The organism is Shewanella sp. BC20 (assembly GCF_003129585.1).
GTDB lineage: Bacteria > Pseudomonadota > Gammaproteobacteria > Enterobacterales > Shewanellaceae > Shewanella > Shewanella seohaensis.
Window position 1 is genome coordinate 173,014 of sequence record NZ_NHRI01000003.1, and the last position, 57,671, is coordinate 230,684.

The window sequence follows — 57,671 nt, forward strand, 5'->3', positions numbered from 1 at the left end:
AACCGCTTCAAACGTTGTTAATCAATAAGCTAGGTTTGGATAGTGGTGTTGAAATAATAGATAGTGGCTATGAAATATGTTTATTCAGAGATTTAGCGAAAGAGGGATATATTGGTCGTGAAGATAAGTCGTTTGAGAAACAGACATTCGATAATGTGTTTGTTCTTTCTGATGAATCAATCGTATTGGTTGAGGCCAAAGCAAACCAAAAATTTAGCCCTAATCAAATCGAAAAGATGGTTCTTGCTAAAGAAATGATACAGAGTAGTGAGCTACCTTGGAATCAAGTTTATCTTGTAGCGTTGTGCTCATCGAAATACAGGCCTAAAGCAACTACTGTTAGGAATTTCGACGCCGTTATTACTTGGGCTGAAGTTGCGGTATGTTCAAATGAACACAGAGCTGTTTTTGAACGAGCCGATAGCATTTACAATGACCGCGCAGCGCACAGCTAACAAAGTTGTAAACGCGAACAAAAAACAGTTGGCTTTGTTCGTGCCTCACAAAATTTTAGCCAACAATTTTTTGCCGGTTACAACGGCGTTAGGAGACTAGATCGGTGGTTACATTTAGACCAGCTATGGATTTAGCAAAAGCAGCACATTTTACTCTGTCGAATATGCAGCCATATTATGCACAATACGCTGTAGATTGGGATGAAGCTCAGATTGAGCAAATGACACAAGATCTTGTGAACTTTGATATAGTGTTTGAAGAAAAGCTTGTGGGTGTTGTTAGATTATCTTTTGACATCGAAGAGTGCTGGTTACGAGATTTACAAGTGGATCAGAGTTACCAGAATCGTGGGATTGGCTCCATCGCTATTGCTGAGGCGGAACGTCTGGCTAAAGAGCATGGCTCTCACATTTTGAAGCTTAAAGTGTTTAAAAATAGCCCTGCCGTTCATTTGTATAAGAGACAAGGGTTTGGTTTAACAAGTGAAGATGTTCTGTTTTACTATATGAGCCGTGCCGTCTCCTAACCATCAAATTTTATCGCCAGCAAAAAGTGCTGGCGGTGACGTCAACCCACTGCGCGGCTTTACTCGCTAAATGTGGGCGTTAACCCATAGATATTTTTACCCGAAATTCACCTGATACAGCTGACGTCCTGACACGCTTTTGTGCCTTTCCACGCGCTCTTGCTTCGGCTTGTATGAAACTTCAATACGTGAGGGTGTTCTTTTCCTGACGCATTTTAGTGGCGGGTATAAATCTTTATTATTCAATGCTTCATCTTTGCTGTGAAAGATTGGACGTATACGCCAAGCTAGGCCGAAACGTTATTTCTCTCCCACAAAAAAGGCGCTATTGCGCCTTTTTGATTGATAAATCAGAGGAGTAAAGCGACTCGCTTAGGGTTTATCTTGCTCAACTTGGGTTGATTTATCGCGATTTTCAATCGCCGTATCCGCAGACTTATCGGCAGCGGGTGAGGAATTCGCGCGATTATCGGTCTTTAACTGCTTTTCTTTATCGTGCTGACCAAACTGTGGCAGTTTGAATTTGGCACTGTATTTCAGTGCGGCAAGATTGCTGGCAATCACACCCACCACCAAAATAATAATGATCCACACTTCTAAGCTCGACATGACAACTCCTTATTGAGCAACGCCCTGATTAATCAACGGCTAAACGCTGCTCACACTTACGAATATCTTCCGGCGTGTCAACTTCGATTGAGTCGAAGGCGCTGATGGCGACTTTGATCTTATGGCCATGTTCTAGGGCGCGTAGCTGCTCTAATTTTTCCAGATCTTCGAGACGACCTAAGGGGAGGGCGGCGAAGGCTTGCACGAATCTGCGGGTGTAAGCATACACGCCTAAGTGCTTGTAAACTGGATAATCTTTGGTATCGCGGCCGAAGGGAATACGTGCGCGGGAGAAATACAGCGCGTAGTAGTCGTTATCGAACACCATCTTCACATGCATAGGATCGTCGAGCTCGGCTTTGTTGACAATTTCATAGCCGAGGGTCGCCATTTCGAACTCGCCTGGATGACGTTCGAAGAGGCTGATCACTTGCTCGATGGAAGTCGGGTCGATTAGGGGTTGGTCGCCTTGAAGGTTGATGACCAAATCGTCATCCTTCAAACCTAATTGGTTAATCGCATCATTGATACGGTCTGTGCCCGATGCCGCATCAGGGCTGGTCATGACCACTTTGCCACCGAAGCCTTCTACGGCGCTTTTGATACGCTCATCATCGGTTGCAACATAAATATTGGTGAGGCCTTTGGCTAACGACGCGCGTTCGTACACGTGTTGGATCATCGGCTTGCCGTTAATCGGGGCTAAGGGCTTGCCCGGGAAGCGGCTTGAACCGTAACGCGCCGGGATTAACAGAGTCACATTCATTAAATTATCCTAATTTATCAAAGATATGCAGTGTAGATAGACAAAAGGGCTCACAACGAGCCCTTGTCATCTGCTTGAGAGCTTAAATGCGACGGAACAGAGCAGTCAACATTTCGTCAGTGACTTTCTCTTCCCATGTAGGGCCGTACACGTTTGCCCATAATGGACCCATGCTCTTAGTCACGGCAACCATTTTCGCGATGGTTTCATCTGGCAGATCTTTACAGATGTTCTTCGGCAGAGTGATGTTGTGCTTCTTCATCATCAGACGGAATTCAGCTACACCTTCTGGGTAGAATTCTTCTAACACGTCGAAGGCGATACAGTTACCGATACCATGGTGGTAGCCGAGGATGTAAGACAGACCATAAGATACCGCGTGGCATGCACCCACTTGGCTGTAAGCGATACTCATACCGCCCATAAATGACGCCATCATCAGCTTGTCGTCTTTTTCTGGGTGATCTTCTAAGTACACTTGGCGGCAAAGCTCCATGGCTTTTTCGGCGTATGACTTAGAGAATTCGTTTAAGAAGGTACCTTCTAATGATTCAACGCAGTGGATATAGCAATCCATACCTGTGTAGAACCATTGGTCAGTTTCAACACCTTCGATTAACTCAGAGTCCATGATGATTTGGTCGAAAACTGTGTAATCTGAGTTCAGACCCAGTTTACGCACTGGACCACACAATACTGCGGTGCGTGATGCTTCAGCACCCGTACCTGAAATCGTTGGAATACCAATGTGGTGAACCGCTGGGTTTTTGATTAAATCCCAACCTTGGTACATGGCAGAGCCGCCTGGGTTGGTCAGCATCAGTGATACCGCTTTTGCCACGTCCATGGTTGAACCGCCACCTAAACCGACGACGCTAACCGGTTGTTTGCCGTTGAAGGCTTGAACTTGCTCGGTCAGGGTGTCGATTTGCACTGTGCTTGGCTCATCATCTACGTTAACCCAAATCAGTAAGTCTTGGGCTTTCACTGGGATGCGTGCTTCGAGTGGTTTGCCTTGGTGAACGTCATCGACTAAAAATACCACGAAGTCATCGTCGGCCTTACGCTGAGCAGCTAATACTTCGTCTAATTGTGCGAAGGAGCCACGACCGAAGATCATCTTTTCAACTACTTTAAAATTTTTAAAACTCATTGCAAAAACTCCCGTGTAATTATTGGGCAAATGCTTTCTTAATGTTTTCAATACGCTCGGCAATCTGAGCATCGGTCCAAGACAATTTAATGAGCATGGAAATAGTGCGGCTCATAATGGCATCAGATTTCGGCACAGAAATTTGAGTATAGTCAGGTCTGTCGGCGATTAATGTGATTGGCAACGCAGCAGGGGCCTTAAGCTCCTGAATGTGTTTCCAGTTTTTCAGATAATGCCAGTTGTTCACGTACCAATAGAAGCAACCGTCAACGCCATTCTCAGCCAGTTTTTTGCTGATCTCTTGGGTACGCGCTTCTGTTGGTAACATAAAGCTTAAGAAGCCAGCTGAATCACCCTCTGGATCGGGGATTTCGCGGAAGCTGACTTCAGGAATGCTCGCCATCGCTTCTTTAATGACTTTTTTGTTTTTACGTTGAATGTCGATAATGGTATCGAGTTTACGTAACTGGGCTAAACCTAAGGCCGCGTTCATTTCAGAGATACGGAAGTTCAGGCCCATAATTGGGTGTGACTCGGCGCCACGGTCTTTACCAATATGGTCATGGCCGTGATCGGAGAACATGTGGGCGTGATCGTAGATTTCGGTGTTATTGGTGATCACCGCGCCGCCTTCACCACAGGTGATGGTTTTAACAGAGTCGAAAGAGTAACAACCTACATCACCGATAGTACCTAGGGCTTGGCCCTTGTAGCTGCCACCAATGGCTTGGCAAGCATCTTCTAACAATACGATGTTGTGCTTAGCGCAAACGGCTTTGATTTCGTCCATCTTGGCCATAGAGCCACACATGTGTACTAAGTTTACCGCTTTAGTACGTGGGGTGATCGCCGCTTCAATACCTTCTGGTGATAGACACAGTGTCTCGTCGATTTCGGCAAAAATTGGCACAGCTCCGGCCATGAAAATCGCTTCTACAGAAGCAACAAAGGTAAAAGGTGGCACGATAACTTCGTCGCCAGCACCAATGCCTGCCGCCATTAAGGCTGTTTGCAGCGCAGCAGTACCGCTAGATAAGAGGTGAGCATGCTTAACATTCATTTTCTCGCAGAGCAGTTGCTCCATATCGCGAGTCTTCCAGCGATCATTACGCATATGGTCGAAGTTATAACGGAAGGTAAAGCCGTGCTCCATCACATCGGCGACTTCTTGCTTTTCTTCTGGACCAAATAATTCAAAACCGGGCATGGAAGGTATCTCCTTAGAATTTGTGGCGCATGGTCGCGCTGCAATTAACTGGCGGATTATAACTGGGCTAAAGATCCCTTGCGATGTTTTATTGATGAAAATAAGGTCATGTTGACGTTTCGAGCTTAGATTTTGCTCACTTAACACTGTGTTATTGCATGTGTTCGTGTTTGCTAGCCTTTGCGAGCCGTTGTATTAGGGCATGCGAGTCCATTAAGCGAGGTGCAGCTCGAGGTTTAGCCGATTGGTTGAGATGAACTGCGTCGTTAAGAGCCAATAAGGTGAGTGTGAAATTATCTTGGCAACAAGTTAATTCAGGCGGATGGAGCTTGTATGTGGCGTGCGATAGATATTGGCATGCATTAAAACAAAAAACCTGCACGGGGCAGGTCTTTGGCGGCGCTTATGGCGCGTTTCACGCAAACCGATTTAAATCTTTTGCGCGCGATCGACAGTCACATCAAGGTCGGTTAACAGACCATTATCGATACCGTAAATCCAGCCGTGGATCGCCAGTTCTTGGCCGCGAGCCCAAGCTTCCTGCACGATAGTGCTGCTGGTGACGTTGGCCACTTGTTCAATTACGTTGAGTTCACACAGACGGTCGAAACGCTTGGCATCATCCATTTGCATTAATTCATCCTGATGAAGACGGTAAACATCACGTAAATGACCGAGCCAATTGTCGATAAGCCCTAAGCGTTGATTCCCCATGGCCGCACGTACACCACCACAGCCGTAGTGTCCTACCACCATAATGTGCTTCACCTTAAGCACATCAATGGCGTATTGCAGTACTGACAGGCAGTTAAGATCGGTGTGGATCACCATGTTGGCAATATTGCGGTGAACGAAAACTTCGCCCGGCATTAAATCGATGATTTGGTTTGAAGGTACTCGGCTGTCGGAACAACCAATCCAAAGATATTCAGGGTTCTGCTGTTTCGCCAGTTGCTCAAAAAAATCAGGGTGCTCTTGGCGAATGCGTCCGGCCCAGCGACGGTTGTTATCGAATAAGGGTTTGAGTAGTTTCATTTTAACCTATTGTTTTATTGACATATTAAAATGTCTTTATTGCCCTAAGTGATGCAAGCAGCACATTTGTAGCAAGAGTATACCAGTAAATTTACGCTTGCTGGTCTATCCAATGTGCCACGGTTGGGTGGCACCTTGCTGATACGGGCGCTGTTACAATACCTTCGCTAAAAACTGAGTTAAATGCTCAGTGACAAACTCGGCTTGCTCTAGGCTGGAAATATGCCCTGCGTTAGGAATATGCACTAACTGACTGCCGTCGATGGCATCGCTCATCAGGTAACTTTCGAGCACGCTGCGGGCCTTGTCTTCAACCCCGACCATGACTAAGCAGGGCAGAGTCAATTGCTCGGCAAATTCCATGGTATCGCGGCGGCCAAAAATCATTCGGCCAAGCTTAACAATGCTCGGGATAGTCTCTGGCGTTTGCGCGGCCAAGTAGGCCTCAAAACGCTGCACTAATTCGGGATTATTCTGTTTGGCATTATCGGCGAAAAATAGTGGTGAAATGGCGCTGATAAGCGGCGCAGGTATGTTGCCGGCGGCTTGGATCATATCCAGCATGCCATAATATTTAGCGCGGGTGATCTCGGGTTCAAACCCAATAAAACTGTCGAGCATCACCAGTGCATTGACGCGTGCGGGGGCTTTAAGCACGAGCTCTGCGCCCCACATGGCACCCACGGACAAACCGATAACCGCAAATTGCTCGATATTGAGGCTATCCATCAGAGTCAGCATATGCTCGCTGATGTCTAAGAGGCTGTTGCAGCTTTCTGGGACTGCGCCCGATTGGCCGTGTCCCCAGAGATCAGGCACGATGCAGCGATACTGTTGACTTAAGCTGGCAATTTGCGGCGCCCACATGGCGCTGTCCCAGAGGTAACTGTGACCAAATAACAGCGCTGGGCCTGAACCTATATCGAGGTAACTGAGTTGGCTACCGGCGATGTTGAGTTGTTTTCTGTGTGAAGAAAAATCCATAAAACCTACTTTTTAAGATAAGCGCCGAGTAAAAGGCACCATCAAGTTGTGCGAATGGCGACACCTTAAGGCTTTGCAATTCGATGTACATATTCCGCCACAAGCACAGGTAAGCGGGCGAGCACCGCTTCTTTAAGCAACATATCGCTGTGCTGGATAACCTGCGCTAAGGCCTGCACCTCAAATTGGGGTAACAGGGTTTGAGACACGGGAAAATAGCTGATATGCCAAGGCTCGGCGCTGACGGCGCTTTTACCGCGCTGAAAAGGAAAATAAAACCCAAAATCCTTGGCGTGCTGGAGTAGCCACTGGTGCAAGTGGGCACAAGGGCCGCCATCAGTGTATTCCGCTTCCACTAATCGCAGGGATTTTACCTCGATTTGCTTGGCATCAAACACATCGATATCCGTGCCCCAGTGATGGCGTGACGCGCCTGGCAGTGCCGACCAGAGCAAAATCAAATCGACTAATGCATCATCGCTCAGTGGACTGATATCCACGGGCTGCTCGTTGATATCCAGCACAACACGCTTACCGCTGGCCTTGGCGTTCCAAATGGCGAGTTGCCGATCAAAAGGCCGATAGGCCGAGCAAATCGCGAGGGCTATCCCATCTTTGGCGGCGCTGTCCGCCATCGCTTTAAAGGCGAGGGCAGTTTGAGCCTCCAGCATGAAGCGTGTTTCGCTCGGGTGATGGGGACTCAGCAGTTCGACTAGCTTCAGCTTATCCGCTGACTCTTGTGTAAAATCAGCGGATAAGTCGGTATGTAAGCCCGTGTCTAAACCGCTTGTGACCCCACTCTCTATCCCATAAAGCTGGGCGGTGTTGGTTAAGCGTGGCGTGGCGTTTAACACAGTAACTGTTCCAAAATCACTTCGTAGCACAGGGCTAACTGCTCGAGATCGTCGATTTTCACGCACTCGTTCACTTTATGGATAGTGGCGTTCACTGGACCGAGTTCCAACACTTTGGCGCCCGTTGGTGCAATAAAGCGTCCATCAGAGGTGCCGCCCGTGGTTTGCGGATCGGTATCATAGCCAGTGATCTGACGTATAGCATGGCGAGTCGCGTCTAACAGTGGGCCTTCGCCGGTTAAAAATGGCAGACCGTTGAAGGTCCAGCTGATGTCATAATCCAGTTCGTGGGCGGTTAATAGGGCCTCCACGCGCTCGATTAATATCTCGGCGGTCACTTCGGTCGAATAACGGAAGTTAAACATCACCTGAAGGGTGCCTGGGATCACGTTCGATGCGCCCGTGCCGCCATTAATATTGGCGATTTGCATGCTGGTGGGCGGGAAGAATTCGTTGCCATTATCCCAATGGGTTTGGCTTAACTCGGCTAAAAACGGCGCGGCTTTGTGGATTGGGTTATCCGCAAGGTGTGGATAGGCCACATGGCCCTGAATGCCCTTAACGGTCAAGTTGGCGGTCAGGCTGCCACGGCGCCCATTTTTGACCACATCACCGAGTTTTAGGGTCGATGAGGGTTCGCCCACCAGCGCCCAAGTGATTTTTTCATTACGGGCTTCTAGGGTGTCGATAACCCGTGTGGTGCCATTGATAAAGGGGCCTTCTTCATCGCTGGTGATCAAAAACGCAATCGAGCCGGGATGATTTGGGTGCTTAGCCACAAAACGTTCGGTCGCGACGATCATCGCCGCCAGCGAGCCTTTCATGTCAGCGGCGCCGCGGCCATAGAGGTAACCGTCAATAATGGTTGGCTCAAAAGGTGGGGTATGCCAGCGGCTTAAATCGCCTGCGGGCACTACATCGGTATGGCCAGCAAAACAAAATACTGGGCCTGCATTACCGCGACGCGCCCACATATTGGTGGTGTCTTCAAAGACCATGGGCTCAATATTAAAGCCAATGGCGGCCAGACGTTCGGCCATCAGGGTTTGGCAGCCTTCATCCAGTGGGGTGACCGAAGGACGGGCGATTAACTCTTTAGTCAGTTCGGTAACAGGGTGGGTGTTCGAAGCGTGCGTCATAGGGTAAAGACCTTCTTATATTCGGCTTCGTTAAAGCCCACCAGCACTTGTTCACCCACAACCAGCACTGGGCGCTTGATCAGCGTCGGGTGAGTGAGCATCAGTTGAATGGCTTTGGCTTGGTCGATATTGGCCTTATCTGCATCACTCAAGGCGCGAAAACTGGTACTGCGTTTGTTAAAGACGGTTTCCCATCCTGCAATTTGACACCAATGCTGAAGATCCTTTTCTGCTAATCCATCCTCCCTAAAGTCATGGAAGTTGACCGAAAGTTGATGGGTTTCAATCCATTTACGTGCTTTACGCACTGTATCGCAATTTTTAATACCAAAAAGGGTCAAGATGATGCTCCTATCGAGGGGCGCCGTTGGCACGCATTGATTTTGCTCGCATTGTGGCATTGTGCGTTAGATGCCACAAGGGGGTTATCGTATTGTGCGGTCATCAATTGCAGCCAATGGCAAAGGATTTTTCAGCGCAAGTGCTTAAGCGTCACTTAAGTATTGGCTTCTAGCCTAAGTATTGAACCTGAGCATTGAGCCTAAATCGACAAGGGGATCGCTATGAACATCAGTGCAAGCAGCCCAATGTTAGCGCATAGCTATGCCGCCAACCGTTCGTATTCACCCACTGCGTTACCCGCTCAGCCTGCGCCAGCCAAGGTGGAGGAGGTGAGTGAGTCCGCCAAGGAGCGCGCCCGTGAGGCGAGTCAAGGCGAATCGATTGATACCTACGCGTAACTGAGTATGTGAAGCCAATAGATAAAAGCCGAGCAGTTGCTCGGCTTTGTGTTTTAGGAAGCAATGCTAATCAAAACATGAGGTTGATTAGAAGTTCATCTCTACCGCTAAATAATATTCACGTCCAACAACGTTGTAGTAAGAACGTGGGTAATGCGGCCAAGAGTTTTGGGTTTCATCAATCTCAGGGCCTGCATCGAAGATATTATTAATCCCGCCGGAGAACTTAATCGCATCGGTTAACATATAGCTGGCGGCCCAGTTTACTTCGACATGGCTGTCGATAGTGACGGCATATTTATCCGCCAAGCCATTGTTAATGAATGCCTCTTTACGCTGGCCATTCATGCTGTCGGTGTACTTGATCAGCAGGTTGGTAGCGAAGTCATCGTAGTTCCAACCCAGATTTAAGTTACCGCGGATTTGCGGGGCAGAGCCGTCACCATCGATCAGATCTAAAGGCTCAGAATCTGGGGTTAATTGTTCCTCCCACTTCAGCAAATAGGTGCCTTCTAAGCGGGCTGTGACATCGCCATAACCTGAAGTCTCATAGCGATAGCCCACCGAGAAGTCGATACCCGAAGTTTCTTGGGATGACATGTTGATGGCCTGAGTATTCACTTGAATTAACTTGCCGCTTGCATCGCGGAAAATCTTATCGGCGAAGGCGTCAGAGTGATCCAAGATATACTGGGCGCTTGGGCTATTGACTAGGTTATCGATTTCAACAATCCAGTAGTCCAAGGTTAAATTGAGATCGTTATAATCCCACACCATACCGAGGTTATAGTTTTTACCGGTTTCCGCTTCAAGTTCTGGGTTTGCACCGATAGTAATTGGCAGTGAGTCAATCTTCTCACACGCTGGGCCCGTGCCACCCGCGGCCTCACAGGTTGGAGTGTCGATGACTGTACTATAGGCTGCCGTTGGTTCACCAAATAAGCGCTGCATGTCTGGCGCTCGGAAGGTTTCTGCATACAGACCGCGTAACAACAGATTATCAATCGGGCGATACTCGACTGCGACTTGTGGGCTGAATTGACCGCCGACATCGGATAAATCGTCATAGTAGTCGTAACGGCCCGCTAGGGTGACGGTGAGGTTTTCAATCACGGGCACGGCGACTTCGGCATAACCAGCATATTGCTCACGTTCACCTTGAGCGCTGCTGCCGCCTTTACCAATCACGCCACCATTGCTGGTGAAGCTATCGGACTTGTCGTAGAACCATTCTTTACCGTATTCGACGCCCACGGCATAAGCCACTGTACCTGCTGGTAATTCAAAGGCTTCGCCACTGATCCCCGCGTTAAAGCTCGACAGGGTGGATTGCCCCTTCTTGCCACCTTGGAAATCCAGCATTGCGGCATCGTCCGGTGAAATCACATCCAGTAGCGAATTGCCGTTTGTGCCCGCGGTGAGGTAATTCCACATGCTTTGGTAGGTGGGTGAACCTGCGGTGGTGGAATCTACCGTTTGGCGCGCAATCGACCACGAGGTGTCGTACTCGATAGTATCCGTGAGGTAACCTTTGCTGCCTAATAAGAAGGAGAAGTTATTGGTCTCAAAATCAGAGGTGCGTGGACCTAACTCAGACATACGGCGAGTGTAGTAATAGTCCCCATCGGCCGCGCCGGCAAAATCTCCGCCGAAGGCGGTATTTTTATCGAACACTTGGGATAAGCCATTGAGCTCATCGACGATAGTGACGTTATCGCCCGACACGTTAAACATAAAATCGTCGCCCACAGTGGCCGATTCAATTTCTGTGTAGGTCGAGGCATGGGTGTAATCGAGGCGCGAATACAGCTGATGATTGTCGTTTAAGTCTTTGGTGAGGTTAATCATGGTGGAGTAACGCTTTTGCTCAGGCGAAAAGTCGCGCTGTGCGGAGCGATCGAAACCACATTTGCCATTGGACATCATCACATAGCCGCGCGCATCACATTCGGCGGCGCTTAAGCTCTTGAGTAATTTGCCATTGCTATCCACAAGGTTGGCGCCATAGGAGCTGTAACCAGCATAATAGTTACCCGGTATAATATCTGTGCCCCATTCAGGGCGATCTGAGGCTTTTAATGCTTGGCGATCTTCATATTCGGCGAAGAAAGTCAGGTTTGCTTTATCGCTGCTGACGCCCGTCATAAAGGAGAACTGGTTGTTCTGCAGGCCGCCATCGAAGGTATCTGAGTGACGGTATTTGAAGGTGCTTTGTTCAACGTCTTTTTTCAAGATGATGTTGATTACACCGCCCATCGCATCGGATCCGTAAATGGCCGAGGCACCCGTGGTTAAAATTTCAATACGCTCAATCGCCCCTAACGGAATGTTGGCGGTATCGACAAAGCTGTCGGTGCCACCGGCGCCAAAGGGATATTTAGGTACACGTTTACCGTTGATCAGCGTCAGTACACGTCCGGCGCCCACACCACGCAGGTTGACGGCCGATGCTGCTGGGGTAAAGCCGTGCACCTCCTGCTGAGTCATCGAACCACCGGAGTTTTGCGACAGGTTGCCTAACACGTCTTGCACTGAGTTAAAGCCGCCTTTTTCGATATCTGCGGCACTCACCACCACGATAGGCGAGGCATTTTCAAGATCGGTACGTTTAATACGTGAACCCGTGACCTCAATACGCTCCACTTTATCATCAATAACGGCCGCTTCATCGGCGGCAAATACTTGCGGTGTCACCGAGGCGGAGACCAAAGCGAGTAAACTAAAACGAACCGCACGCGCCACGGTTGTTTGCGTAGTCATATTTTCATTCCCTTAACAATGCCATGACGATCAGGAAGGGTTTCATCACGGCTTATATTTATTTGCAACTGCCCTCCATAGTCGGAAAATTATCATTAACAACTTTAATATCAACAGCTTAATTGTTGCTCGCATGCTGCCTAGGTGTTGCGTTTGTAAAGGCGAAGGGCCTAATTAAGCGGTAGGGGAAATAAAGAATGGCGGCATGCTATGCGCTATGGCGCAGTTGTATCTCAATGTAACGAAACATTGTCTTTACAATGTCAATTTGTATCCTAGGTCTTTAGTTTGATTGAGTTTTAGATTCTGTGAGCTGAATCAAGTTGGGATAAAAGTGGCGGATTGGAAGTATCTTATTAACTGTTGAAAAATAGCGCATTATTGCCGCAGCTTTAGGGATTTAACAAACCTTAACAGGTAAGCAAATAGCGTGTTTGCATACTATGGCTTATTTTACTGTCGGAATGTGTGCCCACTGTGTGGTGTAGCGGGGGGAGAGTTGGTTACGCTTCATGCTCCAATCTGCATTAAGTCCTTGACCAGCAAATTGGATCTTGGCTTTACCGCTGTGATTAACGCTATCCAGTAGGTTCATTAAGGCTCTACTTTTTGGCTGTGGTTTGACTTCATCAAATAATCCTAGTTGAAACACACCTGGCGCATAAAAATCCCCCAGCATGACGCCCGCCTTGGCATAGGCATATCCTTCACGCCAAAGCCTAGACAAGAGCCGCTGCGCTAATGCGATAAAATCGCGGGTATCGTCACTGGGATAAGTTAAATTGCCTGTGAGCACCTGACTGTACTGGGGTTGATGTTCAGTGAAATAACTGGTCCGAATAAATACGGATAGGGTACGTGCAAATTGACCCTCAACACGCAGTTTTTCGCAGGCTCGACAGGTGTAATCATTGATGGCCTGCTGCATTGCCGTGAACTGGGTAATGCGTTCACCAAAAGAGCGAGAACTGACGATTTGCTGTTTTGTTGCGACGACCTGTTGAATATCATCACAGGCAATACCGTTTAGCTCATGCACCGTTCGTTCGACTGTGACCGAGAAGCTGTCTCGGATGAGCTTAGGTGGGGCATCGGCAAGCTGTAGGGCGGTATGTATACCCATAAGCTTTAAACGTTGCGCAATTTTTCGGCCAATCCCCCATACCTCATCAATTGGCGTCAAGGCCATTAATCGCCGTTGGCGTTCCGTCGTGCGTAAATCGACAACACCTTGAGTCATGGGATATTTTTTAGCGGCATAATTGGCGAGTTTGGCTAAGGTTTTACTAGGACCTATGCCAACACAGACACTGATCCCAATCCATTGTTGGATCCGTTGGCGAATATCCGCGGCTAACTGAGTGATATCTTGGCATCTATCGAGCCGAGACAAATCTAAAAAAGCCTCATCAATTGAGTAGACTTCTACCCTTGGCACCATGTGCTCGAGAGTGGTCATCACTCGATTTGAAATATCGGCATAAAGTGCATAGTTGGAGGAAAATACCGCTATATTATGGGCGCGGATCATGTCCATCACCTGATACACGGGGACGGCCATTTTGACGCCTAATTGTTTCGCCTCTGCTGAGCGTGCAACTACGCAACCATCGTTATTGGAAAGCACAACAATGGGTTTGCCTTGAAGATCGGGGCGAAACAAGCGTTCGCAGGAAGCGTAGAAGTTATTGCAATCGACGAGGGCAAATAGCGTTGCAGTCATTTGAATTTCTTCACCACACAGGTGACAACACCAAATAGGTTTAGCTCGGAATCATGGTGGATGTTAATGGCTTTAAATGCCGGATTACGGGGTATTAATTGCACTATTGGACGTAACTGCAATTGTTTAACGGTAAACTCACCATCGACGGATGCGACCACAATATCACCGTGCGTAGCCTGTAATGCTCTGTCCACCACTAATATGTCGCCACTCGAAATGCCCGCATCGACCATTGAGTCTCCCTGTACCTTCACAAAAAATGTTGCTGTGGGGTGTTTAATACAAAGTTCATTGAGATCGAGTGAATGCTCAATGTAATCATGGGCAGGAGAAGGAAATCCAGCCGCAACGGAGGAGCTAAAAAGTGGATACTGTGTTTGTGTGAGCATATGCATAATGAAAATCAAAATACTGTATATAAAAACAGTATAGCGTATTTTGATGACTTGTCGAAAGTGTGTTGAGTAAGACGACAGGCAAACGTTGAGGTCGCACAATCAGATGCAAAGGAATAGTAAGCACGACGTGGGGATGACTTTAGGTCACAACCTTCTAATTCACTAATGTTAACGCATGGGGTTGTCCGCTAAGTTGGTTGCGGCACTCCTTTGCCGCAATTTAGAGTCTCGTTTGGCTCATAAAACTAGGGTTATTTTCCTATACCTCAAAGGCTTAGCTTATCCAGCCTAATAACTGCCACCAGAGGTAGTCCAGCGGCATCAGCACTAGTAAGGTGATCAGCGCTAAGGGTAAGGTGACTTTCAGCAGATGGGCGAGGGACTCTTGAGACAATTGCATCGCCAAAATCAGCGGCGGCGCTTGATAGGGGAAAATCACCGTCGAAAAGCCGATCACTTGGGTCATCAATACTGCAGGGAGAGAAAACCCTGTCGCATTCGCTAAGTCGGCAGCCATTGGGGTTAATACCGTGGGCACGCCAGGCACGGTTGCCACTAACCCGGTTAAAGTCGATATCAGTGATAAGGACATAAAGTTGAGGAAGGAGGCGCCTTGTGACAAGGGAAGGTATTGACTGAATACTTGGCCGAGTTCGCTGCCAAGCCCAGATTGATTGACTAAGACGCCTAGTCCGAGTGCGGCGGCAACAAAGATAACCGTTGAAAAATCAACTGACTGATTAAAACGCTTTGGTTCAATAATGCCCCATTTCGGTAGCAAAAGGATAATGGCGGTCGTTAGCCCCACCCATGCAGGATTGATCCCATGCCATGAGTCAGTTATCCAAAATAACAGGGTGATGATGAGTAACACCCCGAGTTTAACTTGCTTGACCACATCATACGCTTCGATATCCGTCGCTGCTGCCATCTGGGTTTTATCTATCTTGGCCGGAAACAAATACACCACGAGTGCCACTATGATGGCCGATTTGAGTAGACCCAAAATCGGAAAGTGCAGAAACAGATATTCTGCATAGCCAAAATGCACGTTAAACAGATTTTCGCTCGCACCAGCCAAAATCATATTGGGAATATTGGCGGGCAGTACCGCAAGGCTTGGCATATTACAGGCGAGTGCTAGGGCGATGGCTATGCCTATTCTACCATTACTGCCGCGGCTAAACCCGAGTTGCTCGGCCAAGGCCATGCCGATGGGCAGCATCACAACCGCGCGCCCAACGGAGGATGGCATCACAAATCCCAGTAACATCGCGCTGATGACCAGTCCTGCAATCATGCGTGGATAACTCATGGTTAACGCGGGGGCGATAAGGGCGGCGAGGCGGCGACTCAATCCCGATTCTGAAATGGCGCTACCAATCACAAAGCCGGAGATAATTAACCACACCGCCGCCGAACCGAATCCCGAGAACAACGCACTGGGATCGATCAGCTTGAAAATGGTGGCCAAGGCAAAAAAGATCAGCCCCGCCATAAAGGGCGGAATAAAACCCGTGCTCCAAAATAGCAGGGTAATGAGTACGACCGATGCGCTGTAGGAAAAAAGGGCCGGGTGCTGCTTGAGTGGAAACATGGCCAACAAAACGGCGACGAACATGGCGCTAAAGATCAGCCATTTTTTAATACTTAACTTACCCATAGGGATCACCTTAATATTGCGGGCATTGATATTGCGACCTAAGATAGCCCAGTTGATATGGCGTTTTAAGGTGGTAATGTGTCAGATGTTATTTCTAAAGCGACAATGTTGGCGCCCAGCCAATTTGCGTTCACGTTAGACCCAAATCGTCCCGTATTGAGTAATGCGCGCAATCTCGAGGCCGAAATGGGCGTCGAACCCCATTCTCACCCTCGGGGGCAGTTACTTTGGGCGGCAAAAGGGATTTTACGGGTACAGAGCGACAATGCGGTTTGGGTGGTGCCATCGACCCATGCCGTGTGGCTCCCCAGTGATTGCCAGCATCAAATTAACTGTGAAACCCATGCCCATCTTCGCAACTTGTATATCGATCCCAGTTATCGCGCTAGAGTGCAGGATACGCAGGTGGTGATGGTTACTATGACGCCGCTAATGCGCGAAATGGTGCTGAAGCTATGTGAAAGCACCTCGATGGAACCCGCAAAGTATTTCCGCTTGGGTTTAAGTGCCATTGACGAGCTAGATGCACTCGACAGTGTGAACACCTATTTGAATGCGGGCTCGGATCCGCGTCTTGGCCGAGTGATCCAACTGTTGATCAAAAAACCGCAGGCGGAATATACCTTGGCCGAATTAGCCCAAGGCGCTGGGGCGAGTATCAGAACCATAGAACGACTCTTTAAAGCCGAAACTGGACAGACCTATAGACAATGGCGCCAGAGGTACCGATTACTCAACTCCCTTGAGCGGTTAACCCAAGGGGAGAGCACAACAAGCGTAGCCCATAGTCAGGGGTATTTGAGTGTCAGTAGCTTTAGTGCAGCATTTAAAGCCCTATTTGGTTGCACGCCTCAGGAATACGCCCAAAAAAGCGTGCAACCACAACCCTAAGCCACAGGCCTACAGCAGTCTAGTGATGAGTTGGGCTCTTTGTGGCTCAAGCTCATTCAAACCTTGTTGATAGCGGTCTAATGGTGGAATGCTAGAGCAGAGGACAAATTTACCTAGCGGGTTATACATAAACTGGCCGACGACAGCGATAGACAAATGGGCGGGGCAATCTTGCAGAGGTGTTGTACCATCTAAAATTGCCGCGTAGCGATTCGCTGTGTCTTGAGGTTGCATTAACGGCGTCAGTAACCATTTCGTCACTGTTGTGGTGATATCTTCATCATCAATTGTCTGTAATGCTTTGGTCATGCCTGTAAAGTAATACCATTCACCCGCTTTCGTGCTATCAAACGACATCACCACTGACGGAATAGGCATTTGCCAGCTAACGGGAATAGCGCTGTTGAGTTGAGCGTGTGGTAATTGCTTCAAGACTAATTCGCCAAATTTCATATTTGTTGTGATGCCGTTTTGACTAACGGTTTTTATTAGCAGCACATGGGTGTTGGCGGCTACGCGTTGCCAAAACAACATATCTTGATTGATCACATCGGGAATCTGCTGCGCAGACATGGTTTGAGCGTGAGCCAGTAAATCGATGAAGTAGAGTTTTTGTGCCGTGAGCAGATGTGAAAGTGACGGAGAAGACAAAAAGACATTAAACTGGCTGCCTTCTTGCCAAGTATCTAACTGAATTAATGTTTTATATCGCGCGATTAATTCGGCGTTTGTTGCGATGAGTTCGTCAAAAGGTGTTTGTTCTGTCAGTACAGGGAGACAACTGGACAAAAAGTCATCACGATTAATGCACTCGTTGAATGGTGTTTGCGGTTTATCTATACGCGTTGTGTTTAGCGCTGGGGAACGCTCCAAAATGCCAAGCTGTTGTATGGTTTTGAGTCGAGAAATGCCGGCATCCATCGGTGAGGCGCCACTATTCACATCAAAGCCCAGCGCATAGAGATAGGCATTCTGAGCTTGGTTATTCGCTAATGCCTTATCACTTTTTTGAATTTCATCTAGGTAGGCTTTGGCCTGCTCTGAAGCTGGGCTATCTTTCATGTTGATGGCGACAAGGATCAGATAAAGACTCACTGGCACCAAGAATAGCGTGAGCAAAATCCATTTGATTGCGGTTTTTAAATGTTTCATCAAAACTCCATTTCTCGACAAATTAACAAAATCGCAAATAGATTAACATTTGAGCCAGCTTCTGTAAGTCAATTTTTTATTTAAACAACTGCAATAAAAACAAGTATTCACGTAAAAATCAGAGAATACCTCAACTGTGCACAGATGGATGATGTGGGCGAATTGAAGGAATTAATTCGGTGCTGAATGAAATGCCGCTTGTGATCATAAAGCCCGCAAAACTGAGGTTTTGCGGGCTTTATTCATTGGTATCAGCCTTAAAAACTATTTCAACGCTTCTGGGACGATAGGGTAGTTATCCCAGACTCGACCATCGCTCATTGAACGTACCAGCTTAATGTATTCAGCGTGGGTCCAGGCGAGCGGGGTGGCGGAGTTAGTGCCTTGGCCGAGTTGATATTGGTAACGTGTGGCGTTACCCACACCGTCCCATGCTTGCTCGGGGAGCATTAGCCCCGCGTTGGCAAAGGTTTCCATCCCTTGCACATAGGTATTGATAAGCTGCTGTTTGGTTTGCTGCGCGTGAGCACCCGTTAGCTCTCCCTTAGCGCTGGCGAGGGCCAATTCAAAATGGCCTCGCTCGCCGGTGAAGAAGGGCCAGACGCGGCCGCGTTGGTTGTCGCTATTACTGCCCGATTCGGCGTAGTTTGCGCCAGTGAGGGTATCTTCACCGTAGCCATCGTTACCGTAACGTCTAAAGCCGGGAACGCTGCTGCCATCTTTTGCAGTAAAGTTGTATTTGAGGCGTAAATTGTCCTCAAGCTCAGTGTTATCCACCAGCGCTAGGCTTTGATTAATCAGCTTATCGGTGGCGCCACGTACTCCGTATCGCACCAACTCTAAAAAGCCGCCATCGAGGATCTGACGTTGATCTAATCCCGCACGACCATTATTAGCGGCGAGTTGCTCGGCGGTGTTTGGCTCACCGTTGGGGCTTAATCGCAGATAATAAGGCGCCTTAATGCCTTGGCTATCGGTAAGCAAACCTTGGGTCGTCACTAAGTGTTTTTCAAGTTGTTGATTAAGCGTTTTGGCGGTTGCGAGATAACGCTGACTGGCATCGCTATCGTTTACTGCCTTGGCAATATCACTCGCAGCCACTAAACCTGCGATCACTGCGGCCGTGGTGGAGGGCGAATAACCGGCTTGTTCTTCCCAACGTTCTTGTTGGGTTTTCGGTGGCGTAATTTGCGTGTGATTCCAGTCAAGATTCACCTCGCCGCCGCTGACTAAAAAGTCCGCCGCGGCTTTTAGCATCTCTTGATACCAATGGTTCAGTTCCGCTTGGCTGAGTACGCCTGCCTGCCAGAGTTTCCAGCCGAGCATGATCGGCATCGCCGTTTGGTCGAGCTGTACGCCCACCCATTCGATTTGGCCATCCACATGGGTCTTTTGTAAGAACCAACCGGGCGTGCCGCTATAGCCTGGAGTTTTGTCACTCACTTGCACCTTTTTAAGGTACTCAAAGGCGACTTTAGGCGTTTGGGTATCGCCCATGGCGAGAAATGCCATGGCGCACTGGTAAAAGTCACGGGGCCAAACGGCCTTGTAGCCTGTACTCGGTGTGACAGCAGGGACGGTATCGCCCCAAGGGTTAGAAAGCGACGCGATAAGGGCGCCCGCGTAGGTTTTATCTTCCTGCGCCTTGAGTACCATGGCACTGGTATACAACAGCTTGCCATTATCTGTGGTGCTTTGCGCCATATCAGGCATCGCGGGTAGCGATTGTAAATAACTGTGCCAACCGGCGTTGTATTGGCTCAGCACTTTGTCATACCCCGCCGTTAAACTGGCGTTGGCATTGGCTAAACTGCTGGCTTCATCCTGGCCAAAACCAATCGCCAAATTCACATTAAGAGGTTGATTAGCTTGGAGTGCAGGATAACTGGCGGTAAAAGCAATGTTGCCTTGAGTAGGCTTTTCGGCGTTGCTGGTGGCCTGATACAGCGTATCAAGCTTGCCGTTATCGGCTAAATCGGCCAAACCGTCGGATACACCGACAAAGCCCGTAGTCGCCTGCGCAAAATCGATATCCGATTTAACCGTCATTACGCTGCTGTGGGGATCGGCGGTGCGAGCGATAAGGGCTTGATGATCGATTCTGCCAATATCATTCGCGCCCGCATTATCGATATGGGGGTTAACGTATAAATGCGGTGTGATGCCTGCTTCAAAGGCGGTAAACGTCACGCGCATCATCAGCGTATCGCGGTCGGGATCGGTAAAGATATGTTTTTCTATCTGATACTTACCTTCAACATCGCGATTGATAATCTTATAGGCCAAGGATTGTGGGCGACCATTAGCGTCGGTATCTAAGTATTCAATGCTGCTGATCGTGTTGTCTTTTTCGGTATCGACAAAGCCATTGCCTGTGATCACAAATTGCAACTCTTTGAGCTGAGCGTTGTGAATAAGGCCGTACATGGTCTCGGTTAAAATCCCCTGTGCGACGGAGAACCACACTCGGCTAATGGGATTTTGCGCACTATCTTGGTATTGCCCCTGAGTATAAGGCTCATAGGAAGTACCGATACCGGTTTTGCCAGAGAACGCCCAGGTTGGGGCTTTGCCGGGGGCGCCGGGAGCAATCTGTGCGTCGGTGGCTTTGGTGACGGTTTGTGTTGATGTATCTGCATTGGGGGCCGAGGGTGAGCAGCCCGTTAAACTGGCAACGCCGATAAGGCTTGCGGCAATTGCGAGCGCAATCGGCTTACGGCTTAAGTTACAGCGGTCTGAAAAGCTGCGAGCCTGCTGCGAAGGTACTGTTGTCGATGCCATATTCTTCAAAATCTCCCCAATCAATAGATGGTGCTAATTGCGATTTATTCTTGTTGTAAGCTATGTGGCCATACGTCTTGGCGTTTAGTTGCCCAAACGCCAAGGGTGCCGAGTTGTAGGATCTGCGATTTACGCTTGAGTGTGCTGAGTATTCGGTTGCTCAACAAAGAGCACGGCAACCCCGGCGCAGAGCATCAGGACTCCGCCAGTGATAAGGGCATAGATGGGCTGACCATCAAATAATCCATTAAGAATTAAGCCTAAAACACTGGCTGCGAGCAGCTGTGGGATCACGATAAAGAAGTTAAAAATCCCCATATACACGCCCATCTTTTTCGGCGGTAAGGCGCCAGATAACATGGCGTAGGGCACGGAGAGAATCGAGGCCCAGGCGATACCCACGCCAATCATGGGTAGCCATAACAGACTGGGATCTTTGATAAAATAGAAACTGATCAACCCAAAACCGCCGCAGAACATATTAAAGGTGTGGGTCAGTTTGATGCCGATACGTTTAGCAAGCAGTGGGATAAACAGAGCCGCAATGGCCGAAAATCCATTGTAGGAGGCGAACAGTACGCCCACCCAATCGGCGCCATCGTTATAGGCCTTAGATAACACATCGCTGCTGCCAAAATGGTAGGACGTCACCGCTGAGGTGGTGTAAATCCACATCGCAAAGAGCGCGAACCAAGAGAAAAACTGCACTATAGCCAACTGATGCATGGCCTTAGGCATATGGAATAAATCATCGACCACATTAAAGACAATGCCCAGTTGCGCGCGCTGTGAGGGCGTAGATTTGCCTAAACGTAGGGCGCAGTAAAGTTGCAATGGGCCAAAGGCAAAAATCCCTAAGGTTAAAATATACAGCTGCTTATCTAAATCCTGTGTCCACACCGCAAGCGTCAGCAGTGCGCCTACGGCCATCCAAACGATTGCGGCAAATTGATAATTCTTGTGGGTGCGAGTGCGATGTTGTTGCTCATCTATGCCTGCGTCAGCATTGCCATGGAAGGCGGCGAGTTCGTCGGGGGAATATTCTTTGGTGGACACAACAGTCCAAGCCACGCTAAGAAACAGCACGGCGCCACCAAAATAGAAGGCATAACGCACCGAATCGGCAATTTCGCCCGCGGGCGCGGTATTGGCGACAGCAAAGAAGTTACTGAGAATATAGGGCAGGGCCGAGGCCACAACCGCGCCGATGCCAATAAAAAAGCTTTGCATGGCATAGCCTTGGGTGCGCTGCTTGGGAGGTAAATTATCCCCCACAAAGGCACGGAAGGGTTCCATGGCGATATTGATTGAGGCATCCATAATCCACAGCATGCCCGCGGCAATCCACAATGTTGGGGAATGCGGCATCACAAAAATCGCGAGAGTCGTACAAATGGCGCCGATTAAAAAATACGGCCGGCGGCGACCTAAACGCCCCCAAGTGTTATCGCTCAGATAACCAATAATAGGTTGAACCAGCAGACCCGTTAACGGTGCGGCAATCCACAGGATAGGAATATCATCGATAGAGGCGCCAAGGGTTTGGAAAATGCGGCTGACGTTGGCATTTTGCAGCGCAAAGCCGAATTGGATCCCTAAAAAGCCAAAGCACATATTGAAGATTTGCCAGAAATTCAGCTCGGGTTGCACCCTATGCACGGCGCGCTGCGCCACCTTGGGCGAGAAATTCTCTAATGGGGTAACCGTTTGTTGATCCGCGGACATGCAACTTCCCTTCAGTAGCGGGCAGCGGGGCTGCCTTGAGTCATTTATCGTTATAATGTGTGGCCTATTCAATGGCCTTTGCTCAGTTTTACGCGTGTTGTGCTAGCTTCCCAAACCTGCATCACCGCTTGGCCGTGTGGGTGAAAAAATGGCGAATATACCTCTCCCTCAGAAGCATATTCGCCAATAAATTCATTTTCATACTCAATGATGCAAATGCTCAATAGCAGAAAAGAACCTAAGCCTGACAGCTATCCTCAAAGGCAACCACCAGAAACGACCTCACAGTGTTCAACCCCACAAGCAGAGGGTGAAACTAGCGAATTTATAGTAGCCGCAGCGCCAATTGACGCACAACCGCTTACATACGTATTCATCATTCCTTGATAACTCTGGTGAAACAGCCCTGTAACCAATAGTGTGTGGATTTTACGTGAGGCGTGGATGGGTTTAAACCCTCGATTTATCCAGTTCTCACATCGCTGGGGGGAGTTCAGAACCTTGCTCCATGGGTCACTCGCGTTGTGATGGGGGGCTATGCATTCAATCCACTAAAAACGGTAGGTAAGTACATGGATCATCTTTCAGCTTAATCAACACGCCCTAGGCTATTGATAGCGAAAGCATAATGCATCACTATGTCGCCAGACTTTACTGACTATTGGCGACTTGCCGCCATTGAAGTGTGTGGCAAGAGCAATTGAGTATTCATTCTGGCTTGGTATTACGCCTTTGAGGAACGCTATGTTTGTTATCACCTTAACCTACAAAAAACCGCTGGCCGATGTGGAACTGCATTTGGCGGCCCATATTGCCTATCTCGATGAATATTATGCCAAGGGCACCTTTATCGCCTCTGGCCGTAAGGTTCCCCGCACGGGTGGAGTGATCCTTGCCAAAGCGGATAATCGCGCCGAGCTTGAAGCCATTGTCAAACTCGACCCCTTCTATATCGAAGAGGTGGCCGAATTTGAGGTGGTGGAGTTTGTCCCCACTCGAGCCGCTACTGGTTTAGAGCAGTTGATTGAAGTGATTTAATGGCCTTTAAGTTTGTCATAGAGGCTGATATCGGCAGGCTAGATTTCATCGCTAGATTTCGTCGCTTTAGCGAAAGGTGCCAAATGCTGAGATTGGGTAATTTCATCCCGCTTAACTAGCACAGTGGAACGCGATAAGAAGGATTTGATGGATCAAATTTGCAATGAGTTACAACAGGCAAAGGTTTTTAAAACCTTTTCTGACACTGGTGAAGGTGCACATTTTTACCATGCTAATGGGTTTCCATTGGGTGTTTATGCGCCCTTATTAGCCAAGTTGCAGCCAGCATTCAGCCTGAGTGCACTCGAGTTAAGACCGACATGGCCCGATGTTGGTTTGCCGCCTAAGCGCCGAGATTGGCAGCTATATGCCGATGATTTGATCTCGCATATTGAACGACATTGCAGTGCGCCAATTGTGGGCATAGGCCATTCGATGGGAGCAACCAGTACTATTCTTGCCGCCAGCAAAAGACCCGATTTGTTTAAGGCATTGGTCCTTATTGAACCCGCAATGGTATCGCGCTCTATCGCTTGGTTTGCCAAGTTAATGCCTAAATCACTAATGAATTTTACTGCGCCCGCAAAAAATACCTTAAAGAAGCGCGATATGTGGGAAAGCCGTGAGCATTTTCTTGAATATTGCAAAATGAGTAAGCTATACAAACGCTTTGATGATGAGGCGTTTACCGCCTTAGCCCAATTCGGGGTTTATCAAAACACTGATGGACAGTTCACGTTGAAGTTTCCTAAACAGTGGGAAGCGCATAATTACACTCAACCGCCGAATGTATTATCGATATTGCAGCAGCTAAAGCTTCCCTGCGTCGCCATCAGAGGGAAACCGTCAGTTTTCTTTTCTGAAGCGACTTGGCAGCGCTGGCAACAGCTCGCGCCAGACACAGTGTTTTTAGAAGATAAGCGCTATGGACATCTGCTGCCATTAGAAGATCCCTCAGCCTGCGTTAGCCTTATCCAAAGTGGACTCGCTGAATTGCACCGAAACGGAAGGTATAAATTAGTCTGAGCATGCATTTAGCGGTAACGACCAAAGCTAAAAAACGAACTAACAATCGCGGCGAGCCAAGAGGCTAAAGGCCATTTTTTCGCACAGGCAGGGTGAATTTATCCGATATTCTGCGGCCTAGTTTGATATTATGCCGTTTTGCCCTCGAAACCTTACGCAGGTTTCCGCTGTATGAGTCCCGCTTTTTATGTCTATTCAAACGCTGTTATCGACGGCTCTGGCCAAGCGCCATGATTTTTTACAACAAGCAGAACAAGACCATACCGATTGTTTTCGGGTGTTCCATGGCACAGTCGAAGGTGTCAGTGGCTTGAATGTCGATCGCTACGGCGATAATTGGTTAGTGCAGAGTTTTCACCAAACCTTAACTGCGGCGGAATTAGCTGAAATAGTGGAAGTGCTCACCCAAGAAGTGGCTCTGCCTGTGGTGTATAACGATCGCTCTGCTGGTCATTCCCGCGTGCTCAATGCATTAAGCCCTGAACTGGATGATATTGCCTGTGCGGAGTTGGTGATGCAGGAAAATGGGATCAAATTCACCACTAAGCTGCGCCACGAAGGACAGGATCCGCTGCTATTTCTTGATATGCGTATTGGTCGTGAATATGTGCGGGCACACAGCCAAGATAAAACCGTGCTGAATTTGTTTTCTTATACCTGTGGTATCGGAACCGCAGCTGCCATGGGCGGCGCAGAACGGGTTGTGAATGTTGACTTTTCCTCCTTTGCACTCGCCGCAGGGCGAACCAATGCCGAGTTAAACCAAGTGTCAGAGGTATGTGAATTTGTGCAGAGCGATGCGTTTCCGGCCCTGCGCCAATTAGCTGGTTTAAATGTGGGCGGACGTCGTAATCAAAAATTGCCGAGTTACCCCAAATTGCCGCAAACCCAGTTTGATCTGGTGTTCCTCGATCCTCCTCGTTATGCCAAGAGTGCCTTCGGAATTGTCGATTTAGTTAATGATTACCAAGGGTTATTTAAGCCTGCGTTATTATCAACCAAGGCGGGTGGCACAATAGTGTGTTGCAATAATGTCGCCAAAGTAGACCGACAAGATTGGTTTGATAGCCTAGTACGCTGCGTTGAAAAACAAGGCCGAGGTGTGACTGAGCACACTTGGCTCGATCCCCATGAGGATTTCCCGTCATTCGATGATAATCATCCACTTAAAATTGTCGCGTTGACCTTAAACTAACGACATAGCGATACGAACGACACAGTGATATCAACAAGCAGGGCACCCGATTCGGTGCCCTGTTTATTTGTCGATTTATCTGCCGCTAGATGGGTTGTAAATGGAAGGCGATCGCGATGCGGTTCCAACCATTAATGGCGATGATGAGGCTGGTGAGATCGACAATTTCTTTCTCAGAATAATGCTCGGTGAGTGCGGCATATTCACTGTCGTGCACCGGCGATTGGGCGACGCGGGTTAAGGTTTCGGTCCAGCGCAGCGCTGCTTGCTCCCGTGCATCAAAGAGATCATCCACTTCGTGCCAAGCGGCCAGTAAATCTAAACGCCGCTGGGTTTCACCGTCGTGGCGCGCCTCCTCGGCGTGCATTCGCTGACAAAACGCGCAGCCATTGAGCTGCGATGCCCTAAGCTTGACTAAATGTACCAATAATGGTGAAAACGCCGAGTCAGCGGTCGCTTTATCTAGGCTAATAAGTGCTTTGGCGAGTTCGGGTTGGAGTTGGTAAATCTGTTGGCGTGGAATTCGTTCTGACATAAAGCCTCCTGTAAGTTGAGGCTTCAATCTAAGGGCTTAATCGGGCGTTTTATTGGAGATTTGCGACATCTTGCGTTTTTTATATTGCCCCGGTGTTTGCTGCATTACCCGCAAAAAATGCTGGTGTAGATGGGCTTGATCGTAAAATCCACAATCGAAGGCCACCTGCGCGAGACTAAGGGATGGCGATTGGGTCAATAAGTTGCGGGCGATTTTGACTCGATTCAGCTGCAATAATTGCGCGGGCGATAAACCCGTTTCCTGCTTAAATTTACGTTCAAATTGGCGCCGACTCATGGGGAGTTGCCCGTAAAACGTGTCTAAATTGGCTTGGGTGTGGATGAGTCGAGGTAAGGTTGCGGGGACTAGACTCATTCGCGTCGATAAGCTTAAGCCTAATTGCTTAGCTCGTTGCAATAGCCAGTGTTCCACGAGGGCGATACGCTCGCTAGGCTGTGGTGTGTCGACGAGTTGGTATAAGAGCGCCGTTAAACCAACGATAGGCCACTGGGTCACATCGATAACGTTTGTTGTCGTATCGACGCGAATAGCGGCAAGCTCAACACCCAGTAAATGGAAGGCGCCACTGGGCTGAAAACGCACCGTAATTTGCTCGGTACCCGGTGCGAAGCTGTGATAATGCCGCTGCTGTCCCGAGTAAAAATACACTAAAGGCGTATCGCCAGTGCTGGGTGATGGTAAATAGAAATGCAGGCTTGTGCCGCCGTCAGGATAGAAGCATTGTTCGATTGGCTGTGGTAAATCCGCTGCGACATGCAAATGAAAATAACGCTGCACCCAAGGACGTAGTGGGGCAATGGCTTGAAAATGATTAAAGCCTAAGTGGGCAAATTGGGTCTCGAAACGCTTAAAACTGCGCATTTCGAGTTCATTAGCCGTGTATCGCAAGGTCGTCACCATTAAGCATTGGGGGAGTTTAGCTTAAGCTAACTTAAGGCAATTTGCATCCGTGTTGAGTGTGACTCAGTAGTGGAGGGCAGTGGTACAGCTCACATGCAATCCACCAATGGTTGTTAGGCGCTGTAACTCAAATTTAAGCAACTCAAGCAAGTAACTTAAACATGTAACGAAGGGGCTCAATAAAAAAAATAGTCACCAAGACGGGATTCTCGGTGACTATTGTAATGACTAATGTCGCTAGGATTGTGGTTGCAATAGTCACTGTCGCAATAGTGACTATTGCTCGGTTTTTTTAAGCGTTCATGTTAGTGCTTGTCGTTACAGCGCTTTAAAGCGGATCGCTGTGCCGCCACTGCTGGCTAATTGTAATGTCAGGCTATCCTTGGCGCTAACCTCTTTAGTTTCAATTACATAATCATAGGGATTGGTTTTCCAGTCGGCTTTAGTGCCATCACGGTAAATCTGTGCTTGATAGCGTTTGTTTGGGTCGAGGAAATCCAGTTTGACTTTAACCTGACGGGCATTTTCATCGGTCAGCGCGCCTAAGTACCAATCCTGTTGATCCTTGGCCTGACGGGCAAACACCACATAATCACCCACTTCGCCAGCCAATGCGATACTTTGATACCAGTCTGTAGGAACATCGCGGATAAACTGAAAAGCATCTAGATGTTTTTGGTAATTGCGCGGCAAGTCGGCGGCCATTTGGATTGGGCTATAGAGCACCACATACAGGGCGAGCTGCTTCATCAAGGTGGTTTGCACGCGGTTTTCGGCATCTAATCCTTTAGGCGCCAAATCAAAAATCCCCGGTGTAAAGTCCATTGGCCCTGCCAGCATGCGGGTAAAGGGCAGCATGGCAGTGTGTTCTGGGCTATTTGGTGGGCTGCCCCAGGCATTGTATTCCTGTCCGCGTGCGCCTTCGCGGGCAAGCCAGTTTGGATAAGTACGACGAAGCCCGGTATCTTTAATCGGCTCATGGCTGTTGATGCTGATATGGTGCTTTGCGGCTTCGGTTACACTGTGCAGATATTCACCAACCATAAACTGTCCATCGTGCCATTCGTGACGGGTGATGCCGTTTTCATCGATGCGTTTGATTTGTCCGCCGTCTGCCACGTAACCAGTTTTGACTTGGGTCACGCCATGTTTTTCATACAGGGCGAAGGCATCATCCATTTGATTACGATAATGGGTCACTGAGCCTGCGGTCTCATGGTGACCAATCAGGCGCACGCCTTTTTTGGCGCCGTAGGCGGTAATGGCGGGTAAATCGAAATCATCGTAGGCCTTGGTAAAACTGAATTGATCGCCATTATGGAACCAATCGCCATCCCAACCTTGGTTCCAACCTTCGACCAAGACGCCATCAAACTGATACTTGGCGGCGAAATCCATATAGCGCTCTGTTTCGCTGGTGGTTGCGCCGTGTGTTGGGCCCGAGCCCCAAGTGTTTTCATTGAGGTGCATCCCCCACCAAATACCGACATATTTGCCCGGTTTAACCCAAGAGACATCCCCCAGTTTATTGGGTTCATTCAGGTTGAGTATAAGGTGAGAATTAAGCAGCCCCGTGGCCTTGTCGGCGATTTGAATCGTGCGCCATGGGGTATAAAAGCCCGCTTGGGTTTTAACCCGAATACCATCTGACCAAGGAGTGAGATCGGCCTTGAGCTTACCATCACGCTGTTGATCTAGGGTCATCGAGGCAAAATCAACTAACGCCGCCTCGTGAATGCTCAAATGGGTGCCATCGATCAGTTTAAAGGTAAAAGGGGTGTGGGCTCGGTCGACCTGATTGAGCGCGCTGGTGCGATACAGATATTCGTAGCGGTTCCATCCCCGAGAAGGGATCCACCAGGCGGTAGCCTTATCACTCTGGCCAATATTAAATTCGGTGAGTTCATCGGTAATGGCAAGCGGCGTATTGTTCGGCAACGCGTTTTGGGCCGCTAAGTGATAACGAAAGCCGATGCCATCGTCAAAGGCTTTAAACTCGAGGTTTAAGTCGATTTTACCGTCGGTTAATACCACGCTCAGTTGATTGTGTTGATCCTTTATCCACTCTTGTTCACCCCAAGGTTGCTGCCATTTTTCATCGGCGCTGGCGGTGTGGCTCGATTTGATGCGAAGACCTTGGCCTAATTCGCCCAATGAGGCAAAGACTAACCCTAAGCGGCTCGGTTCGATAATCGATTTGCCATGAAAATGGACTTGGTATTCGGGGCGGCCCGTATCATCGCTCAGACTCAAGACTATTTGCTTATCGGGGGAGCTTAGGTTGAGGGTCTGTGCTGTGGCACTGGTGCTGAGCAGGCTGCCAATGCTGAGTGCGAGCAAGCTAGGCGTGAATAGGCTGGCGGCCCAATGGCGGCGATTTCGCGTTGGCGAGTTGATGTGGCGTGCGTGGGTAAGAGGATTGCTGAACATTCCCTGATCCTTGTTTTTATAGTGAATATGGGTCAATGCATACTAGTGGCGATGGGTTTTTGCTCGCAATGCTTTGCATACGTATTCACCGGTGCGGCCTAGAGGCTGGCAGCCTGATAGTCAAACCTAAAGAGATGGGTTTTAACCGCTGACTCGGGTAGAATGCGCGGCTTTATGGCGCTCAAGCATGTATGGGCGCGATTTTTGAGGCGTCAGCGGTGAAAATCAGTCAGCGATTACAGCAGATCAATCAGATGGTAGAGCAAGGATACGATCATATTTGGGACTGCTGCTGCGATCATGGTTTACTCGGCATGCTGTTACTGCAAAGAAATGCCGCGCCTAAAGTGCATTTTGTCGATTGTGTCGCGCCCTTGATGCAGCAACTCAGCCTTGAGTTAGCAAGGTTTTTCCCCCAGCAGCCTATCTCAAACACTCAAAACGCAACTGAGCAAACCGCAACTGAGCAAACCACCCATGCCCAAAGTGAATGGCAAGTGCATTGCCTCGATGTGGCAGCCTTGCCACTGGCGCAATACGGCAAGCAAGCCAAGCACTTAGTAATTATTGCTGGTGTCGGTGGTGAGTTATTGGTTGAATTGGTTCGCAGTATTGTGGCGAATCAGCAAAGTCAAAGTGATGCTCACAGTGGAAATGATTCGAGTAATCATAACCTTAGTCAAGGCGCCCGCCAGCTCGAATTTATTTTGTGTCCCGTGCATCATAATTACCATGTACGCAGCACGTTGGCAGAATTGGGCTTATCCCTTAAAGATGAATATTTACTCGAAGAAAACCAACGTTTCTACGAGATACTGCATTTAACGCAGGCCAATGCCTGCTCAAAGACGAATGCCAGCTCAAAAACAGCTGAAGCTGTTGTGCCCTTAAGTGCGACGGGTTCAATCATGTGGCAAGGGTTAGATGCAGATAAAACCCGTCAGGCCAAGCGTTATCTTGACCAAACGATCGGCCATTATCAGCGTATTCCTGAGCATCGCATGCCCAACAAACCACAAATTGTGGCGGCCTATCAGCACATTTTGCAGCAACTGAATTGTTAACCCTATAGGTCAAATGCGCCCATTGAGTACTACATCTTGGCGTTAAAACGGTTTTGCTCTGTAAATCCACCGAGTTGGTTTATGCTAATAGGCCGTTAATCTTGAGTTTTATTATGCGTTTATTGAAGTCCACCCAAGCTGCCAATCTCAATCTTAAACAGGCGAAGATTTTTTATCGCCAAGCCGCCCGTGCCATAGTGCTGTCGGGGGAAGATATTTTGCTGCTCTATACCCAGAAATATCGCGATTATGGTTTGCCTGGCGGTGGGGTGGATAAGGGCGAGAGTATCGAAGTTGGACTTATCCGCGAATTGCAGGAAGAAACCGGCGCCATTGCCGCCAGAGTGTTAGCGCCCTTTGGCCGTTATGAGGAATATCGTTCTTGGTTTCGTGAGGGGGCAAACGTGATGCATATGGACTCTTATTGCTATCTTTGCGAAATCGATATGAGCCTTGGCGAACGCGGCTTGGGTGAGCCAAGGCTCGAAGCCCATGAGATAAAAAACGGGATGCGCCCAGAGTGGATCAATATCCATCAAGCGATTGCCCATAATGAAGCGATCCTACGGACGTTTGCCAATAAAGGGCAATCTATCGACAGGGAAACCTTTCTGCTCAAACGAATCGTTGAAGAATTGCTATAGAAAGCCATGCTCGATGGTCTTATTGGCACATTGGCTCAACACGCAGACATAAAAAAGCCATCCTAAGGATGGCTTGTGAGGAAAGTCTGTCTTAGCGGCTAGATCACGGTTAAATAAATACAAAAGAAATGGCTCATCGCGCCCGCCAATACAAATAAATGCCAAATCGCGTGATTGTACGGAATGCGTTTACCGACATAGAAGATCACCCCTAAGGTGTAAAACAACCCGCCCAATAGCAGAAGCTTAAATCCTAGCGGTGACATCGCCGCCGTCAAATCGCCCATCACAGTCACACACAGCCAACCCATCACTAAATAGAGCACTAGGCTCATTTTTTTAAAGCGATGAATAAACAAAGTTTTAAATAAAATCCCACCAATAGCCAAAGACCAAATCGCCGTGAGGATAATGGTTGAAAGCTGTCCTTGCAGGCTGATTAACATCAGCGGGGTATAGGTGCCTGCAATTAAGCAGTAAATGGCACAATGATCGGCAATCTTGAGCTTATGTTTCCAGCCTACATGCGTCACGCTGTGATACAGGGTAGAACTTAAAAACAACAGGATGAGGCTTGCGCCATAAATAATAACACCTGTGAGCTGAATATTGGTGAGGTGGTCGACGCCTTTGAGGATCATAAACATTAAGCCAACCACGCCCGCGATCACCCCTAGACAATGGCTGATGCTGTTGGCTATCTCTTCACTAAGGCTATACCCACTGATATTCAATGGTTTATCATGACTCATTTGCGGCTCTATCAAACTCTGGCTTGGCATGCTGTTGATCCACTCGATGGCGATAATGACTGAGTCTATCAGTTGGTAAATTGGAAAGCCATAATTAGCTTACACGTGTAAGCTAATTTATTTTGAAGTTCACATTATCAACTGAGACTTAGGCAAGCTCTTATCTAGTTGTACAACATTATGGTGCCTGTTTACGACTGATTAATGTCAACGCCCTGGAACTTTGTGCGGTACGCTTTCTCTAATCCCCCGTAGTAATCATGGATTTGTTAAGTACTTTGTCCATAAAGTACTAAGGGATGGATTTTGCCTGTTCGTTCGACTATTACCCCAGAAGATGATCTCAGTTTTGTTGCGCACAGCCGCGTGACAAACGACGAGACCGTAGCATTCTCCGCTATGCCTTTTTGTGCTACCTCTTTTAGCGCCCATGCAGAGCCCTTGGGGAGTGCAATAAACCTCAATTTGAGTGAGGCTAACCAAAGAGAGAGCGATAGCGCATTCAGACCCAACTTAGGCTTCAGTTGGCGAGAGTGGTCGCATTACTTCAATCTTAAGCTATTACTTTGGGTCATCTTGGGCCATGGCTTACTGCTGTTATTATTAATTTTTTTATGGCGAACCCAGTCGGAGCAGTTAGGGCTGTCGTTTAGCGAATCTTCAGCCAATGCTCGAACTGCAACCAAAGCATTAAAGGCATATTTTATTTATGCGCCGCCAACGCAAACCGCTCCTGCGGATTCGGCTCAAGATATCTCAGTGGAAGAGTCTGCGGTTTCTCGCGAGCCGATAACTTCAGCGCCTAGTACGGTAAAGCCGATGCCAAAACCCACTGAGCAGATTACAAAACCTCCTGAAGTCAGTGCCCAATTATCAAAAGTAAAAGCATCAGAAGTAACAGAATCAACAGCACCAGTACCAAGCACATCAGTGCCTAACGCCTCAACACCTAACGCTTCAACTCAGGGCCAAACCCAGCAGAGTGAGAAAGAAGCTGTTAAGCCTCAAAAGGCAGAAATCCAATCAAGCTCGGCACAAGCGGTAAGTACAGAGCAGTCAGCGGCAAGTGGGCAAAGCGGCGGCGGGGCGGCAGGCAGCGTGGGATTATTTACCCAGCGCTATTTTGAGCGCCAGCGTGAGCAAGTCTTGGATGATTTAGTGTTAGAGCAGGCAAATCATTACAGCAAACGGTCGAATTTGTCTGAAATGAGCCCTGAGATGGAGGTGCTGATTGTGCCCAATGCCGACGATTTTAGCGGCCCCAGCAGTTTGGATTTAGAACTGGATCCCAATCGAATTGTCCGTAAAGGGGATACCTGCTATCGGGTTGTTAAGGTGGGCACCCAAATTAATCCCTATGCCGAGAATTTAGGTTTCCCCTTCGATTGCAGTGGCAAGAAAATGAACCAAGAAATTGACGATGCCATTAAGGCGCAGCTCGATAAAATGATGGTAAAGCGGTCAAAAGGTTAAAAAATAACGATGATAATTTTTCACTAAAAATAGCTTTAATCAGCGATCTTATAACGAATCAAAATAGAAAGTGTTTAAATACAATGCTTTATTCATTCTTTTATTTTGATTGATAATTTAATTTTTATTCTGAAATTACGCTTGTTTGTTCGCTGCGCTTCTGCCTATACTTTTGCCCATCTTGTCGGAGTGCCTCTTGGCTGAGACCGTTTATTCGGGATCCGTTGAACCTGATCAGGTTAAAACCTGCGAAGGAAACAAGCATAATAACATCCATTAAATCGTATCAGCGGCCACCTTTTGCCCTGTATTAACCCACCGATTTAGTCGTTATTGAGTCCGCAAATCTGCTTAGGGTTTGCACGGCTCAGCTTCAACACTCAAGTCTCCAGACAAGCAACCCCATTTTTATTTGTTAAAGTGAGATTGCTTATGTCCAGTTTAGAATCGTCCTCAGAATCGATTGCCGTTAATGCCCAAGGGCAAACGAGCCGCCGTGCGGCGCGCGCCCAGGCGCAAGCCTTTATCGATACCCTTAAACCATTACAACACCCTAATTCGCAAAAGTTGTATTTGCAGGGAAGCCGTGAGGATCTCCGTGTAGGGATGCGGCAAATTCTGCAAACCGATACGCGGATTGGCGGCACTGCGACCGCGCCCATAGTCGAGAAAAATCCTCCCATTCCTGTGTACGACTGCGCCGGTCCTTATTCCGATCCGGCTGCACAAATTAACGTGCGCCAAGGTTTAGCCAAGCTCAGATTACCTTGGATTATCGAGCGCCAAGATACCGAAGTGCTTGATTGTGCGACCTCAGATTTTACCCAGCAGCGCCTCAAGGATGATGGGCTCGATCATCTGCGCTTCGAAGCCGGTTCAAGTGCGATTGTTCGTCCTCGCCGCGCCTTATCGGGTAAACGCGTGAGCCAATTACACTATGCCCGCCAAGGGATTATTACTCCTGAAATGGAGTATGTGGCGATTCGGGAAAATATGGCGCTCGCCGAGGTACAGGACGAAATCTTAAACCGCCGCGGCCAAGGTGAATCCTTTGGCGCTGTGATTGGTAAACCGATTACCCCTGAATTTGTCCGTGATGAAATTGCCCGTGGCCGCGCCATTATTCCGTTAAATATCAATCACCCTGAAGCCGAACCTATGATTATTGGTCGTAACTTTCTAGTGAAAGTGAATGCCAATATCGGTAACTCGGCGGTCACGTCCTCCATTGAGGAGGAAGTCGAAAAGCTTGTCTGGTCAACCCGTTGGGGCGCGGACACTGTGATGGACTTGTCCACTGGGCGCTATATCCATGAAACCCGCGAATGGATTATCCGCAACTCGCCAGTGCCTATTGGCACAGTGCCGATTTATCAAGCACTTGAAAAAGTGAATGGGGTTGCCGAGCACCTGACCTGGGAAGTATTTCGCGATACCTTGATTGAGCAAGCGGAGCAGGGCGTCGATTACTTTACCATCCACGCGGGCGTGTTATTGCGCTATGTGCCCATGACCGCCAAACGGGTGACTGGAATTGTGTCCCGCGGCGGCTCGATTATGGCCAAATGGTGCTTGAGCCACCATCAAGAAAACTTCCTCTATACCCATTTCCGTGAGATTTGCGAGCTGTGCGTGGCCTACGATGTGTCGCTGTCATTAGGCGATGGTATGCGTCCAGGCTCGATTGCCGATGCCAATGATGAGGCACAGTTTGCCGAGCTTGAGACCTTAGGCGAGCTGGTCAAAATCGCTTGGGAATATGATGTGCAGACCATTATCGAAGGGCCTGGACATATCCCGATGCAACTTATCAAGGAGAATATGGATAAGCAGCTTATCCACTGCGCCGAGGCGCCGTTTTATACCCTAGGGCCTCAAATTACCGATATTGCGCCGGGTTACGATCATTTCACCTCAGGGATCGGCGCGGCGATGATCGCGTGGTATGGCTGCGCCATGCTCTGCTATGTGACGCCGAAGGAACACTTAGGTTTGCCCAATAAGCAGGACGTCAAACAAGGGCTGATTGCCTACAAGATTGCCGCCCATGCGGCCGATATTGCAAAAGGCCACCCGGGCGCGCAGATCCGCGACAATGCGTTATCCAAGGCGCGTTTTGAATTCCGTTGGGAAGACCAATATAACCTGGGACTTGACCCTGATACCGCCCGAGCCTATCACGATGAATCTCTGCCACAGAAGTCGGCAAAGGTTGCGCATTTTTGCTCTATGTGTGGCCCAAAGTTCTGCTCGATGAAGATCACCCAAGATGTGCGCGACTATGCGGCAAGTTTAGCGGCGGGTACGTTGTCAGTGGCTTCGTCAAGCCAAAATGTTGAGAGCGCTGAAGCGCTTGCATCGATAAACCCTGCTCAACAAGGGCAATCAAACACAGAAGCAATTCAGCAGATCAGAGTCAAAACCCAAGATGAATTAGCGGCGGCCATGGCGCAAAAATCGGCTGAGTTTGCGGCCTCGGGCGCCAAACTGTATCTGCCGCTGGGCGATGCTAATACAGCCAATGAATCGGCCAAGCAGCAGGATGGGACAGAGCTCAAACCAACAGCACAGGTTTCGGAGGTTTGATAATGACCCTTGCTAAAGATATTAGCCAGGTAGCGCCTAAACCTATCGTCTGGACCATTGCCGGTTCAGACAGCGGTGGCGGCGCGGGGATCCAAGCCGACTTAGCCACCATCAAGGATTTGGGCGGCCATGGATGCAGCGTGATCACCACGTTAACGGCCCAAAGTTCGGTGGCGGTGGCGTTAGTAGAGCCTGTGAGTGAGGCAATGTTACTCACACAGCTCTCGACCCTGTTAGCCGATTTACCGCCTCAGGCGATTAAAATTGGCTTACTCGCAAATCAGCAGCAAGTGCACTTAGTTGCCGACTGGTTGGCTGGCTTTAAAACCCAATTTCCACTCGTCCCCGTTATTCTCGACCCTGTGATGGTTGCAAGCTGTGGAGACGAACTCGGCGATAAGAGCACGGCGAGCAAGCCTCTGGATTTTACTCCCTTTAAAGGCTTGATTAGTCTGATAACGCCGAATGTGCAGGAGCTGGCAAGGCTTACTGTCGCCACAGACAAACAAGCGTCAGCAATACACACAAGAGCAGAATTCGCCGCTGCGGCAATGCAACTCTCAGCGCAATTAGCTTGTAGTGTATTAGCCAAGGGCGGCGATATTGATTTTGCGGCTAAGGCAAGTGCTGGCATTAACACCAGTGATCTCTTAAGCGATCACAAAAGCGATATCACAAGTCATCGTATCGCCGCTGATAATCAGCGTTTGGCGGAAGATTTGTTGATTTGTCATCAGGTTACTGGCTGCTCACCGCTTGACGCTAATGGCGGTTTTTGGCTGAGCAGTGCGCGGATAAACACGCGCCATAACCACGGCAGTGGTTGTACTCTGTCTTCAGCCATCGCCTCGGTGTTAGCCTTTGGCTTTGTATTGCAGGATGCAGTTGTGGTAGCAAAAGCCTATGTCAATCAAGGCTTAACTTATGCACAGGGGATTGGCCAAGGCCCAGGGCCACTCGCGCGTACCGCTTGGCCGCACAGCTTAACGGCGTATCCTCAGGTCACTGCTTATTCTCAAAACAGCTTGAGTGAATCCAGTGATTTGCAATGCGGCGCGTTTAAGCGCCTTGAACCTGACTTAGGGATTTATCCAGTTGTCGATAACTTACTGTTACTCGAACAGTTATTGGCGGCGGGCGTGAAGACGGTACAGCTCAGGATAAAGTCTAATACACTAATGTCTAATGTGCTGGCGTCGGACGAACTTGAGGCACAAATCCAAACCGCGATTGCCTTAGGTAAGCATTATGATGCGCAGCTTTTTATCAATGATCATTGGCAGTTAGCGATAAAGCATGGCGCATTTGGGGTCCATCTTGGACAAGAAGATCTGGCGGTAACGGATCTTTACGCCATTCATGCAGCAGGCTTGGCTCTTGGCATCTCGAGCCACGGTTATTTCGAGTTACTGCGTGCCCATCAACATGCGCCATCTTACATCGCCCTTGGGCATATCTTCCCGACGACCACCAAGCAAATGCCATCGGCGCCGCAGGGATTATTCAAACTCACTCATTATGTTGAACTGTTAAATCCGCACTATCCCTTAGTGGCAATTGGCGGCATAGGATCTTCGAATCTTGCCCAAGTCAAAGCGACTGGGGTGAGCAATATTGCCGTGGTGCGGGCGATTACTGAATCAAGCGATCCAATAATGGCCTTTGCCGAATTGACGCGAGCTTGGAACTCAAGACTATGAGCATCACACAAGAGCAGGCGCAATCCCTTGCCGATAAAGACTTTATTCGTTATTCGCGGCAAATATTTTTACCTGAGGTCGGGGAGGCTGGCCAGTTGCAGCTTAAACAGGCTCATGTCCTTATCGTAGGCCTCGGCGGCCTTGGGCAATTGGCGGCGCAGTATTTGGCTTGTGCCGGTGTTGGGCGCATAACGCTTGTCGACGGCGATAGGGTGGAATTGTCCAATCTGCCAAGGCAATTACTCTTTAGTGACGACGATATTGGCCATCACAAAGCCATCATTGCTAAACAGAAATTGGCCGTGTTGGCGCAAGGTTGTGAGATAGATGCCTTTGCCGAGCCTTTGACTCTCGAGTCTGCGAACACTGTATTTGCTCGTCTGTTAGCCCATGGTGAAGAGACGAGGTTAGTACTTGATTGTACCGATAATCTTGCGGCGCGTCACTGTATCAATCGACTGTGTATTGAGCATGCCTTACCTCTGGTGAGTGCCTCCATTGCCGCTTTCAACGGTCAACTGTTTGCGGTTGATCAACAGCGTTTCCCAATGGGCGGTTGTTATCACTGTATTTTCCCCTCGAATACTCGCGCGCCACAAAATTGTAGCAGCCAAGGTGTGCTTGGGCCCAGTGTCGGCGTGATGGCATCGATGCAGGCGCTGCTAGCAATGCAATTGTTGCTCCTAGCCACGCCGCCAACCTCTGCAACAAAGCAAACAGCCAATCAGACTTTCGAAGAGGCAAGCCATTCAATCGCCTCCACGAGAGCGCTACTTGGGCGATTCTGGCGCTTCGATGCCAAGTTGCTGCAATGGCATTCGGCCGCATTAACCCGTGATCCCGAGTGCGAAGTGTGCGGATTAAAACCGAGTTCATTAAAGCCGAATTCAGTAAAGCCGAGTGAATTCATGCAATGCCAATCAAGCGAGCGCGTAGAAAAGGCGAATGCTAACACTCAGCATTCGACCGCAACCGTTTCATTCAAATCTGTCCCTAAGCGAGGTTTGTTATGATTTTAATTCATCTCAACAATGTGCCCCAAACACTGCAACAACCGCTGAGTTTACAAGCCTTGTTAGAAGCACAAAATATTTGCCAACACTCGGTTGCCTTAGTGCTTAACGAGGCCGTTGTGCCAAAACACCGATGGTCATCTATCCTCTGCCACCATGAGGATAAAATAGATGTATTTGCCGTGGTAGCTGGAGGTTAAGATGTTAACGATTGCGGGCGTGGAATTTGAGTCACGATTATTTACGGGCACGGGAAAATTCAGCTCAAGTCAGCTGATGCTGGAGTCAATTAAGGCGTCTCAGTCGCAGTTAGTGACGGTTGCGATGAAAAGAATTGATTTAAAAACAGGGGCAGATGATTTGTTATCGCCACTTAGACAAGCGGGTGTGCGACTCTTGCCTAATACCTCGGGGGCGCGAAATGCTAAAGAAGCGATATTTGCCGCCGAATTAGCGCGGGAAATGCTGGGAACACAATGGGTTAAACTTGAAATTCATCCCGATCCTAAATACCTGATGCCCGATGCGGTCGAGACGTTAGCGGCGGCCAAAACCCTGTGTGAACGTGGGTTTATCGTGATGCCCTACGTGCATGCCGATCCTGTGCTGTGTCGCCGCTTAGAAGAGGTCGGCTGCGCCGCTGTGATGCCATTGGCAAGCCCAATTGGCACCAATCAGGGGTTGGTGACCGAGCCTTTTATCAAGATGATTATTGAGCAGGCAAAAGTGCCTGTGGTGATTGATGCGGGGATCGGCGCGCCATCCCATGCGGCGCACGCGATGGAATTGGGAGCCGATGCCGTGCTGGTTAATACCGCCATCGCGAGCAGTGCTTCTCCCATTGAAATGGCGCAGTGCTTTAAGGATGCGGTGGATTGCGGGCGCCGCGCCTTTGAAGCGGGGCTTGGCCGAGTGCAGACTCAGGCTGTGCATACTAGTCCACTAACGGGATTCTTGCAGCAATGAGTTTTGTCGACCAATTTGCCCGTATTGAACGGGATAAGTTATTGCTGGCGTTATATTCCTGCACCGCAGTGGAGGTTGAGCGCGCCCTGATGCAACCCGAGGGTAATCTGCAGAGTTTACTCGCCTTGTTGTCTCCAGCTGCAGAGCCCTATATCGAAGAAATGGCGCAGCGCTCGGCGGCGCTCACTCGGCAACGCTTTGGGGCCAATATCGGACTCTATTTGCCCTTATACCTGTCTAATCTGTGTGCCAACGAGTGCGACTATTGCGGCTTTAGCATGAGTAATAAGCTAAAGCGTAAAGTGCTCAATGAGCAGGAAATTGCGGCCGAAATGGCGATTATTAAATCCCGTGGTTTTGACTCCATCTTACTAGTGTCGGGTGAGCATGAAACTAAAGTGGGGATGGATTACTTTAAACGCGTGTTACCCATTGTAAAACAGCAGTTTAGTTATTTGGCCATGGAGGTTCAGCCGCTTGATGAGATTGATTATCGCCAACTTGTCGAGCTAGGGCTTGATGCTGTGATGGTGTATCAAGAAACTTATCAAGCGGCGACCTATGCTAAGCATCACACCCGAGGCAATAAGCAGGACTTTGCGTATCGGCTGGCAACGCCCGACCGCGTTGCCAGCGCAGGTGTCGATAAGATTGGCCTAGGCGTGTTATTGGGTTTGGATGACTGGCGACTCGATGCCTTACTGATGGGTCATCATTTGGACTATTTAGAACGGCATTACTGGCGGACTCGCTTTAGTATTTCGTTACCGCGTTTACGGCCTTGTACCGGCGGAATAACGCCAAAAGTGCATTTAACAGATCTTGGACTGGTACAATTGATCTGTGCCTTCAGGCTTTTTAATCAGCAACTTGATATCAGTTTATCGACACGCGAGGCGCCATCACTTCGGGATAATTTGCTGCCACTTGGGATAACACAAATGAGTGCGGGGAGTTCAACGCAACCTGGTGGTTATCAGGCGCCAGAGAGTCAATTAGATCAGTTTGAGATAAGCGATGAACGTACCGTTGAGCAAGTCATGGCTCAGATGCGCCTTCGGGGATTCAATCCGGTTTTTAAGGATTGGGAATCGGCTTGGATTGCGGGTTAAATGGCGTGCGAAGATCCTGCATAAATGCGCTCGAAAATGCCGCTAGAAGGGGCGATAAATCTGTACTTCGCACTCGAGTTGGTTAATAATTAATCCAATCATCACCAGATGCAGGAATACTCCTATGCAAATCCAATCTGCTTATGCTTCCGGTCTGCAAGGCTTGCAAACGGCCCAATCAGGGCTCACGCAGGCAACGATTGATGTGGCCAAACCTAGCCCATCGCAAAGTGCTGCGCCGACAGAAACCGCGAAGGCGGTAGATGAACCCGATAAAACTTCGGCGTTACTGGCGGCAAATGAATCATTGCGACAAGGTGAGGCATCGACTGAGGTACTCGAGCGAGAGTCAGAAACCATAGGTTCGATAATTAACATCAAGGTATAGTTATGTCGGTTATGGCGCTGTCAGCACAAATTGGCGCGCCATCCACTTCGTTTTTGGGCGCGGATAAGTCGATTGAGCCAGCAAAAGGCGTAAAACCTCAAGGCGGACAGACTTATCAAGGGGGAAATGGTCAGGCGGTCGCAACGTTCTCCGCTTCAACCCTTAACCTAAATGCGCCAAAACTCGAAGCGAGTGGGGCACTTGCACCATCACTAAGCAGCCTCGGGGCTGTGATGGACCAAGCTATGCCAATCAGTACGACACCGCCCGCTTCATTGACGGATGTCAAACCTGCTAGTCCTCCGATTTCATCTCATGTTGATACTGGATCTGTTCAGAAGGCTTTCACCGCACTCGGTGGAAATACCAAGGCACAACTCCATTCTAAAGAGAGAGTTTCGCCTCCGTTAAATACAAGCTTAGATGCTTCAAGTAGCTTTAGCTTACTCACAGGCCCTCGCTCGATTGGCGGAATGAGGGAAGGGCAAATTGCTGCTATAGCCACTCAGTCTTCAGTGTCAATCTTGGGGGCATCGGATGTAGGTTTTAGCGCCACAAGTGGTGCTGTTACGCCTTTTTCTCCTACGTCCCCAAGCCTTGCGGCCACAATTGCCACGACTGGCAGAAATGTTGGCTCCGCGAGCGTGGGGGTAGCCAATATTTTCTCTACATCTACAGCTGTCACTACGAATATTGGCTCAACCGGGTCAAATGGCATTAATCCTAATGCCTCAAGTGCAGTGGTGACTCCTTTTGCGACTGAATTTGCTGGTGCAGATGCGATAGGCAAAGCGTCAGATTCCAGCGCCTCAGCTTTTGCCAGTTCAAATGCGCTGCAAGAGGGCAATCAATCCAGCGGTGTAAGTGAGCAGTTAAGCCGTGTTTTTAGTGAACCCTCGGGTGAGCGCGGCCAAGTTGGTGCTGGAATAACCCCAAATGCTCAAACGCAACAACAGCAGAGTCAAACAGAACAAATTCAGGCTCAAGATGCGAGAGATGAACAAGCCAAGCAGGCAAGGGCACAGGCGGCACAAGAGCAGGAACAAAAGCAGCAAGCGTTAGCCGAGGTTTTTGCCAAAGCAGAGCAAACTAAACAAGCTCAGCAGACACAGGATGAGCAAACTCGTCAGCAAGATGTAGCGAAGGAGCAAGTTAAACAGGCACAAGAAAAGGCAATTGAGCAGCAAAAAGCCCAAGTGGACGCATTAAAATCAAGGGACACAGAAGTCAAAGCACATGAGCATGCTCACGCCAGTGTGGGCGGTCAATATGCCCAAAGCCCCAGTTTTAAATATGAAAAAGGTGCCGATGGTCAGCGATATGCAACTGACGGTGAGGTGCAAATCGATGTGTCGATAGTACCTGGCGATCCACTGGCGACCATCAATAAGATGAAGCAGGTCTATGCGGCGGCGATGGCACCCGTTGATCCTTCTTCGGCGGATATTCGTGTTGCCGCAGAAGCACTACAGAAAATGAATGAGGCCAAGGCAAAACTTGCAGAGGAACGTCAGCAGCAGATTGTTGATCAACCGACAACGGAAACGCTGATTGGCGCCGAGGCACAGATTGAAGGTTTACCACCGCTTAAGGAGCGGCAAATTCAAGTCACAGGCAAGATTGATGCTAATGGCAATATCACTGCGCCCCAAGAGGAACCATCGGCACCTGTAACAGATGTGATTGATAAGATTAAACAAGCCATTGCGGCGCAGGTCGCATCGAGTAAAACCTCAGATGCAGCAAATACTTCTGAAGTTGATAAGACAGAGACCATCGAGCCGCCAACGGCGACCTTAGCGTTCGGCGCCGTATCAAATAAGGATGAAGCGCCAGAGGTTGCTATGCAGCGGTTGGCGTCGTCTCGTGATAACAAGGGCACATCGAGTCACACCACAAACGGCAGTAATGCGGTGCGTTTCTATGGCTCGGTCGCCGTGGCAACGCTGGCAAGTCAGGGAAACACTGAAGTTAATCAATCAGGTTCGGGTGATGCTTCACTTGAGCGGGTAGTTGATTCGTCTAGCTACGAGCCAGATAGTGTTATTTCTAATGGATTGGCGCTTGAGTCTTCGAGCCGCCAAGAATCGCGTGGCTTGTTTAATCCTCAAACCTTAGCATTGCATCGACCACGCTTTTTAGATGTAAATGTCTAGTCTCTCGTTCTCGAAATGCCCGCAAATTTTAACTAACTAGCGTTTGCCTATTAAGGACAATCGCTTAAGCCATGCTCCGCATGACAAGTTCAGTCGCCATTAAAAGGATAAACCCACAATGATTCCCTGCTAGCCAGGTGCTCGTTTTGCCGCATACGGTGGAAGAAGCTGAGCGTGGTTAATCGCTTGTACTTACACCATGATGTTTGAGGAGATAAGAGGCCAGCAGTTTTGAAGCGGGGCCCTGTTGGTCACGATTCGGGATCACCAGACTTAACATAATCCGCCGTTTCTGGCTGCCTTGGAGGTGTAAGCGCACTAGTTTGCCTGCGGCTAATTCTTCTTGGATAAGGAAAGATGGGATCCAGCAGAAACCAATACCCTGATTTAAAATGACTTTCGCCTCATGGAAGTTAGATACTGTCCAGCGCTGCTCGGCCTTCAACCAACCGATATCAACATTGGGTTGCAGGCCGGTGTCTTTGATCACCAGTTGCAGGTGCTGCGCCAGTAGCTTGTCATCGTCTAAGGTGCCCATTTCAGCCAAGGGGTGGCTCGGGTGGCAAACCAGATGCAGCTCTTGTTCACACAGGGGCTCGGATAAATAGCCTTTCGGTGGAATTCCGGCGCAAATCGCAATATCGACCTTATTTTGAAGGATTAATTCTTGAGTACCTGTGATGACTGAGTCCAACATAATGATCCGAGTGCCGCGGCTATGGGGTAAAAAGTCACTTAGCGCGCACACTAGACTTTCCATCGGATAAACGATTTCGCGGGCAATGGTGAGCGTGGGCTCCCAACCTTGCTCAAGGTTGCTAGCGAGTTGTTCTAATTCATTGACCGCTTGAGTCACATGGCGCGAACGGCGCAATAATACTTCGCCCTGTGGTGTCAGGTAAGCTTTGCGGCCTCGAACTTCGAGTAGTTCTATACCGAGCTGGTGTTGCAACTTAGCCACCGCATGATTGAGTGAGGATTGGCTCTTATTGAGCTTTTCTGCCGCCTGCGCGTAGCCGCCATAGTCGACGACAGCCTGTAAAATACGCCATTGCTCAAGGGTGGATTTCGCGCGAGTCATGGTTGTCCTCATGTCGAAAACGACAGGTTTCTAAAAAAGCGATAGATTGAGGCTTATAGTGGCGAGCTATGATCGTTTTTTCAATACTATTATCGTGTTAATTGAAAAAGAGGTTATCGCGTTGCAATGCTGCGGCGTGACAACCTCTTATCAGTACAAACTATGGGTAATGGGTTAATCGATAACCTTGGGAGTGACGCCCATAGGTAAATACTTTTTCGTCGCGTTAAGTTCGTTCAGATAGGGGCCGGGATAGAGCGTTTCTGGCCAATTAAGTAACATTATCGCAAGCACATTGCGATGCTCGCCAAGGGCTAAGTCAGGATTGCCCTTGGGTGAGGGAATAATTTGACTATCAGGGTCGAACGAGTTGGCAATATACGCCCGAGTTTGAGCCACGACAGGATGGTCTGCCTTGCCCGCTAGCAGAAAACTAATGCCGACTTCGGCAATAATATCGTCGGTCGCATCCTGTAAAATTCGCTCAATGTTTGCGTCAAAATAGTCCAAAATCCATGCAAACTCAGTGGCATCCACTCGATGCTGATAATATTCACTGGCGGCAAAGATAAAATGCGTCATGCCGTAGAGCTTATTACTAAACTGTGCTTTGCTAAGTGTGGCATCCTGCACGTCGGGGTAAACCCGAGTAAACGCTGTTTTATAGTCCTCTAGATAATCTCCTACACCCAATTGTTTGGCCCAATACACATAGTTAATCAGTTGCGCCGCCCAGGCTTTAATCATCGCGGGATCGGTCAAACCTTGTCGTAAGTCGGCCTTTTTGAGGGCTTGGATCATTTGATTATGGCAAGGACCTGTAAAGCCTAACTCATCGATTCGACTGGCAAATCGCAATAGCACATCGGAGTAAAATAAAAACTCAGGAAAGGGCGCGAGGGCTTTTTTACGGGCCTTGGCTCTGGGACCATTGCCCAGTTCGTCGATGGCGTTCTGTGAGGCTTGGCGTACAAACTCAGGGTTATCCATTTGGCAGGCATAAAACGCTTGGGCCTCGGTTACCGCATAAAGATCGACTAACGCCGCGTTGGCATATTGCTCATCGCCCGTCAGGCGATAGAGGCGGATCCCATAATGGCCCTGCACCCGAGGTGGGAGTGTATAGAGATGGGTTTCAAGGTTCTGTTGAATAAGCTGCACAACGTCGCTTTGGCTTAATTCGGTTTTATCCGCGGCGTTTGGCTTGAGTATGTTTTGTGAGTACTCAAGCCCAGCGTGACTTAGGGGTGAGCTTTGGGTGTTGGCGAAAGCACTCTGTGCGGTAAAGAAGGCTAAACCGCTAAAAAGCGCAATGGGTAGTGTGAGTTTGTGTTTCGGTTGTGGTGTATGGGTGATTTTCAGATCCTGAGACATGGATAATCCTTTGGATAAGCGCAGCGGCATCCACGGGTTCGCCAAGTATGGCGCGCAGTTGCTCGCTCAAGGTGAGTGCGGTCTCATTGACCACGAGGAGATTAAAAAGCCCAAGCTTATCTTGGCAGTCTTGGGTGGATTGATGGACAAGCGTTGCGAGTTTGGCTTGCCACAGGGATTGATAATAACGTGGGCCTTCGTTGGCGATTGCATTGAAACTGTATGGGTAATCAATCGCTTGTGTCCAGTTCGCCCCAAAGCTTTTGCAAAATTCAGCAGGCAGATCCGGATAGCTTTGCTGGTTTAAAGACTGGTAAAAGTTAAGTGCTACCTTAGCGCGAAAGACTTTAAGTTGCGTCGCATAGGTGCTTGCGAGCGTTTCCCTCGGCTGAATATATAGGGTATCAAATTGGGGGAATAGCGTTTGGCGTAATACCTTAGCGAGCCAAAGACTCGGTAATTGATTGGTATCGAGCGTCGGGCCTAAAGTGTTGTTAAGGTAAAAATGACTGCCGCGCGCCAGTGAGGTCATTGCATCGGCGAGGGCTTGGGTAAAGCGTTCGATATCTTTGAAATTATTGAGTGTCGCGGGGAGCTCAAGCGCCTGTTGACCAAATTGCTGTCCAATCACATTTTGCCTGAGGGTGTGTTGGCTGGCATTCCTAGGTTTATTCACTTTATCTTGAGCGCCGATAGCCAGATACACTTCTCCCAATAATCTATCCGTATGGTAAACACGGAGGATCTGTTGCTGCGCTTGTGCTATTGCCGTTTGAGTAGCTGCCGAGTCTAGATGCTCGCTAATCACCTCAAAACGTAAACCAAACTCGCTTAAGCTTGTTAAGGCCTTGTCGAGCAGCTCACGGGTATTGAGAGCGGTGGTTTGCGCACTGGGTAATTGCGATAAGGTACGGCCAAGATCCCAAGGGGCAACTTGAATCGCTTCGGTTTGGCTATCGAGAAACGCTTTAACTAATTCCGGGGTATTGAGTTGCTGATCGCTGAGGCTGTAACTGGCGTAATCGCTAAAACCTGCGTCATTGGCAATGCGTTGGCGTAGCTCGGCAATACGGTGTAAGGCGACTTGATTATGTTCCCTGGCTCGACCTTGATAGGCTTGCCACAGGGTTTGCCGACATTCTGCATCGGGTTGCTTTAACAGGTAATTGGCGATAGTCCCTGAAAAAGTGCCTGAATTTGCCGTTTCTTCCTCGTTATTGGCTGTATTAACCTCCGCTCCTTCATCCGTGAGCTGGCAGTTAGCCGCTTGAATATCCAGTTGAAACTGCTGATTGCCTAAGCCTTGGCGAATGCTAGCCTGCGCCGTGTGCAGCTTGGCTTTATCCATAATGGATAAATGCTGGCGCAATAAAGCCGTTAATTGCTCACCGAGCAAGGCCTGTTCCTGACTTGCTGCAGCATGATTTATCGATGCTGCTTGTGTCAGCTCAAACGCCAGTTGGCTAAATTCTGCTTGGTTTAGTAAGTCGCTCAGAGTGTCGGCTAAACGCAATTGACACTGCAGTATACCTTGGCGCTCATCCCCCGACAGCGGCAAACCTCGGTAGTAGGTGAGTCTGTCGTTGACATTATTCAGCCCTATGGTTTGCTGCTCTAACACTAGGGCCTTATCCGCCAGTGTTAAGGCAGATAGCTGGTGGGCGCTGGCGTAACTGGCGAAGGCGCCAGCCAAATGGATATTGGGTTGGCGCAAACACTGCTCTACCAGCAGCGGCACAGGACTTGGCGCAGCATAGGCTGCACCGAGGGAGGATAAACACCAGCCAAACAGGCTAGCCGTTAAAATGGATTTTTGCATAGGCTACACGTTCTGCAACTGTCATTGAATGGGATGACATGGCTTCGACATGCTTAAGTCTAGGCAAAATGCCTTTTCCATTTGCAATCTGGATCGCCAGTCCCGGGCGTGCATTGAGTTCCAATAACAGCGGGCCTTTAGTCTGATCAAGCACCATATCTGTGCCTAAATAACCCATCTCACACATTTCATATGCGCTCGATGCGGTATGCAGCAAGCTGTCCCAGTGGGGGACGACGATATCGGTGAGTTTTTTGCCTGTATCTGGATGAAACTCAATTGGAGCATCAAATTGCACAGCATGTAACCCTTTTCCCGTGGCAATGTCAACGCCCACACCCACGGCGCCTTGGTGCAAATTGGCCTTACCATCGGAAGCGGCGGTGGAGAGCCTGAGCATCCCCATTACCGGAAAACCTTTAAAGACAATCAAGCGGATATCGGGCACGCCTTCATGGCTGTAACCATCAAACACGGGATCGAATTCAATCAGTCCCTCGACAATCGCCACATCGGGTTTGCCGCCAAGGGAGAATAAGCCGCTGAGGATATTGGACACGTGTCTATCCAATTCCGATGGGCTGACTTCATGCCCGCTGGGTTTATAGTAACGCCCCTGTTCGATATGGGTGATCACTAAAATGCCTTTACCACCAGAGCCCTTGGCAGGTTTGATCACAAACCCTGTGCGGCCTTTAACGCGCTCGGGAATATGCACGATTTCATGCTGCTCACGCACAACGGCGATTAAATCGGGCACGGCAATATCATTGGCCAATGCCAACTGTTTAGTCAGCAGCTTATCGTCCACTCGTTTATAAAATTTACGCGGATTATAGCGACCAATGTAATCGATATTGCGCTTATTCATATTGAGCACGCCGCGCGCGCGAAGCTCCCATGGCCAAGCAATATTCATTAGGCATCTCCCGCGAGTGGTTTAAAGCGTTTGAGTTCGAGTAGGCGATAACCTGTGTATTGGCCCATTAATAGTACTAAAGCCAAGATCACTAAGTGGATCCCAAGGAAGTTAAATACCCAGTGTTGTACCCAACTGGCGCTCATGGCTAAGTAGGCGAGGGTGGCGACCATTAGACTGCCACCGCCTTGCACTATCACTTCTTTCGGACCTTCTTCTTCCCACAGGATAGACATACGTTCGATGGTCCACGCCAAAATAATCATCGGGAAGAAGGTAATCGTCAGTCCTTCGCTTAAACCGAACTTATAGGAGAGCAAGGTAAAGACCCCGATAATGCCGATAACGACGATGATCACCGCCGATATTCGCGAGATCAGTAGCAGATTTAATTGGGATAAGTAGGAGCGGATCATTAGGCCGCAGGCTACGATCAGTAAGAAGCCGACTAAGCCCGTGACTAAACTGGTTTGAATAAAGGCGAGGGCGATAAGGACTGGCATAAAGGTACCCGAGGTTTTCACCCCAATGATCACCCGTAAAAACACCACCATCAGCACCCCGATAGGGATCAATAAAATACCCTTAAATAGACTCTGTTCTTCTAGCGGTAATTGGTAGAGCGAAAAATCCAAGGCATTGTTATTCATCATCATCATATCGATGGATGTCGCTAATGCCGAGCGGGTGTCTTGCAACATCGAGAAATGCACCTGCGAGTTCACGCCGCCCATCACATCGAGCACGGAATGGCCCGAACGTTCCCACAGCAGTAAGTTCTCTGGTCGGCCTTGCTTGCCTTTAACTAAATCGAATAACACCCACTCGCCGTTATGGAACACTTCCACAAAGGGGGACAGGGATTGACGGCGGCGCTGATCTTCAAGGTAGAGTCCGCTGACTTCACGGGCGGGAATGCCCTTGGTTTGCAGCATGTGCAAAAACACTTGCGTCGCGGTTTGGCTTGACAGCAGTAGCTCCATATTCTGGCTGCGCTTAGTGGCCGTGATTGCATTCATTAATTGCTGGGCGAAGGACAAGTTCGATGCGCTGCGCGCCCAAGTTTCGTTAATCACTTGCTCCGCAGCGGTCTTCTCGGTCGCGGGCCAGAGGTAAGGCTCTGGTTGACTTGGGATATCGTCGCTGTGGATTTGGGTCACACCCGTCGGCACTAGGGTCACTTTATAATAGAGATCTTGGCTGCCATAGGCCTCGCGAATCGACCAATTGGCACGGCGCGCGTCCTTATCATCACTCAGGGACAGCCCAAAGCCTGGGGAGCTGGCGTTCTCGACCAAGACTTCATAGGCGGGATCCTGTGGTAAAGAGAAGGACACTTCGGCCGCATCCCCTGTGCCATCGAAGCTTATCTTGGCGTCTACCGCCCAGCTTTGCACTTGCTCGCCGGGGAGAAAAGGCACCTGATGCTTAACGCCGCGGTAAATGCTGGCGCTTAAACCGACAATAAATAGTAATGCCACCAAAATGTAAAAAGGTTTACGTGAATGCATACGTGTTTCCCATGTTGCGCCAATGGCCAAAAAAGTGGGATTAACCTAGGCATTGGCGGTTCGAACTCGTCGTCACGCGTAAGATCCACGCGTGGCGGGTATTAGCTACGTCAGGCTGCGTCAGATTGAGCGGCGATGCCACAAGCTGACAGACCAATAAGCTCAAGCGGTTATTATTTTTTGCCGCTGGAGACGATAGCTGACTCTGCTTTGGGTTGTTCAGGACCGGGTTGTTTAGGTGTGGCTTTGGGCTGTTTGGCTTTACCGTGCACATAGCGCTGGCCGACATCGACTACGGCGATATCTTTGATAAATTTACGGCCGAGCAATAAGGGATAGTCGAGGTGACTACGGTCGGTGAGGTTAAGATCTGTCTCTGCGGAATATTGGCCAATCTTTAGGTGCGCGTGGATCACGGGGCGGCGATCGTCCTTTTCATTCGCGTCCTGCTTGATCCGTACAAAACGCACGACCTTAGATTCGAAATTTGTCGCGGGCTGTTTTTCCCCTTGGGTAAACACATCGAAACGCACCCATTGGGCGCCATCGCGCTCAAACAGGGTGATATTACGGGCATCGATGGAGGAGGACTCTGCGCCGGTATCAATGCGGGTGGCAAAACTGGCATTGAGTTCATCGATAAACACATTTTCGATTTCACCGAGTAAAAACTTATCCCCAAGGGCGGATTTGGGGCATTGGCTCGGCGCTGGCGTCACCACCGCGGCTTGCTTTTGCGCGCTGAGGTTTTTCGCCGCTTGATTTAAGTGATTGATTTGCAGACTGAGCTGCTCGACTTGGCTGTTGAGTGTCGCAAGCGAGGTTAAATCCGCAGGCTGGCATTGCTGATTAATCGCAGCCACTAATTGATCTTGCTGCTGATTAAGACGGGTATTAAAGGTATCAGTATCGAGTGGTTTGGGGGCGTGGGCGGTCGGTTCTGTCGCTGCGCATCCGATTAAGCTGCTGGCAACGGCGATAGCGATCAACTGCTTTAGCATAGTACTTCCTATTGGCGTTAAAACGGGTTTTATGCCTAGGGTTTACCTAGGCATAAGCGTATTAGGCCACTGGAGTTAACTCGTTAGGTCAAATCTTGATTGGGTTGATTTTTCACCGCAATAATCGTTGCGCGTTTCGGCGCGGGGTAACCCTCGATAGTCTTAGTGATATCGTTAGGGTCAAGATATTCAACCAGTGACTCATTCGGCATCCAATCGGTTCGGCGCTGTTCGGCTAGGGCGGTGACATCGGTGTCGACACAACGTATGTCTGTGAAATCACACTTCTTTAGCCAGAGCATCAGGGCCGCGACGGATGGAATAAACCATACATTATTCATTTTCCCATATCTATCTTGAGGGACGAGTACGGCGTTTTCATCACCATCTATTACCAAAGTCTCTAACACTAATTCCCCACCCATGCGTAACTGATCACGTAATTGCAACAAGTGATCAATAGGCGAACGTCTGTGATACAAGACGCCCATGGAGAAAACCGTATCGAATGCATCCAGTGGTGGCAACTCTTCAATGCCAAGTGGCAGTAAGTGCACCGGGTGATTTTCACCACTTAGGCGCTTAACGGCTTCGAATTGGCATAAAAACAACGGTGAAGGGTCGATGCCCACCACGCGTTTTGCGCCCGCACCAAGCATGCGCCACATGTGATAACCGCTGCCACAGCCGACATCGAGCACTGTGCGGTTTTGCAAAGGAGAAATATGCGGGCTCACGCGATCCCACTTCCAATCGCTGCGCCATTCGGTATCGATATGAATGCCGTGGATATGGAATGGGCCTTTGCGCCAAGGCATAAACAAGCGCAGTAGGTTCTCAAGCTTTTCCTTTTCGCCGGGCGTGAGTTGTTCGCCTGTGCCGACTGTGACGCTGCTGACAAAGTCAACGCGATCTGGGGCAGGATAGTGCAGCTTATTGAGCACTTTTTCCCACTTGGGTAAGTTGCCGTGCTTATGTTCTCTTTGCCATTTGCCGAGAATGGCTGGCAAAGTCTCGAGCCAATGCTGCAAATTGGAATCGGCAATTTGTTGGTAAAAGGAGCTGAAACTGATCACTTGATGGCCACCATGGAAGAGAAATTAAAACATTGGAACCACAAGCTAAAGTGGCTAAACCCTTGGCGAGTCAAACGTTGCTGGTGGAGAGTTAAGGTATCGGGCTTCATCACGTTTTCGAGCGCGCTGCGCTTTTGACTGATTTCGAGCTCGCTGTAGCCATTGGCGCGTTTAAAGTCTAAGTGCAGCTCTTCGAGCACACTTTGAATAGGCGCATCATCGAAGCGAATTTTTTCCGACAGCACTAACAGACCGCCGGGATTCAAGCCATGATAAATCTTTGCGATCAGCGACTCTCTGTCCTCTGGCGGTAAAAATTGCAGGGTAAAGTTAAGCACGACTAAAGAGGCATTTTCGATGTGAATATCACGAATATCGCCGCAGATCAGCTCAACCTCAGTATCACTCACATAGGCATTGAGGTTTTCTTGGCAGCGCGTCACCATGGATTCGCTATTGTCCACGGCGATAATGCGGCAATCGCGGCCTTGGATTTGACGGCGAATACTTAAGGTGGCTGCGCCTAAAGAGCAGCCTAAATCATATACTTGGGTATTAGGCTTGACGAAACGATCCGCAAAATCGCCAATAGTATTGATAATTTGCGTATAGCCAGGCACCGAGCGGCGGATCATGTCACTAAAGACACCCGCGACACGGTTATCAAACTGGAAATCGCTAATGTGTTCGCTCGCTTGAGCGTAGATAGTATCTTGGGAAGCGTTCATCTGGGAATATCTCGAAAATTCAGCCATGCATTTTAACGAATCCCGTTGACTACCAGCAAGTCTCGGCTAGTAATTTGCCCGAAATTTCTGTCTAATATGCATCAATAACAAAGTATTTACATTGTACATCAAGTACTAGGGACCCCAGTTGAAGTTAGTGCTCCAGCTTATCGTGATCCTGTGTTGCATATTCACCAGTAACGCAGTTAACGCCAGTCAAGGACAGACTGAGTCACTGATTGTGGTGATGGGGGAAGACAGCTTTCCCTATCAGTTTGTCGACAACGACGGCGAAGCCACGGGTTTATTAGTGGATCTGTGGAAGGAATGGGGCAAGCGTACCAATACACCATTAGTGTTTGTGGCGCGCCACTGGAATGAGTCATTGCAGCAGTTGCAGCAGGGCAAAGCCCAAGTGCATATCGGCATGGGGCAGACGCCCGAACGTGAGCAATTATTTGATTTCGCGGAGCCTATCGCCGATGTCAGTACCTATCTTTACCTGCATAAATCCTTGCAGGGTAAAAAGTCCATTAAGGAACTTATTCCTTACCAAATTGGGATTGTGAGTGGCTCATCCCATGAGGCTGAGCTTCGCCGTATCGAGCCGAATTTAGTCTTCAAATATTATGAAAGCCGTGAAAAATTACTGGCGGGTGTTGCAGAGGGCGAAACGGTCGTTTTTGCAGGACTCGATGGCTATCTACGCGATCCCGCATCAAGCCAAGCAATTGCGGGCAGTTTTCCCATCAGTGCGCGTATTCCAATCAAGGCCATGCAGTTTGTCCCCGCGGTGATGAAAGGTAATCAAGCTTTAGTCGAGAAGATTAATCAGGGGTTTCATTCACTCGATGCACGTTTTGTGCAACAAACCGAGCGCCGCTGGTTAGGCTATCACGGGCAAAAGGCGGGTCTTGTGGTAGCTATGCAGCTAGGCGTCGAGCCCTTTGTCGATTTAGGTGTCGATGGCTTGCCCCATGGATTTTATGTGGATCTCTGGCAACTATGGTCGGCTAAGACCGGTATTAATGTGGATTTTATCTCGGGCGACATGAATGCCAGTGTCAATGATGTACGCCAAGGCTTAGCCGATGCGCATATTGGTTACCCTGAAAGTGACGAATTGAAAACCGGCTTAACTCGCGCATGGCAACTCTATACGGTGAAGAGTCGGCTGTTCTTATATCAGCAACAACTGACCGATTTACAGAGTTTAAAAGGCAAACGTATCGGTGTTGTGCCGACAGCGCCTTATCTTGTTGCGCTGCGTAAAGCGTTGCCCGATGTCACGCTGCGTTATTACGAAAATATGGACAGCATGGTGGCGGGGGCGCGCTCGGGCGAGATTGCTGGCTTTGTTGCCGCGGGTGCATGGACTTCCCACTATTTATTGCAAAATAAGGCTTGGTCCGAATTTCATCAATATCCTGAGCTTGAGTTTCCGACCGATGTGTATGTACTGACCCGAAGTGACGATCCCGGCTTAACCCAGCGCATTGCTAATGGTTTTCGCAGTATTAGCATGCAGGAATTTGCCGAAGTAGAGCAGAAATGGATGCTAAATCCTAAGGATCGCATTTTTAACCAGAAGGGATTACACGGCGTTCAACTCTCAAGCAGTGAGCAAGATTACCTCTCGCAACTCGGTGAACTTAAACTCGGTTACTTGAAACAGTGGCCGCCAATGGAGTTTAGCGATGAGCAAGGCCAGTTTGCAGGGATTAACAGCGATGTCAGCCAGCTGTTAGCCGAGCAACTGCGGATTAATATTCAGCCCGTCGCCTTTGACGATTGGCACTCGCTGATTGGCGCCTTGCGTTCAGGCGAGATTGCACTGGCGGGCAGTATTGCTCAAACCGCCGAGCGCCAGCAATTTTTAACCTTTAGCGATCCCTACTGGCCATCGCCGTGGGGTTTAGTATCACAGCTTGAGCAAGTCTCGGTATTTAATCTGGCGCAATTGGCGGGGCAAAGGGTTGCGGTGGTGGAGGGGTATCATCTGGTGGCGCAACTGATGGCCTTGCAGCCCTCGCTCAAACTGGTGCTGGTGCCTGATACCCAGTCGGGACTCTCGGCGGTCAACGATGGCCATGCGGATGTGTTTATCGATAAAGTCGTGACGCTGGCCTCTGAGCTAAAAACGGGCCAATATCCGTTGCTGAAAATGTCACTCCTCAGTGACTTAGCCGATCAGCACAGCCACTTTGGACTCAATCCGCTGTATGCACCGTTGGTTCCCTTAATCAATCGCGTGTTGGCGCAAATCGATCAACATACGCAGCAACAAATTTATTCCCATTGGGTGAGTTTTTCTTTGACGACGGATAACAGTCAATATCTGCAATGGATCCGTTATTTATTACTCGGGGCGTTAGTGTTATCTGGCGTGATGGTGGCGGTTTTAGTCGTTAATCGTCGTTTGAATCTTGAGATCACCCGCCGAATTGCCGCAGAAAAGCGTTTGCAGCATGTTGCTAGTCACGATGCCTTAACCCAGTTGCCTAATAGGGCACTGTTGGATGATAGATTGTCACAGGCCTTACTTGCCCATCGGCGGGATCATGGCCATTTCGCCTTGTTGTTTATCGATTTAGATGGCTTTAAACAAATTAACGATCAATACGGTCATCCAGTGGGGGATGCACTGCTATTAAAAGTGGCGGGATTATTGACCAAAGCCATTCGCAATTCTGATACAGTGGCAAGATTCGGCGGCGATGAATTTGTGATCCTGCTAAATCGTGTGCAAGATCTCGATGCCGCGACCCAAGTTGCTGATAATATTCTGCACTCGTTATCGTCACCTTTTAGCATAGAAGGGGTGACCGTTGAGGTGGCTATCAGTATTGGCGTGGTCATTTATCCCCGCGATGGCGATACGGCCATCGAGTTAATGAAGAAAGCCGACCAACTGATGTATCAAGCCAAAACGGCGGGGGGCCGTTGCTACCGCCTAGCTTGATGGTTTTTTGAACGCTTATACGCAGATAGTGCGTTCGCCTCTAGTCAAGGGCGTAAAACTGTTTGATACTTCACCGCCTAAAAGTGAAGTACTTTGGTAATCGGCATTATTTGACTATAATGCCGCTTTTATCTCGTTTTGATTATTTCCAAAGCACCGGTTTCCGGATAAAGGATAGAGTTAGATGCGCAGTCATTATTGTGGAGACGTCAATAAGTCTCACGTTGGACAAGAAGTTACCTTGGTAGGTTGGGTTAATCGTAGCCGTGATTTGGGTGGCGTGGTCTTTTTAGATTTAAGAGACAGAGAAGGTCTGGTCCAAGTGGTTTACGATCCAGATTTACCTGAGGTGTTCAATGTGGCCAGTACGCTGCGCGCCGAGTTTTGTGTGCAGGTAAAAGGCGTGGTTCGTGCCCGTCCTGATAGCCAAGTCAACGCGCAAATGAAGACCGGCGAAATTGAAGTATTAGGTAAAGAACTGACGATTATCAACAGTTCTGAGCCGCTGCCGCTGAGCTTAGATAACTATCAAAACAACAGTGAAGAGCAGCGTCTAAAATACCGTTATTTAGATTTACGTCGCCCAGAAATGGCGCAGCGCTTAATGTTCCGCGCGAAAGTGACCAGTGCCGTGCGTCGTTTCCTCGACTCAAACGGTTTCTTAGATATCGAGACACCTATCCTGACCAAGGCGACGCCAGAAGGTGCACGTGACTATTTAGTGCCAAGCCGCACTTACAAAGGTCAATTCTTTGCGCTGCCACAATCACCACAGCTGTTTAAGCAGTTATTGATGATGTCAGGCTTTGATCGTTACTATCAAATCGTAAAATGCTTCCGTGACGAAGACTTACGTGCTGACCGTCAGCCAGAATTTACTCAAATCGATATCGAAACCTCATTTATGACGTCTGAGCAGGTGATGGCTAAGACCGAAGAAATGATGCGCGGTCTGTTCCTTGAAATGCTGAACGTCGATTTAGGCGAATTCCCACGTATGACCTATAACGAAGCTATGCGTCGTTTCGGTTCAGATAAGCCAGATTTACGTAACCCATTAGAACTGGTTGACGTCGCTGACTTGCTCAAAGAAGTGGAGTTTGCGGTATTCTCAGGCCCAGCTAATGACGAAGAAGGTCGTGTTGCGGCGCTGCGTATTCCAGGTGGCGCGAGCTTATCCCGTAAGCAAATCGATGATTACACTAAGTTCGTCGGTATTTACGGTGCTAAAGGTTTAGCGTGGATGAAGCTAAACGACCTGACACAAGGGTTAGAAGGCATTCAATCACCTGTGCTCAAGTTCTTGAACGAAGGCATTGTGAACGAAATTATCAGCCGCACTGGCGCACAAACTGGCGATATCATCCTGTTTGGTGCCGATACCGCGACTGTGGTTGCTGAATCTATGGGCGCACTGCGTCTAAAAGCCGGTGAAGACTTTAATCTGCTCGAAGGTCAATGGCGCCCACTGTGGGTGGTTGACTTCCCAATGTTTGAGAAGATCAACGGCAGCTTCCACGCGGTTCACCATCCGTTTACTGCGCCACGCGGCGTGACACCACAAGAGCTGGAAGCCAATCCGGCTAACCGTGTGTCAGATGCCTACGACATGGTATTAAACGGCTGTGAATTAGGT

48 protein-coding genes and 1 riboswitch (2 of these 49 only partly in view) are annotated in these 57,671 nt (G+C 49.0%); of the genes, 20 read left to right on the forward strand and 28 right to left on the reverse strand.

All coding sequences use genetic code 11. The annotated features are described in order from the left end of the window. Both CBX96_RS04995 and CBX96_RS05000 read left to right on the forward strand, forming a co-directional pair. Positions 1–455 carry the 3' portion of a hypothetical protein gene (locus tag CBX96_RS04995; protein ID WP_181382141.1) on the forward strand. Its footprint begins 97 nt before the window's first position, so the window shows 455 of its 552 coding nt (coding positions 98–552); the start codon falls outside the window, past its left edge; it ends in the stop codon at positions 453–455. A gap of 104 nt (positions 456–559) precedes the next feature. After that, positions 560–982 (forward strand): GNAT family N-acetyltransferase, encoded by a 423-nt coding sequence (locus CBX96_RS05000; RefSeq protein ID WP_109285929.1) that lies wholly within the window; start codon positions 560–562, stop codon positions 980–982. Positions 983–1,354: 372 nt separating this feature from the next. Here the strand turns inward: CBX96_RS05000 and CBX96_RS05005 are convergent, their stop codons facing one another. The 9 genes from CBX96_RS05005 to CBX96_RS05045 all read right to left on the reverse strand — a co-directional run bounded on the left by CBX96_RS05005 (position 1,355) and on the right by CBX96_RS05045 (position 9,130). Beyond that, entirely contained in the window at positions 1,355–1,591 is a 237-nt protein-coding gene (locus CBX96_RS05005) for a DUF2897 family protein (protein ID WP_109285930.1), read from the reverse strand. A gap of 28 nt (positions 1,592–1,619) precedes the next feature. Beyond that, on the reverse strand, positions 1,620–2,357 hold the full coding sequence (gene kdsB, locus CBX96_RS05010; RefSeq protein ID WP_011622622.1) for an 8-amino-3,8-dideoxy-manno-octulosonate cytidylyltransferase KdsB: 738 nt from the start codon (positions 2,355–2,357) through the stop codon (positions 1,620–1,622). Between the two features lie 82 nt (positions 2,358–2,439). Beyond that, positions 2,440–3,510 (reverse strand): 3-deoxy-alpha-D-manno-octulosonate 8-oxidase KdnB, encoded by a 1,071-nt coding sequence (gene kdnB / locus CBX96_RS05015; RefSeq protein ID WP_011716905.1) that lies wholly within the window; start codon positions 3,508–3,510, stop codon positions 2,440–2,442. A gap of 19 nt (positions 3,511–3,529) precedes the next feature. Next, positions 3,530–4,717, reverse strand: a complete 1,188-nt coding sequence (gene kdnA / locus CBX96_RS05020; RefSeq protein ID WP_011716906.1) for an 8-amino-3,8-dideoxy-alpha-D-manno-octulosonate transaminase KdnA — start codon at positions 4,715–4,717, stop codon at positions 3,530–3,532. 429 nt (positions 4,718–5,146) lie between these two features. Further along, a complete protein-coding gene (gene can / locus CBX96_RS05025) occupies positions 5,147–5,752 on the reverse strand; it encodes a carbonate dehydratase (protein WP_086903490.1) in 606 nt (201 codons plus the stop codon). A 153-nt stretch (positions 5,753–5,905) separates the two neighbouring features. Continuing rightward, on the reverse strand, positions 5,906–6,736 hold the full coding sequence (locus CBX96_RS05030; RefSeq protein ID WP_109285931.1) for an alpha/beta fold hydrolase: 831 nt from the start codon (positions 6,734–6,736) through the stop codon (positions 5,906–5,908). Positions 6,737–6,801: 65 nt separating this feature from the next. Further along, entirely contained in the window at positions 6,802–7,590 is a 789-nt protein-coding gene (locus CBX96_RS05035; protein ID WP_109285932.1) for a M15 family metallopeptidase, read from the reverse strand. Beyond that, positions 7,584–8,729 carry a succinyl-diaminopimelate desuccinylase gene (gene dapE, locus CBX96_RS05040; protein ID WP_109285933.1) on the reverse strand — a complete coding sequence of 382 codons (1,146 nt, stop codon included), beginning with the start codon at positions 8,727–8,729 and terminating at the stop codon, positions 7,584–7,586. Before dapE ends, CBX96_RS05035 begins: the two co-directional genes overlap by 7 nt. Beyond that, positions 8,726–9,130 (reverse strand): ArsC family reductase, encoded by a 405-nt coding sequence (locus tag CBX96_RS05045; protein WP_109285934.1) that lies wholly within the window; start codon positions 9,128–9,130, stop codon positions 8,726–8,728. The genes dapE and CBX96_RS05045 overlap by 4 nt, the downstream gene beginning before the upstream one ends. A gap of 162 nt (positions 9,131–9,292) precedes the next feature. Between CBX96_RS05045 and CBX96_RS21540 the strand changes: the two genes are divergently transcribed. Further along, a complete protein-coding gene (locus CBX96_RS21540) occupies positions 9,293–9,469 on the forward strand; it encodes a hypothetical protein (protein ID WP_181382142.1) in 177 nt (58 codons plus the stop codon). An 87-nt stretch (positions 9,470–9,556) separates the two neighbouring features. Here the strand turns inward: CBX96_RS21540 and CBX96_RS05050 are convergent, their stop codons facing one another. From CBX96_RS05050 to CBX96_RS05065, 4 genes are all read right to left on the reverse strand, one after another. Further along, the gene (locus CBX96_RS05050) at positions 9,557–12,229 is read right to left on the reverse strand and encodes a TonB-dependent siderophore receptor (protein ID WP_109285935.1); all 2,673 of its coding nucleotides are present in this window, start codon (positions 12,227–12,229) and stop codon (positions 9,557–9,559) included. A gap of 448 nt (positions 12,230–12,677) precedes the next feature. Next, entirely contained in the window at positions 12,678–13,952 is a 1,275-nt protein-coding gene (gene umuC / locus CBX96_RS05055) for a translesion error-prone DNA polymerase V subunit UmuC (protein ID WP_109285936.1), read from the reverse strand. After that, a complete protein-coding gene (umuD, locus tag CBX96_RS05060) occupies positions 13,949–14,350 on the reverse strand; it encodes a translesion error-prone DNA polymerase V autoproteolytic subunit (RefSeq protein ID WP_109285937.1) in 402 nt (133 codons plus the stop codon). The genes umuC and umuD overlap by 4 nt, the downstream gene beginning before the upstream one ends. 277 nt (positions 14,351–14,627) lie before the next feature. Next, the gene (locus CBX96_RS05065) at positions 14,628–16,016 is read right to left on the reverse strand and encodes an SLC13 family permease (RefSeq protein WP_109285938.1); all 1,389 of its coding nucleotides are present in this window, start codon (positions 16,014–16,016) and stop codon (positions 14,628–14,630) included. 78 nt (positions 16,017–16,094) lie between these two features. Between CBX96_RS05065 and CBX96_RS05070 the strand changes: the two genes are divergently transcribed. After that, on the forward strand, positions 16,095–16,907 hold the full coding sequence (locus tag CBX96_RS05070; RefSeq protein WP_109285939.1) for a helix-turn-helix domain-containing protein: 813 nt from the start codon (positions 16,095–16,097) through the stop codon (positions 16,905–16,907). Positions 16,908–16,916: 9 nt separating this feature from the next. On the opposite strand, the gene CBX96_RS05075 is transcribed toward CBX96_RS05070, so the two are convergent. The 3 genes from CBX96_RS05075 to CBX96_RS05085 all read right to left on the reverse strand — a co-directional run bounded on the left by CBX96_RS05075 (position 16,917) and on the right by CBX96_RS05085 (position 22,565). Continuing rightward, the gene (locus tag CBX96_RS05075) at positions 16,917–18,059 is read right to left on the reverse strand and encodes a hypothetical protein (protein ID WP_109285940.1); all 1,143 of its coding nucleotides are present in this window, start codon (positions 18,057–18,059) and stop codon (positions 16,917–16,919) included. Between the two features lie 264 nt (positions 18,060–18,323). Beyond that, positions 18,324–20,840: a glucan 1,4-alpha-glucosidase gene (locus tag CBX96_RS05080; RefSeq protein WP_109285941.1), complete on the reverse strand. Its 2,517-nt coding sequence runs from the start codon at positions 20,838–20,840 to the stop codon at positions 18,324–18,326. 129 nt (positions 20,841–20,969) lie between these two features. Beyond that, complete coding sequence (locus CBX96_RS05085) at positions 20,970–22,565, reverse strand: MFS transporter (RefSeq protein ID WP_109285942.1); 1,596 nt, start codon at positions 22,563–22,565, stop codon at positions 20,970–20,972. A 744-nt stretch (positions 22,566–23,309) separates the two neighbouring features. On the opposite strand from CBX96_RS05085, the gene CBX96_RS05090 reads away from it, so the two are divergent. From CBX96_RS05090 to CBX96_RS05100, 3 genes are all read left to right on the forward strand, one after another. After that, positions 23,310–23,603, forward strand: a complete 294-nt coding sequence (locus CBX96_RS05090; RefSeq protein ID WP_109285943.1) for a YciI family protein — start codon at positions 23,310–23,312, stop codon at positions 23,601–23,603. Between the two features lie 147 nt (positions 23,604–23,750). Continuing rightward, positions 23,751–24,629, forward strand: coding sequence for an alpha/beta fold hydrolase (locus CBX96_RS05095; protein WP_109285944.1), 879 nt, complete (start codon positions 23,751–23,753; stop codon positions 24,627–24,629). A 187-nt stretch (positions 24,630–24,816) separates the two neighbouring features. Continuing rightward, positions 24,817–25,824, forward strand: a complete 1,008-nt coding sequence (locus CBX96_RS05100; protein WP_109285945.1) for a class I SAM-dependent rRNA methyltransferase — start codon at positions 24,817–24,819, stop codon at positions 25,822–25,824. Between the two features lie 85 nt (positions 25,825–25,909). Here the strand turns inward: CBX96_RS05100 and CBX96_RS05105 are convergent, their stop codons facing one another. The 3 genes from CBX96_RS05105 to CBX96_RS05115 all read right to left on the reverse strand — a co-directional run bounded on the left by CBX96_RS05105 (position 25,910) and on the right by CBX96_RS05115 (position 29,710). After that, a complete protein-coding gene (locus tag CBX96_RS05105) occupies positions 25,910–26,359 on the reverse strand; it encodes a carboxymuconolactone decarboxylase family protein (protein ID WP_109285946.1) in 450 nt (149 codons plus the stop codon). Between the two features lie 36 nt (positions 26,360–26,395). Continuing rightward, on the reverse strand, positions 26,396–27,280 hold the full coding sequence (locus CBX96_RS05110; RefSeq protein WP_109285947.1) for a helix-turn-helix domain-containing protein: 885 nt from the start codon (positions 27,278–27,280) through the stop codon (positions 26,396–26,398). 318 nt (positions 27,281–27,598) lie between these two features. Next, positions 27,599–29,710 (reverse strand): glycoside hydrolase family 97 protein, encoded by a 2,112-nt coding sequence (locus tag CBX96_RS05115; RefSeq protein WP_109285948.1) that lies wholly within the window; start codon positions 29,708–29,710, stop codon positions 27,599–27,601. Between the two features lie 218 nt (positions 29,711–29,928). On the opposite strand from CBX96_RS05115, the gene CBX96_RS05120 reads away from it, so the two are divergent. Then, positions 29,929–30,774, forward strand: a complete 846-nt coding sequence (locus CBX96_RS05120) for a tRNA (adenine(22)-N(1))-methyltransferase TrmK (protein WP_109286033.1) — start codon at positions 29,929–29,931, stop codon at positions 30,772–30,774. A 113-nt stretch (positions 30,775–30,887) separates the two neighbouring features. Continuing rightward, a complete protein-coding gene (locus tag CBX96_RS05125; protein WP_086903475.1) occupies positions 30,888–31,418 on the forward strand; it encodes an NUDIX hydrolase in 531 nt (176 codons plus the stop codon). 98 nt (positions 31,419–31,516) lie between these two features. Here CBX96_RS05125 and CBX96_RS05130 read toward each other — a convergent pair whose 3' ends face one another. Then, entirely contained in the window at positions 31,517–32,200 is a 684-nt protein-coding gene (locus CBX96_RS05130) for a hemolysin III family protein (protein ID WP_109285949.1), read from the reverse strand. Positions 32,201–32,476: 276 nt separating this feature from the next. On the opposite strand from CBX96_RS05130, the gene CBX96_RS05135 reads away from it, so the two are divergent. The 9 genes from CBX96_RS05135 to CBX96_RS05175 all read left to right on the forward strand — a co-directional run bounded on the left by CBX96_RS05135 (position 32,477) and on the right by CBX96_RS05175 (position 43,564). Beyond that, positions 32,477–33,643 (forward strand): hypothetical protein, encoded by a 1,167-nt coding sequence (locus CBX96_RS05135; RefSeq protein WP_109285950.1) that lies wholly within the window; start codon positions 32,477–32,479, stop codon positions 33,641–33,643. A gap of 175 nt (positions 33,644–33,818) precedes the next feature. Continuing rightward, positions 33,819–33,917, forward strand: a riboswitch (TPP riboswitch). 158 nt (positions 33,918–34,075) lie between these two features. After that, on the forward strand, positions 34,076–36,229 hold the full coding sequence (gene thiC / locus CBX96_RS05140; RefSeq protein WP_109285951.1) for a phosphomethylpyrimidine synthase ThiC: 2,154 nt from the start codon (positions 34,076–34,078) through the stop codon (positions 36,227–36,229). Between the two features lie 2 nt (positions 36,230–36,231). After that, a complete protein-coding gene (gene thiE, locus CBX96_RS05145) occupies positions 36,232–37,929 on the forward strand; it encodes a thiamine phosphate synthase (RefSeq protein ID WP_109285952.1) in 1,698 nt (565 codons plus the stop codon). Further along, entirely contained in the window at positions 37,926–38,942 is a 1,017-nt protein-coding gene (locus CBX96_RS05150; RefSeq protein WP_109285953.1) for a HesA/MoeB/ThiF family protein, read from the forward strand. Before thiE ends, CBX96_RS05150 begins: the two co-directional genes overlap by 4 nt. Next, on the forward strand, positions 38,939–39,142 hold the full coding sequence (thiS, locus tag CBX96_RS05155; protein ID WP_037430926.1) for a sulfur carrier protein ThiS: 204 nt from the start codon (positions 38,939–38,941) through the stop codon (positions 39,140–39,142). The genes CBX96_RS05150 and thiS overlap by 4 nt, the downstream gene beginning before the upstream one ends. Position 39,143: 1 nt before the next feature. Then, positions 39,144–39,908 carry a thiazole synthase gene (locus tag CBX96_RS05160; RefSeq protein ID WP_109285954.1) on the forward strand — a complete coding sequence of 255 codons (765 nt, stop codon included), beginning with the start codon at positions 39,144–39,146 and terminating at the stop codon, positions 39,906–39,908. After that, complete coding sequence (gene thiH, locus CBX96_RS05165) at positions 39,905–41,020, forward strand: 2-iminoacetate synthase ThiH (RefSeq protein WP_109285955.1); 1,116 nt, start codon at positions 39,905–39,907, stop codon at positions 41,018–41,020. The genes CBX96_RS05160 and thiH overlap by 4 nt, the downstream gene beginning before the upstream one ends. Before the next feature lie 124 nt (positions 41,021–41,144). Further along, positions 41,145–41,408 carry a hypothetical protein gene (locus CBX96_RS05170; RefSeq protein ID WP_011622658.1) on the forward strand — a complete coding sequence of 88 codons (264 nt, stop codon included), beginning with the start codon at positions 41,145–41,147 and terminating at the stop codon, positions 41,406–41,408. Between the two features lie 2 nt (positions 41,409–41,410). Next, on the forward strand, positions 41,411–43,564 hold the full coding sequence (locus CBX96_RS05175) for a putative metalloprotease CJM1_0395 family protein (RefSeq protein WP_109285956.1): 2,154 nt from the start codon (positions 41,411–41,413) through the stop codon (positions 43,562–43,564). Between the two features lie 178 nt (positions 43,565–43,742). Here the strand turns inward: CBX96_RS05175 and CBX96_RS05180 are convergent, their stop codons facing one another. The 8 genes from CBX96_RS05180 to cmoA all read right to left on the reverse strand — a co-directional run bounded on the left by CBX96_RS05180 (position 43,743) and on the right by cmoA (position 53,073). Beyond that, entirely contained in the window at positions 43,743–44,645 is a 903-nt protein-coding gene (locus CBX96_RS05180; protein ID WP_011716942.1) for a LysR family transcriptional regulator, read from the reverse strand. A 174-nt stretch (positions 44,646–44,819) separates the two neighbouring features. After that, positions 44,820–46,019: a DUF3541 domain-containing protein gene (locus tag CBX96_RS05185; protein WP_109285957.1), complete on the reverse strand. Its 1,200-nt coding sequence runs from the start codon at positions 46,017–46,019 to the stop codon at positions 44,820–44,822. Beyond that, positions 45,946–47,838, reverse strand: a complete 1,893-nt coding sequence (locus CBX96_RS05190; RefSeq protein WP_109285958.1) for a M3 family metallopeptidase — start codon at positions 47,836–47,838, stop codon at positions 45,946–45,948. Before CBX96_RS05190 ends, CBX96_RS05185 begins: the two co-directional genes overlap by 74 nt. Beyond that, the gene (locus CBX96_RS05195) at positions 47,813–48,757 is read right to left on the reverse strand and encodes an alpha-L-glutamate ligase-like protein (protein WP_089067852.1); all 945 of its coding nucleotides are present in this window, start codon (positions 48,755–48,757) and stop codon (positions 47,813–47,815) included. The genes CBX96_RS05190 and CBX96_RS05195 overlap by 26 nt, the downstream gene beginning before the upstream one ends. Further along, positions 48,757–50,268: a UUP1 family membrane protein gene (locus tag CBX96_RS05200; RefSeq protein WP_109285959.1), complete on the reverse strand. Its 1,512-nt coding sequence runs from the start codon at positions 50,266–50,268 to the stop codon at positions 48,757–48,759. The genes CBX96_RS05195 and CBX96_RS05200 overlap by 1 nt, the downstream gene beginning before the upstream one ends. Positions 50,269–50,441: 173 nt before the next feature. Continuing rightward, positions 50,442–51,269: an ATP-dependent zinc protease gene (locus CBX96_RS05205; protein WP_109285960.1), complete on the reverse strand. Its 828-nt coding sequence runs from the start codon at positions 51,267–51,269 to the stop codon at positions 50,442–50,444. Positions 51,270–51,352: 83 nt separating this feature from the next. Continuing rightward, complete coding sequence (cmoB, locus tag CBX96_RS05210; protein WP_011622666.1) at positions 51,353–52,345, reverse strand: tRNA 5-methoxyuridine(34)/uridine 5-oxyacetic acid(34) synthase CmoB; 993 nt, start codon at positions 52,343–52,345, stop codon at positions 51,353–51,355. Then, complete coding sequence (gene cmoA, locus CBX96_RS05215; protein WP_109285961.1) at positions 52,342–53,073, reverse strand: carboxy-S-adenosyl-L-methionine synthase CmoA; 732 nt, start codon at positions 53,071–53,073, stop codon at positions 52,342–52,344. Before cmoA ends, cmoB begins: the two co-directional genes overlap by 4 nt. A gap of 148 nt (positions 53,074–53,221) precedes the next feature. Between cmoA and CBX96_RS05220 the strand changes: the two genes are divergently transcribed. Together CBX96_RS05220 and aspS are read left to right on the forward strand one after the other, a co-directional pair. Continuing rightward, positions 53,222–56,035 carry a diguanylate cyclase domain-containing protein gene (locus CBX96_RS05220; RefSeq protein WP_109285962.1) on the forward strand — a complete coding sequence of 938 codons (2,814 nt, stop codon included), beginning with the start codon at positions 53,222–53,224 and terminating at the stop codon, positions 56,033–56,035. Between the two features lie 184 nt (positions 56,036–56,219). After that, positions 56,220–57,671 carry the 5' portion of an aspartate--tRNA ligase gene (gene aspS, locus CBX96_RS05225; RefSeq protein ID WP_109285963.1) on the forward strand. The gene runs 324 nt beyond the window's last position, so the window shows 1,452 of its 1,776 coding nt (coding positions 1–1,452); the start codon lies at positions 56,220–56,222; the stop codon falls past the right edge of the window.

Coding starts and splice junctions, on each gene's coding strand:
- CBX96_RS05150 (WP_109285953.1), top strand. CDS start 37,926: ATGAGCATCACACAAGAGCAGGCGCAATCCCTTGCCGATAAAGACTTT.
- umuD (WP_109285937.1), bottom strand. CDS start 14,350: ATGCATATGCTCACACAAACACAGTATCCACTTTTTAGCTCCTCCGTT.
- CBX96_RS05085 (WP_109285942.1), bottom strand. CDS start 22,565: ATGTCCGCGGATCAACAAACGGTTACCCCATTAGAGAATTTCTCGCCC.
- cmoA (WP_109285961.1), bottom strand. CDS start 53,073: ATGAACGCTTCCCAAGATACTATCTACGCTCAAGCGAGCGAACACATT.
- CBX96_RS05105 (WP_109285946.1), bottom strand. CDS start 26,359: ATGTCAGAACGAATTCCACGCCAACAGATTTACCAACTCCAACCCGAA.
- CBX96_RS05185 (WP_109285957.1), bottom strand. CDS start 46,019: ATGTCTCAGGATCTGAAAATCACCCATACACCACAACCGAAACACAAA.
- CBX96_RS05160 (WP_109285954.1), top strand. CDS start 39,144: ATGTTAACGATTGCGGGCGTGGAATTTGAGTCACGATTATTTACGGGC.
- CBX96_RS05100 (WP_109285945.1), top strand. CDS start 24,817: ATGTCTATTCAAACGCTGTTATCGACGGCTCTGGCCAAGCGCCATGAT.
- dapE (WP_109285933.1), bottom strand. CDS start 8,729: ATGACGCACGCTTCGAACACCCACCCTGTTACCGAACTGACTAAAGAG.
- thiS (WP_037430926.1), top strand. CDS start 38,939: ATGATTTTAATTCATCTCAACAATGTGCCCCAAACACTGCAACAACCG.
- CBX96_RS05125 (WP_086903475.1), top strand. CDS start 30,888: ATGCGTTTATTGAAGTCCACCCAAGCTGCCAATCTCAATCTTAAACAG.
- CBX96_RS05180 (WP_011716942.1), bottom strand. CDS start 44,645: ATGACTCGCGCGAAATCCACCCTTGAGCAATGGCGTATTTTACAGGCT.
- thiC (WP_109285951.1), top strand. CDS start 34,076: ATGTCCAGTTTAGAATCGTCCTCAGAATCGATTGCCGTTAATGCCCAA.
- CBX96_RS05110 (WP_109285947.1), bottom strand. CDS start 27,280: ATGGTGACGACCTTGCGATACACGGCTAATGAACTCGAAATGCGCAGT.
- CBX96_RS05005 (WP_109285930.1), bottom strand. CDS start 1,591: ATGTCGAGCTTAGAAGTGTGGATCATTATTATTTTGGTGGTGGGTGTG.
- umuC (WP_109285936.1), bottom strand. CDS start 13,952: ATGACTGCAACGCTATTTGCCCTCGTCGATTGCAATAACTTCTACGCT.
- kdnB (WP_011716905.1), bottom strand. CDS start 3,510: ATGAGTTTTAAAAATTTTAAAGTAGTTGAAAAGATGATCTTCGGTCGT.
- CBX96_RS05115 (WP_109285948.1), bottom strand. CDS start 29,710: ATGTTCAGCAATCCTCTTACCCACGCACGCCACATCAACTCGCCAACG.
- kdnA (WP_011716906.1), bottom strand. CDS start 4,717: ATGCCCGGTTTTGAATTATTTGGTCCAGAAGAAAAGCAAGAAGTCGCC.
- CBX96_RS21540 (WP_181382142.1), top strand. CDS start 9,293: ATGAACATCAGTGCAAGCAGCCCAATGTTAGCGCATAGCTATGCCGCC.
- kdsB (WP_011622622.1), bottom strand. CDS start 2,357: ATGAATGTGACTCTGTTAATCCCGGCGCGTTACGGTTCAAGCCGCTTC.
- CBX96_RS05175 (WP_109285956.1), top strand. CDS start 41,411: ATGTCGGTTATGGCGCTGTCAGCACAAATTGGCGCGCCATCCACTTCG.
- CBX96_RS05050 (WP_109285935.1), bottom strand. CDS start 12,229: ATGACTACGCAAACAACCGTGGCGCGTGCGGTTCGTTTTAGTTTACTC.
- CBX96_RS05045 (WP_109285934.1), bottom strand. CDS start 9,130: ATGCCACAATGCGAGCAAAATCAATGCGTGCCAACGGCGCCCCTCGAT.
- can (WP_086903490.1), bottom strand. CDS start 5,752: ATGAAACTACTCAAACCCTTATTCGATAACAACCGTCGCTGGGCCGGA.
- CBX96_RS05205 (WP_109285960.1), bottom strand. CDS start 51,269: ATGCTAAAGCAGTTGATCGCTATCGCCGTTGCCAGCAGCTTAATCGGA.
- CBX96_RS05090 (WP_109285943.1), top strand. CDS start 23,310: ATGTTTGTTATCACCTTAACCTACAAAAAACCGCTGGCCGATGTGGAA.
- CBX96_RS05130 (WP_109285949.1), bottom strand. CDS start 32,200: ATGCCAAGCCAGAGTTTGATAGAGCCGCAAATGAGTCATGATAAACCA.
- CBX96_RS05075 (WP_109285940.1), bottom strand. CDS start 18,059: ATGAAACATTTAAAAACCGCAATCAAATGGATTTTGCTCACGCTATTC.
- CBX96_RS05200 (WP_109285959.1), bottom strand. CDS start 50,268: ATGCATTCACGTAAACCTTTTTACATTTTGGTGGCATTACTATTTATT.
- CBX96_RS05190 (WP_109285958.1), bottom strand. CDS start 47,838: ATGCAAAAATCCATTTTAACGGCTAGCCTGTTTGGCTGGTGTTTATCC.
- CBX96_RS05095 (WP_109285944.1), top strand. CDS start 23,751: ATGGATCAAATTTGCAATGAGTTACAACAGGCAAAGGTTTTTAAAACC.
- CBX96_RS05195 (WP_089067852.1), bottom strand. CDS start 48,757: ATGAATATTGCTTGGCCATGGGAGCTTCGCGCGCGCGGCGTGCTCAAT.
- thiH (WP_109285955.1), top strand. CDS start 39,905: ATGAGTTTTGTCGACCAATTTGCCCGTATTGAACGGGATAAGTTATTG.
- CBX96_RS05030 (WP_109285931.1), bottom strand. CDS start 6,736: ATGGATTTTTCTTCACACAGAAAACAACTCAACATCGCCGGTAGCCAA.
- CBX96_RS05080 (WP_109285941.1), bottom strand. CDS start 20,840: ATGGCATCGACAACAGTACCTTCGCAGCAGGCTCGCAGCTTTTCAGAC.
- thiE (WP_109285952.1), top strand. CDS start 36,232: ATGACCCTTGCTAAAGATATTAGCCAGGTAGCGCCTAAACCTATCGTC.
- CBX96_RS05170 (WP_011622658.1), top strand. CDS start 41,145: ATGCAAATCCAATCTGCTTATGCTTCCGGTCTGCAAGGCTTGCAAACG.
- CBX96_RS05065 (WP_109285938.1), bottom strand. CDS start 16,016: ATGGGTAAGTTAAGTATTAAAAAATGGCTGATCTTTAGCGCCATGTTC.